General features: G+C 62.8%; 57 protein-coding genes and 1 riboswitch (2 of these 58 only partly in view). Of the genes, 37 read left to right on the top strand and 20 right to left on the bottom strand.

Features of this window, described 5'->3' with window-relative positions; translation table 11 throughout:
* Positions 1 to 530: the 3' portion of a transglutaminase family protein gene (locus tag ACSW29_RS28280; protein ID WP_095969749.1), read on the top strand. The gene continues 301 nt to the left of window position 1, outside the view; 530 of the gene's 831 nt are visible here — the last part of the coding sequence; its start codon lies off the left edge, out of view; the stop codon is at positions 528 to 530.
* A gap of 59 nt (positions 531 to 589) precedes the next feature.
* Complete coding sequence (locus ACSW29_RS28275) at positions 590 to 1,363, top strand: aquaporin (RefSeq protein ID WP_347874093.1); 774 nt, start codon at positions 590 to 592, stop codon at positions 1,361 to 1,363.
* A 31-nt stretch (positions 1,364 to 1,394) separates the two neighbouring features.
* On the opposite strand, the gene ACSW29_RS28270 is transcribed toward ACSW29_RS28275, so the two are convergent.
* The gene (locus ACSW29_RS28270; RefSeq protein ID WP_230813934.1) at positions 1,395 to 1,928 is read right to left on the bottom strand and encodes a type II toxin-antitoxin system PemK/MazF family toxin; all 534 of its coding nucleotides are present in this window, start codon (positions 1,926 to 1,928) and stop codon (positions 1,395 to 1,397) included.
* A 72-nt stretch (positions 1,929 to 2,000) separates the two neighbouring features.
* Between ACSW29_RS28270 and lepA the strand changes: the two genes are divergently transcribed.
* The 3 genes from lepA to ACSW29_RS28255 all read left to right on the top strand — a co-directional run bounded on the left by lepA (position 2,001) and on the right by ACSW29_RS28255 (position 5,889).
* Positions 2,001 to 3,893, top strand: coding sequence for a translation elongation factor 4 (lepA, locus tag ACSW29_RS28265; RefSeq protein WP_230813932.1), 1,893 nt, complete (start codon positions 2,001 to 2,003; stop codon positions 3,891 to 3,893).
* 6 nt (positions 3,894 to 3,899) lie between these two features.
* On the top strand, positions 3,900 to 4,829 hold the full coding sequence (locus ACSW29_RS28260) for an NAD(P)H-dependent flavin oxidoreductase (RefSeq protein WP_448278884.1): 930 nt from the start codon (positions 3,900 to 3,902) through the stop codon (positions 4,827 to 4,829).
* Positions 4,830 to 4,908: 79 nt separating this feature from the next.
* Positions 4,909 to 5,889 (top strand): ABC transporter substrate-binding protein, encoded by a 981-nt coding sequence (locus tag ACSW29_RS28255; protein ID WP_448278954.1) that lies wholly within the window; start codon positions 4,909 to 4,911, stop codon positions 5,887 to 5,889.
* Here the strand turns inward: ACSW29_RS28255 and ACSW29_RS28250 are convergent.
* Positions 5,858 to 7,843, bottom strand: coding sequence for a glycoside hydrolase family 15 protein (locus tag ACSW29_RS28250; protein WP_448278883.1), 1,986 nt, complete (start codon positions 7,841 to 7,843; stop codon positions 5,858 to 5,860). The genes ACSW29_RS28255 and ACSW29_RS28250 overlap by 32 nt on opposite strands.
* 82 nt (positions 7,844 to 7,925) lie before the next feature.
* Between ACSW29_RS28250 and ACSW29_RS28245 the strand changes: the two genes are divergently transcribed.
* The 6 genes from ACSW29_RS28245 (at position 7,926) to ACSW29_RS28220 (ending at position 12,266) form a co-directional block, all read left to right on the top strand.
* Positions 7,926 to 8,132, top strand: coding sequence for a hypothetical protein (locus ACSW29_RS28245; protein ID WP_003944489.1), 207 nt, complete (start codon positions 7,926 to 7,928; stop codon positions 8,130 to 8,132).
* Between the two features lie 123 nt (positions 8,133 to 8,255).
* Complete coding sequence (locus ACSW29_RS28240) at positions 8,256 to 8,345, top strand: Ms4533A family Cys-rich leader peptide (protein WP_309599318.1); 90 nt, start codon at positions 8,256 to 8,258, stop codon at positions 8,343 to 8,345.
* Positions 8,346 to 8,541: 196 nt separating this feature from the next.
* Entirely contained in the window at positions 8,542 to 9,573 is a 1,032-nt protein-coding gene (locus tag ACSW29_RS28235; protein WP_347874090.1) for a sulfate ABC transporter substrate-binding protein, read from the top strand.
* A gap of 7 nt (positions 9,574 to 9,580) precedes the next feature.
* Positions 9,581 to 10,429, top strand: a complete 849-nt coding sequence (gene cysT / locus ACSW29_RS28230; protein ID WP_283304164.1) for a sulfate ABC transporter permease subunit CysT — start codon at positions 9,581 to 9,583, stop codon at positions 10,427 to 10,429.
* The gene (gene cysW / locus ACSW29_RS28225; protein WP_283304165.1) at positions 10,426 to 11,232 is read left to right on the top strand and encodes a sulfate ABC transporter permease subunit CysW; all 807 of its coding nucleotides are present in this window, start codon (positions 10,426 to 10,428) and stop codon (positions 11,230 to 11,232) included. Before cysT ends, cysW begins: the two co-directional genes overlap by 4 nt.
* Entirely contained in the window at positions 11,229 to 12,266 is a 1,038-nt protein-coding gene (locus ACSW29_RS28220; RefSeq protein WP_448278882.1) for a sulfate/molybdate ABC transporter ATP-binding protein, read from the top strand. Before cysW ends, ACSW29_RS28220 begins: the two co-directional genes overlap by 4 nt.
* Before the next feature lie 122 nt (positions 12,267 to 12,388).
* Here ACSW29_RS28220 and ACSW29_RS28215 read toward each other — a convergent pair whose 3' ends face one another.
* The 7 genes from ACSW29_RS28215 to ACSW29_RS28185 form a co-directional block, all read right to left on the bottom strand.
* On the bottom strand, positions 12,389 to 13,285 hold the full coding sequence (locus ACSW29_RS28215) for a universal stress protein (RefSeq protein ID WP_448278881.1): 897 nt from the start codon (positions 13,283 to 13,285) through the stop codon (positions 12,389 to 12,391).
* Positions 13,286 to 13,340: 55 nt separating this feature from the next.
* The gene (locus ACSW29_RS28210; RefSeq protein ID WP_347874087.1) at positions 13,341 to 14,117 is read right to left on the bottom strand and encodes a DUF998 domain-containing protein; all 777 of its coding nucleotides are present in this window, start codon (positions 14,115 to 14,117) and stop codon (positions 13,341 to 13,343) included.
* Positions 14,118 to 14,211: 94 nt separating this feature from the next.
* Positions 14,212 to 14,967, bottom strand: coding sequence for a sirohydrochlorin chelatase (locus ACSW29_RS28205; protein WP_448278880.1), 756 nt, complete (start codon positions 14,965 to 14,967; stop codon positions 14,212 to 14,214).
* 4 nt (positions 14,968 to 14,971) lie between these two features.
* Positions 14,972 to 16,258: a sulfate adenylyltransferase subunit 1 gene (locus ACSW29_RS28200; RefSeq protein ID WP_448278879.1), complete on the bottom strand. Its 1,287-nt coding sequence runs from the start codon at positions 16,256 to 16,258 to the stop codon at positions 14,972 to 14,974.
* The gene (gene cysD, locus ACSW29_RS28195) at positions 16,258 to 17,193 is read right to left on the bottom strand and encodes a sulfate adenylyltransferase subunit CysD (RefSeq protein WP_020908199.1); all 936 of its coding nucleotides are present in this window, start codon (positions 17,191 to 17,193) and stop codon (positions 16,258 to 16,260) included. The genes ACSW29_RS28200 and cysD overlap by 1 nt, the downstream gene beginning before the upstream one ends.
* Positions 17,190 to 17,903, bottom strand: a complete 714-nt coding sequence (locus ACSW29_RS28190; RefSeq protein ID WP_448278878.1) for a phosphoadenylyl-sulfate reductase — start codon at positions 17,901 to 17,903, stop codon at positions 17,190 to 17,192. The genes cysD and ACSW29_RS28190 overlap by 4 nt, the downstream gene beginning before the upstream one ends.
* Positions 17,900 to 19,630, bottom strand: a complete 1,731-nt coding sequence (locus ACSW29_RS28185; RefSeq protein WP_448278877.1) for a nitrite/sulfite reductase — start codon at positions 19,628 to 19,630, stop codon at positions 17,900 to 17,902. Before ACSW29_RS28185 ends, ACSW29_RS28190 begins: the two co-directional genes overlap by 4 nt.
* Positions 19,631 to 20,148: 518 nt before the next feature.
* Here ACSW29_RS28185 and hemW point away from each other — a divergent pair.
* Positions 20,149 to 21,375: a radical SAM family heme chaperone HemW gene (gene hemW, locus ACSW29_RS28180; protein WP_448278876.1), complete on the top strand. Its 1,227-nt coding sequence runs from the start codon at positions 20,149 to 20,151 to the stop codon at positions 21,373 to 21,375.
* A gap of 45 nt (positions 21,376 to 21,420) precedes the next feature.
* A complete protein-coding gene (locus tag ACSW29_RS28175) occupies positions 21,421 to 22,041 on the top strand; it encodes a CG0192-related protein (RefSeq protein WP_448278875.1) in 621 nt (206 codons plus the stop codon).
* A 3-nt stretch (positions 22,042 to 22,044) separates the two neighbouring features.
* Here the strand turns inward: ACSW29_RS28175 and ACSW29_RS28170 are convergent, their stop codons facing one another.
* A complete protein-coding gene (locus ACSW29_RS28170; RefSeq protein ID WP_230813911.1) occupies positions 22,045 to 22,368 on the bottom strand; it encodes a type II toxin-antitoxin system VapB family antitoxin in 324 nt (107 codons plus the stop codon).
* Between the two features lie 157 nt (positions 22,369 to 22,525).
* Between ACSW29_RS28170 and hrcA the strand changes: the two genes are divergently transcribed.
* From hrcA to ACSW29_RS28145, 5 genes are all read left to right on the top strand, one after another.
* Positions 22,526 to 23,569, top strand: coding sequence for a heat-inducible transcriptional repressor HrcA (gene hrcA / locus ACSW29_RS28165; protein WP_003944583.1), 1,044 nt, complete (start codon positions 22,526 to 22,528; stop codon positions 23,567 to 23,569).
* A gap of 80 nt (positions 23,570 to 23,649) precedes the next feature.
* A complete protein-coding gene (gene dnaJ / locus ACSW29_RS28160) occupies positions 23,650 to 24,801 on the top strand; it encodes a molecular chaperone DnaJ (protein ID WP_230813909.1) in 1,152 nt (383 codons plus the stop codon).
* 2 nt (positions 24,802 to 24,803) lie between these two features.
* Positions 24,804 to 25,565 carry a 16S rRNA (uracil(1498)-N(3))-methyltransferase gene (locus tag ACSW29_RS28155; RefSeq protein WP_448278874.1) on the top strand — a complete coding sequence of 254 codons (762 nt, stop codon included), beginning with the start codon at positions 24,804 to 24,806 and terminating at the stop codon, positions 25,563 to 25,565.
* A gap of 123 nt (positions 25,566 to 25,688) precedes the next feature.
* A complete protein-coding gene (locus ACSW29_RS28150; protein WP_448278873.1) occupies positions 25,689 to 26,927 on the top strand; it encodes a L,D-transpeptidase in 1,239 nt (412 codons plus the stop codon).
* 14 nt (positions 26,928 to 26,941) lie between these two features.
* Positions 26,942 to 27,718, top strand: a complete 777-nt coding sequence (locus tag ACSW29_RS28145) for an alpha/beta hydrolase family protein (protein ID WP_448278872.1) — start codon at positions 26,942 to 26,944, stop codon at positions 27,716 to 27,718.
* Here ACSW29_RS28145 and ACSW29_RS28140 read toward each other — a convergent pair.
* Positions 27,710 to 29,299: an MFS transporter gene (locus tag ACSW29_RS28140; protein WP_448278871.1), complete on the bottom strand. Its 1,590-nt coding sequence runs from the start codon at positions 29,297 to 29,299 to the stop codon at positions 27,710 to 27,712. The genes ACSW29_RS28145 and ACSW29_RS28140 overlap by 9 nt on opposite strands.
* Positions 29,300 to 29,427: 128 nt before the next feature.
* Between ACSW29_RS28140 and ACSW29_RS28135 the strand changes: the two genes are divergently transcribed.
* The 5 genes from ACSW29_RS28135 to era all read left to right on the top strand — a co-directional run bounded on the left by ACSW29_RS28135 (position 29,428) and on the right by era (position 34,183).
* Positions 29,428 to 30,123 (top strand): TetR/AcrR family transcriptional regulator, encoded by a 696-nt coding sequence (locus tag ACSW29_RS28135; protein WP_317826205.1) that lies wholly within the window; start codon positions 29,428 to 29,430, stop codon positions 30,121 to 30,123.
* A 112-nt stretch (positions 30,124 to 30,235) separates the two neighbouring features.
* A complete protein-coding gene (locus ACSW29_RS28130; RefSeq protein ID WP_003944580.1) occupies positions 30,236 to 31,324 on the top strand; it encodes a PhoH family protein in 1,089 nt (362 codons plus the stop codon).
* Positions 31,325 to 31,372: 48 nt separating this feature from the next.
* Positions 31,373 to 31,915, top strand: coding sequence for an rRNA maturation RNase YbeY (gene ybeY / locus ACSW29_RS28125; protein ID WP_003944525.1), 543 nt, complete (start codon positions 31,373 to 31,375; stop codon positions 31,913 to 31,915).
* Positions 31,916 to 31,936: 21 nt separating this feature from the next.
* Positions 31,937 to 33,241 carry a hemolysin family protein gene (locus ACSW29_RS28120; protein ID WP_019749019.1) on the top strand — a complete coding sequence of 435 codons (1,305 nt, stop codon included), beginning with the start codon at positions 31,937 to 31,939 and terminating at the stop codon, positions 33,239 to 33,241.
* A gap of 24 nt (positions 33,242 to 33,265) precedes the next feature.
* Positions 33,266 to 34,183 carry a GTPase Era gene (gene era / locus ACSW29_RS28115; RefSeq protein WP_230813895.1) on the top strand — a complete coding sequence of 306 codons (918 nt, stop codon included), beginning with the start codon at positions 33,266 to 33,268 and terminating at the stop codon, positions 34,181 to 34,183.
* A gap of 49 nt (positions 34,184 to 34,232) precedes the next feature.
* Here the strand turns inward: era and ACSW29_RS28110 are convergent, their stop codons facing one another.
* Together ACSW29_RS28110 and ACSW29_RS28105 are read right to left on the bottom strand one after the other, a co-directional pair.
* Positions 34,233 to 34,787 (bottom strand): TetR/AcrR family transcriptional regulator, encoded by a 555-nt coding sequence (locus ACSW29_RS28110; RefSeq protein WP_448278870.1) that lies wholly within the window; start codon positions 34,785 to 34,787, stop codon positions 34,233 to 34,235.
* A 4-nt stretch (positions 34,788 to 34,791) separates the two neighbouring features.
* Complete coding sequence (locus tag ACSW29_RS28105; protein ID WP_317826206.1) at positions 34,792 to 36,210, bottom strand: amidase; 1,419 nt, start codon at positions 36,208 to 36,210, stop codon at positions 34,792 to 34,794.
* A gap of 327 nt (positions 36,211 to 36,537) precedes the next feature.
* Here ACSW29_RS28105 and kdpF point away from each other — a divergent pair, with 327 nt between their 5' ends.
* From kdpF to ACSW29_RS28075, 6 genes are read left to right on the top strand one after another with little or no spacing between them, the layout of a single operon-like run.
* The gene (kdpF, locus tag ACSW29_RS28100) at positions 36,538 to 36,636 is read left to right on the top strand and encodes a K(+)-transporting ATPase subunit F (RefSeq protein WP_007731078.1); all 99 of its coding nucleotides are present in this window, start codon (positions 36,538 to 36,540) and stop codon (positions 36,634 to 36,636) included.
* The gene (gene kdpA / locus ACSW29_RS28095) at positions 36,636 to 38,321 is read left to right on the top strand and encodes a potassium-transporting ATPase subunit KdpA (protein WP_448278869.1); all 1,686 of its coding nucleotides are present in this window, start codon (positions 36,636 to 36,638) and stop codon (positions 38,319 to 38,321) included. The genes kdpF and kdpA overlap by 1 nt, the downstream gene beginning before the upstream one ends.
* Entirely contained in the window at positions 38,318 to 40,423 is a 2,106-nt protein-coding gene (gene kdpB, locus ACSW29_RS28090; RefSeq protein ID WP_448278868.1) for a potassium-transporting ATPase subunit KdpB, read from the top strand. Before kdpA ends, kdpB begins: the two co-directional genes overlap by 4 nt.
* Before the next feature lie 6 nt (positions 40,424 to 40,429).
* Positions 40,430 to 41,080 (top strand): potassium-transporting ATPase subunit C, encoded by a 651-nt coding sequence (locus ACSW29_RS28085; RefSeq protein WP_448278867.1) that lies wholly within the window; start codon positions 40,430 to 40,432, stop codon positions 41,078 to 41,080.
* Positions 41,081 to 41,087: 7 nt separating this feature from the next.
* On the top strand, positions 41,088 to 43,628 hold the full coding sequence (locus tag ACSW29_RS28080; RefSeq protein WP_317826209.1) for a sensor histidine kinase: 2,541 nt from the start codon (positions 41,088 to 41,090) through the stop codon (positions 43,626 to 43,628).
* Positions 43,625 to 44,305, top strand: coding sequence for a response regulator (locus tag ACSW29_RS28075; protein ID WP_003944545.1), 681 nt, complete (start codon positions 43,625 to 43,627; stop codon positions 44,303 to 44,305). Before ACSW29_RS28080 ends, ACSW29_RS28075 begins: the two co-directional genes overlap by 4 nt.
* Positions 44,306 to 44,314: 9 nt before the next feature.
* Here ACSW29_RS28075 and ACSW29_RS28070 read toward each other — a convergent pair whose 3' ends face one another.
* Positions 44,315 to 45,181, bottom strand: a complete 867-nt coding sequence (locus tag ACSW29_RS28070; protein ID WP_448278866.1) for a zinc-binding dehydrogenase — start codon at positions 45,179 to 45,181, stop codon at positions 44,315 to 44,317.
* 75 nt (positions 45,182 to 45,256) lie between these two features.
* On the bottom strand, positions 45,257 to 45,718 hold the full coding sequence (locus ACSW29_RS28065) for a MarR family winged helix-turn-helix transcriptional regulator (RefSeq protein ID WP_448278865.1): 462 nt from the start codon (positions 45,716 to 45,718) through the stop codon (positions 45,257 to 45,259).
* 125 nt (positions 45,719 to 45,843) lie between these two features.
* Between ACSW29_RS28065 and dinB the strand changes: the two genes are divergently transcribed.
* Positions 45,844 to 47,127: a DNA polymerase IV gene (dinB, locus tag ACSW29_RS28060; protein WP_448278864.1), complete on the top strand. Its 1,284-nt coding sequence runs from the start codon at positions 45,844 to 45,846 to the stop codon at positions 47,125 to 47,127.
* Here the strand turns inward: dinB and ACSW29_RS28055 are convergent.
* Together ACSW29_RS28055 and ACSW29_RS28050 are read right to left on the bottom strand one after the other, a co-directional pair.
* Positions 47,124 to 48,404: an LLM class flavin-dependent oxidoreductase gene (locus tag ACSW29_RS28055; protein WP_448278863.1), complete on the bottom strand. Its 1,281-nt coding sequence runs from the start codon at positions 48,402 to 48,404 to the stop codon at positions 47,124 to 47,126. The genes dinB and ACSW29_RS28055 overlap by 4 nt on opposite strands.
* Positions 48,404 to 49,195, bottom strand: a complete 792-nt coding sequence (locus tag ACSW29_RS28050) for a 3-oxoacyl-ACP reductase (RefSeq protein ID WP_448278862.1) — start codon at positions 49,193 to 49,195, stop codon at positions 48,404 to 48,406. Before ACSW29_RS28050 ends, ACSW29_RS28055 begins: the two co-directional genes overlap by 1 nt.
* Positions 49,186 to 49,279, bottom strand: a riboswitch (TPP riboswitch). Its footprint overlaps the gene before it by 10 nt.
* Positions 49,280 to 49,416: 137 nt before the next feature.
* Here ACSW29_RS28050 and ACSW29_RS28045 point away from each other — a divergent pair.
* Together ACSW29_RS28045 and ACSW29_RS28040 are read left to right on the top strand one after the other, a co-directional pair.
* A complete protein-coding gene (locus ACSW29_RS28045; protein WP_230813872.1) occupies positions 49,417 to 49,857 on the top strand; it encodes a DoxX family protein in 441 nt (146 codons plus the stop codon).
* 104 nt (positions 49,858 to 49,961) lie between these two features.
* Positions 49,962 to 50,951, top strand: a complete 990-nt coding sequence (locus ACSW29_RS28040) for an AurF N-oxygenase family protein (RefSeq protein ID WP_448278861.1) — start codon at positions 49,962 to 49,964, stop codon at positions 50,949 to 50,951.
* A 15-nt stretch (positions 50,952 to 50,966) separates the two neighbouring features.
* Here the strand turns inward: ACSW29_RS28040 and ACSW29_RS28035 are convergent, their stop codons facing one another.
* Positions 50,967 to 51,716, bottom strand: a complete 750-nt coding sequence (locus ACSW29_RS28035; RefSeq protein ID WP_448278860.1) for a TetR/AcrR family transcriptional regulator — start codon at positions 51,714 to 51,716, stop codon at positions 50,967 to 50,969.
* 86 nt (positions 51,717 to 51,802) lie between these two features.
* Here ACSW29_RS28035 and recO point away from each other — a divergent pair, with 86 nt between their 5' ends.
* From recO to ACSW29_RS28020, 3 genes are read left to right on the top strand one after another with little or no spacing between them, the layout of a single operon-like run.
* The gene (recO, locus tag ACSW29_RS28030) at positions 51,803 to 52,618 is read left to right on the top strand and encodes a DNA repair protein RecO (protein WP_230813866.1); all 816 of its coding nucleotides are present in this window, start codon (positions 51,803 to 51,805) and stop codon (positions 52,616 to 52,618) included.
* Positions 52,575 to 53,393: an isoprenyl transferase gene (locus tag ACSW29_RS28025; RefSeq protein WP_279219934.1), complete on the top strand. Its 819-nt coding sequence runs from the start codon at positions 52,575 to 52,577 to the stop codon at positions 53,391 to 53,393. Before recO ends, ACSW29_RS28025 begins: the two co-directional genes overlap by 44 nt.
* A complete protein-coding gene (locus ACSW29_RS28020; protein WP_019749000.1) occupies positions 53,390 to 53,812 on the top strand; it encodes a YbjN domain-containing protein in 423 nt (140 codons plus the stop codon). The genes ACSW29_RS28025 and ACSW29_RS28020 overlap by 4 nt, the downstream gene beginning before the upstream one ends.
* Positions 53,813 to 53,817: 5 nt before the next feature.
* Here the strand turns inward: ACSW29_RS28020 and ACSW29_RS28015 are convergent, their stop codons facing one another.
* Together ACSW29_RS28015 and ACSW29_RS28010 are read right to left on the bottom strand one after the other, a co-directional pair.
* Positions 53,818 to 54,249 carry a Fur family transcriptional regulator gene (locus tag ACSW29_RS28015; RefSeq protein ID WP_020908177.1) on the bottom strand — a complete coding sequence of 144 codons (432 nt, stop codon included), beginning with the start codon at positions 54,247 to 54,249 and terminating at the stop codon, positions 53,818 to 53,820.
* An 11-nt stretch (positions 54,250 to 54,260) separates the two neighbouring features.
* The gene (locus tag ACSW29_RS28010; protein WP_003944457.1) at positions 54,261 to 54,644 is read right to left on the bottom strand and encodes an ArsR/SmtB family transcription factor; all 384 of its coding nucleotides are present in this window, start codon (positions 54,642 to 54,644) and stop codon (positions 54,261 to 54,263) included.
* Positions 54,645 to 54,842: 198 nt separating this feature from the next.
* Between ACSW29_RS28010 and ACSW29_RS28005 the strand changes: the two genes are divergently transcribed.
* Entirely contained in the window at positions 54,843 to 56,234 is a 1,392-nt protein-coding gene (locus ACSW29_RS28005; RefSeq protein ID WP_448278859.1) for a glycine--tRNA ligase, read from the top strand.
* A gap of 94 nt (positions 56,235 to 56,328) precedes the next feature.
* Positions 56,329 to 56,608 carry the start of a dihydrofolate reductase family protein gene (locus ACSW29_RS28000; protein ID WP_448278858.1) on the top strand. 302 nt of this gene lie beyond the right edge of the window, so only the first 280 of its 582 coding nucleotides appear in the window; the start codon lies at positions 56,329 to 56,331; its stop codon lies beyond the right edge, outside the window.

Here is a 56,608-nt window from a genome sequence, read left to right as displayed (position 1 = left end):
AAGATCGATTCAACGAGCAACTGAGTTTCACGAGATATGTTCCGCGTGATCGTAAGCTGGCGACAATTGCCAAGGAATTGCGCAAAGATAAATCACCTGAAGATGCAGTAGTGGCTGCGTCCCAATGGGTTTACGGTGAAATGTCATATGTACCCGGCACGACCGGAGTGCACACGTCGGCCGTCGAGGCTTGGTCTGCCAGGAAAGGCGTCTGCCAGGATTATGCGCATCTGACCTTGGTGTTGCTACGAACGATGGGCATTCCGTGTCGATACGTTTCCGGCTATCTCCACCCCAAACGTGATGCGGCAGTCGGGGACACGGTGGTGGGGGAATCGCACGCGTGGATCGAGGCGTGGACTGGTGCGTGGTGGGGATACGACCCGACCAATGCGATAGCTGTGAATGAACAGCACGTCTCGGTCGGTATAGGAAGGGACTATTCGGATGTGCCGCCTTTGAAGGGAATCTTTTCCGGTGGCCGCTCCACAGATCTCGAAGTTGTTGTGGAGATCACCCGGCTTGCGTAAAGTCCGGCAAATCTAGTGGCGTGAGCATTACTACCGTTCGATGAGAAGAAGGTGGGAATATGTCTCCAACTGCACAGGAATTGACTGAGGTCGAACCGATCTCGGATGTGAAGAAGTATGCGGCCGAAGCTGTGGGGACTTTTGTGCTCGTGTTCTCCGCGGTCGGAACTGCCGTATTCGCAGGGGCGAAAGTCGGCAATCTCGGAGTTGCCCTCGCGTTCGGTTTGACCCTGCTGTTCCTCGTGTATGCGATCGGGCCGATTTCCGGTTGCCACGTCAACCCGGCGGTGACTCTCGGTCAATTCGTGATCGGGCGCATCTCGGCCGTCAATGCGGCGATTTACGTTGTCGCGCAAGTGATCGGCGGTTTGGTAGCAGGCGTCGTGATCTACACGGTTGCGAACAGTCTTCCGGCGTACAACCGTGCTGCTGACGGACTGGGCGCAAACGGTTGGGGTGAACACAGCCCTTCTGCCGAGAAGAACCTTCTCGGCAACGTGGTCTCGGACGGTTACGGCATCGGTGCCGCCATGATCATCGAGATCCTGCTGACAGCGCTGCTGGTGTTCGTCGTTCTCGCGTCGACCGATCAGATCTCGGACGTACCTCTTGCCGGAGTGTCCATCGGCTTCACCCTGGCCGTCATTCACCTGATCTCGATCCCGATCGACAACACCTCCGTCAACCCCGCTCGAAGCCTCGCTGTCGCGCCGTTCCAGGACGGCGCACTAGGTCAAGTGTGGTTGTTCATCGTGTTCCCGCTGATCGGCGGTGCACTCGGCGCACTCATCTATCGAGCACTCTTCGGACGGTTCAACCGTATGGACAGCTGATCGATACTGCTCCTATCCCTTCGGGTCGGCTTCAGCTCCAGCTGAAGTCGGCCCGAAGTTTTGCCGCGACCGCGTCGAACTTCAAGTGATCCATGACGGCGCCCTCGCGGCGTATTCCGCTCTCGGGAACATCGAGCACCCGGTCGAGTCGGATCCAGCTCGGTCTGCCCTCGCCGTCCCACGGGCCCGAACCGATTGCGAGCCAATCGCGCTCACCTTCGCGCTTGCTCTGCGAAGACAACATCAGGCCGAGCAGCGTGTCGCCGTCGCGGCCGACTACCAGCACCGGACGGTCTTTGCCCTGGGTCGGATCTTCCTCGTAGGCAACCCAGGTCCAGACGATCTCGCCCGGATCGGCTTTGCCGTCGAGGTCGGGGGAGTACTCCACCCTCCTGGCGCGATGTGCGGTCGGAGATGTCCGCGCGGCGATCGGTCGGCCGGACGGACCAGGCTTCGAGGTGGACGACTGAGACGTTGACGACTGCAACTGGCGCAGTAGCGCAGGTCCCTTCTCCACCGCGAGGGCGCCGAGGGTTCTGCCGATCTGCTTCCACATGCTTGCCATAGCGTTCGAGCATAATCACCTGCCCGTGGGAACCCCTGGTACGGCGGCGCCGAGACTTGGATATCCTGAGGGTTGACAGTGGCCCGGATCCGGGCCGGTGCCGGTCCGACTAAGGGGTCTCCCATCAGCAGCTTCGCCGACAAGACGTTCACGGATCCTGCGCAGATCCGGAACTTCTGCATCATCGCGCACATCGATCACGGTAAGTCGACGCTGGCAGATCGCATGCTGCAGCTCACCGGTGTGGTCGAAGAGCGGGCGATGCGTGCGCAGTACCTGGACCGCATGGACATCGAGCGTGAACGCGGCATCACCATCAAGGCCCAGAACGTTCGTCTGCCCTGGACCGTCGACGGCGAAGAGTTTGTTCTCCACCTCATCGATACTCCCGGCCACGTCGACTTCACGTACGAGGTCTCCCGTGCGCTCGAAGCGTGTGAGGGCGCAATTCTGCTGGTCGACGCAGCTCAGGGTATCGAAGCTCAGACGCTGGCCAACCTCTACCTGGCGATGGAGAAGGATCTCAAGATCATTCCCGTCCTCAACAAGATCGACCTCCCGGCCGCGGACCCCGACCGATATGCCGAAGAGATCGCGCACATCACCGGCTGCGAGCCCGGCGATGTCCTGCGCGTGTCGGGCAAGACCGGCGTGGGCGTCAAGGAACTGCTCGACGAAGTAATCGTGCAGATCCCCGCACCCGTGGGTGATGCTGACGGTCCGGCTCGCGCCATGATCTTCGACTCCGTCTACGACGCCTACCGCGGCGTGGTCACCTACGTGCGTGTGGTCGACGGTCGGATCCGTCCCCGCGAGAAGATCACGATGATGTCGACGGGCACCACACACGAACTGCTCGAGGTCGGCATCATTTCCCCCGAGCCGAAGGCCAGTATCGGTCTGGGCGTCGGCGAGGTGGGCTACCTCATCACGGGTGTGAAGGACGTCCGCCAGTCGCGCGTCGGTGACACCGTCACCACAACCCGCAACGGCGCGACCGAACCGCTGGTCGGCTACCGCGATCCCAAGCCGATGGTCTATTCCGGCCTCTACCCGATGGACGGCTCGGATTACCCGGTTCTGCGCGACGCGCTCGACAAGCTCCGTCTCAACGACGCGGCATTGGCCTACGAGCCGGAGACGTCGGTTGCCCTTGGATTCGGCTTCCGCTGCGGCTTCCTCGGCCTGCTGCACATGGAGATCACCCGCGACCGACTAGAGCGTGAGTTCGGCCTGGAACTGATTTCCACCGCCCCCAACGTGGTCTACCGCGTCGTGATGGAGGACGGAGCCGAGGTCATCGTCACCAACCCGTCGTACTGGCCGGAAGGCAAGGTCCGCGAGGTCTACGAGCCGGTCGCGAAGTGCACCGTCATCGCCCCGAGCGAGTACGTCGGCGCCATCATGGAGCTGTGCCAGTCCCGTCGCGGTGAACTCGGCGGCATGGACTACCTCTCCGAGACTCGCGTCGAACTGCGCTATGAACTGCCCATGGGCGAGATCATGTTCGACTTCTTCGACGCCCTCAAGTCCCGCACCAAGGGTTATGCCAGCCTCGATTACGAGGAGGCCGGTGAGCAGCAGGCCGACCTGGTGAAGGTCGACATCCTTCTGCAAGGGGAGGCCGTCGACGCGTTCTCGTCGATCGTGCACCGCTCCAACGCCGGCGCTTACGGCGGACGCATGACGTCGAAGCTTCGTGAGCTGATCCCGCGCCAGCAGTTCGAGGTTCCGATCCAGGCTGCGATCGGCGCCAAGATCATCTCGCGCGAGAACATTCGCGCAATCCGCAAGGACGTTCTTGCCAAGTGCTACGGCGGCGACATCAGCCGTAAGCGCAAGCTGCTCGAGAAGCAGAAGGAAGGCAAGAAGCGCATGAAGACCATCGGCCGCGTCGAGGTGCCTCAGGAAGCATTCGTCGCAGCCCTGACATCGGAATCGGTTGGCGAGAAGCCCAAGAAGTAGGAGCGCATGGTCATCACCTGGTTGTCCCGAGAGTTCGGAATCGAAATCCCGGTTCTCGGGGCGCCCATGGGTGGTCGCGCGGGCGGTGCCCTGGCCGGAGCTGTATCGGTGGCCGGTGGGTTGGGTCTGCTCGGTGCAGCCCGGTACAACACACCGGAGTGGATCGAGGCCGAAGCCGAAGTGGCCCGCTCGATCGGCGGAAAATTCGGCGTCGGCCTGATGACGTGGTCGCTGCCCGAGAACGAGCTGATGCTCGACGCCGCGATTGCCGTCGCACCGACCATGATCACCTTGTCGTTCGGTGATCCCGCCGCCTACGTCAGACACATCCACGACGCCGGTATTCCTGTTGTGTCACAGATCAATACGCTCGACGACCTTCGCATCGTCGAGGCCGCGGGTGTCGACGGCGTGATCGCACAGGGTGGTGAGGCAGGCGGCCACACCGGCCGAATCGGAACCCTGCCGTTGCTGCAGGAGATCCTGGAAGCGACGACGCTTCCAGTTCTGGCAGCAGGCGGTATCGGAACCGGACGCGGCTTGGCTGCAGTACTGGCTGCCGGTGGCGAAGGCGTGATGATCGGCACGGCGCTGCTCGCCAGCCCGGAGACAATCGGACCGGACTACGCCCGCGACCGCGTCGTCGAAGCCGGAAGTGCGGACACGATTTACACCTCGGTATTCGACCGAGCGCGCAGTCAACCGTGGCCGCAGCGGTGGGGTGGCCGCGCGGTGGCCAACGAGTTCACTGCCGCCTGGCACGGTGTCGACGCCGACGAGGAGACGTTGGCAAAGGCGTACGACCCGTCGGATCCGCACAGCGGTGTCGTCTACGCCGGAGAAGCGGTGGGACTCGTGCACGGAACCCATCCGGCCGGCGACGTGGTCCGACGCGTCGGCGCCGAAGCGGAGCGTCTGCTCGCTCGTTTCGCCTGAAAGCAAGGTCGGACATAGACGTGTCCAATATGGGAAGGTAAGCCTCTACTAACTAGTGGAGGAGTATTTCGTGCGTGCGATGAAGTTCTCGGCGGTGGCTCTCTTGGGAGCACTGGTAGTCGGTATCAGTGGTTGTTCGTCTTCGGACGCCGACGAGATCGTGGGCGGTCGGGTCATCACGGTCGACCACAAGTTCGGCGCCACCACGATCACGGGGACGCCGACGCGCATCGTCGCGGCCGACACCCAGTGGCTCGACGCCCTGCTCGAACTCGGAATCCAGCCTGTGGGGTACCTGGCTGCCGGACCAATGGGTGACGAGCGTGGCCTGTTCCCGTGGGAGAGCGGCGTCGACACGTCGGCGAAGGAACTCGATCGCTCGGCGATTCAGCAGTTCGGTGTCCCGCTCAAAGTCGAAGAAATTGCAGCCTTGGATCCCGATCTGATTCTCGGTGGGTTCTCCGTCGCCGATCAGGACGATTTTGATCAGTTGAGCAAGATCGCTCCGACAATTGCCGGTCTGTCCGACGTCCAGGTCGATCCGTGGCAGGACCAGGTCGAGATTCTCGGTCGAGTTCTCGACGAGGAGTCGCGAGCCGACGAGATCGTCGAGTCCACGAACGGGCAGATCGATGCGCTCGCGCAACGACTGCCGGGGCTGAAGGGAAAGACGGCACTTCTGTCGCAGTATGTCTTCCCGACGTCACAGTTGGTGATCGTCGCCGATCCCAAGGACGGTGCTTCGGGACTGTTCACGCGCCTGGGAATGTCGTTGCCGCCCAAGCTGGTCGAAGAGGCCGGTGTGACCGGTGGTCGGCTGATGCTCAGCCCGGAACGGGTCGACGCTCTCAGCGCCGACGTCGTGGTGCTGCTGCCGAACGGAGGGTCGCTGGAAGACATGATGAAGCTGCCAGGGTTTGCCGACCTGCCCGCAGTCAAGGGCGGCGGATTGGCCATCGTCGACTATCCGACTGTTGCCGGGCTGAACACTCCGTCGTCGCTGTCGCTGAAGTACTCGCTCGAATCGATCACGCCGCAACTCGAAGCGGTGGCCGGCTAGAACTGCTGTGCGCGGGCTGGAATGCGCCGGCTTCGGCAGCTTCCTCGGCGCGGATCACGTGGACCACGGCGTTGATCAGCGCCAGGTGCGTGAATGCCTGCGGGAAGTTACCCAGATGGCGACCGGTGTGCGCGTCGATCTCCTCCGCGTACAGCTTGAGCGGGCTCGCGAACCCGAGCAGACGCTCGCAGAGATGCTTTGCGCGATCCAGTTCGCCGATCTCGACGAGGGCGGACACCAACCAGAAGGAACAGATGGTGAACGTGCCTTCCTCACCGCTCAATCCGTCGTCGGTGGTGTCGACGCGATAGCGCAGGACCAGACCTTCTTCGGTGAGCTCGTCTGCGATCGCCAGCACCGTCGCGCGGATACGCGGATCGTCGGCAGGCAGGAAGCGCAGCAGCGGAGCCAGCAGTAGAGACGCGTCGAGTGAATCGTGTCCGTAGCGCTGTGTCAGAACTCCACGCGAGTCGACACCGTGCGCGAGGATGTCGGCTTTGATCTCGTCGGCGATGGCCGTCCATTGCTGCGCAAAGCTCTTCTCGCCCTGCATCTCTGCAAGCTTGGCGCCGCGATCGAGGGCGACCCAACACATGATCTTCGACGACGTGAAGTGCTGCGGTTCACCGCGCACCTCCCAGATCCCGCGGTCGGGCTGGCGCCAATGCTTGATCGCTTCCTCGACCTGCTTCTTGAGCAGCGGCCACAACGCTTCGGGGACGCGCTCGCGGGTGCGGATGTGGAGGTACACCGAGTCGAGCATGGTGCCCCAGATGTCGTGCTGCTGTTGATCGAACGCCCCGTTGCCGATACGCACCGGACGGGCGCCGTCATAGCCGGACAGATGGTTGAGTTCGGACTCCTCGAGCGTGCGCTCGCCGCCGATGCCGTACATCACCTGCAAGGGATGTGGCTGACCGTTGTCCGAACTCGACACGTCGTAGATGAAGTTGAAGAAGTCGTTGGCCTCACGGTCCAACCCGAGCGTGTAGAGGCCCCACAGTGCGAAGGTGGAATCGCGAACCCACGCGTAGCGGTAGTCCCAGTTACGTTCTCCGCCTGGTGTTTCCGGTAGCGAGGTCGTCGAAGCCGCGAGCAGGGCTCCGGTGGGTGCGTAGGTGAGCCCCTTGAGTGTGAGCGCGCTGCGTTGCAGGTATCCGCGCCACGGGTGATCGGGGAACTTGCCGATGGTCACCCACTCGCGCCACGACTTGGACGTCTGCCACATCTTGTCGGCGGCCTCGTCGAACGTCTGCGGCGCGGGAAGATCCGACCACGAGAGCGCGACGTAGACGTTGTCGCCTTCGACCAGTCGCGTCCGGGCCCGGGCCTCGCGACCTTCCAGACCCAGTCGGAGATCGGTGGTCAAGCGCAATGTCGGATGGTCGCCGGGCTTGGCGGAGCGACACGTTGCCGTCGCTTCCTCGTAGACCTTGCCGGTGTACTCCCAATTGGCGGTGCCGCGGTGATAGTCGAACGCGGGCTCGCAGCTCATCTCGAGTTCGACGGTGCCGCTGACGCATTTGACCGTACGGAGAAGCGTGTGTTCCGCGTCCCAGTCGGTCGGTGTGCGCTTGTGCGTGTTCGATCGCTTGTCGACGTTGTGCCATGGGCCGAGAACCAGTGCGTCGCGAACGACGAGCCAGCCGGTCTCCGTCTGCCATGTTGTCTCGAGGATGAGTCCGCCCGGCAGATAGCGTCTGGCTGCGGGCACGTTCTGGCCGTAAGGGCCGATACGGAAATGGCCTGCGCTGCGGTCGAGGATGGCACCGAACACGCTGGGGGAGTCGGGGCGGGGAACGCACATCCACTCGACAGATCCGTTACGGGCAATCAGGCACGAGGTTTCGCAATCGGAAAGAAACGCGTAGTCGTCGATCGGGGGAAAGTTGCTTCGATGGTGACCCGTGGAGGCGGGAGGAATCGTCTGCACCACTTCGTCGTCAGCACTCATTCGGACATCATCCGGCCAGAATCGACACACGTCCAATCCACACGCTGTCGGGACTGTTTCGGTCGAAGGATAGGGTGATGGCGTGGATCGGATAGCGGATTGGTGGGACAGCTTCGAGCTGTGGATGGCGGGGCTCCCGTTCATCCCGCAGGTCGCATTGGTCCTGATCGTCGTCGTTCCGCTGTGCCGCCTGGTGGCCATCGGTCTGGATCGCGCGTTGGCCGCCGTACTCGCTCTGCCGCTGTTCGGCTGGTTGCGTAGGAATTCTCGAGAAGTAGAGGAAAGCTGATGCCCCGCTCACGGGTCACTCTCGCCCTGATCGCCCTGATTCTCCTCGTGATCGTGGCGTGGCTTCTCACCCGCTAGTTCTCCCGATTAGAGCGGGCGCCGGTGCTCTGCTAAAGTCCACCGCGTGTCCGAAGCAACAGCTCCCGTAATCCGCCACCAGTTGGCGTTGATTGCTGTCGGCATGCTCGACGTCGCTGACGTCGCCTGTTGTTGATTTCCTGAGTTCGACCTCTCCGGTGGTGCTGCGCACCCCACTCGAACTTCTCTGCGCGTAGCTCGCGCCCCCGATTCAGGGCTCTTTGCCCGTCGGCTTTTCATGTCTGAACGTCGCGATGGATTCAGCCCCAGAGGTCTCGGACTTGTCGTTTGATCAACCCTCGTTTGTCAGTCCTTTCAGGAAGGTATCTGCAATGAAACGCCGTTCCCGCACACTTCTCACTGCTATCGCGACCATGGGGGCCGTGGTACTCACAGCGTGCAGTGGTGGCTCGAGCGACACCGTAGGTGGTGACAGCGCCGCCGGCGACGGTAGCGCCGGCACGATCAACCTGTTCGCCTACGCCGTGCCGAAGCCCGGCTTCGACAAGCTCACCGCAGCCTTCCAGGCGACCGACGAGGGCAAGAACGTCAACTTCAACCCTTCGTACGGTGCCTCGGGCGACCAGTCGCGCAAGGTGAAGGACGGTGCCGAGGCCGACTTCGTCAACTTCTCCGTCGAGCCTGACATCACCCGCCTGGTCGATGCCGGTCTGGTCGATCAGAACTGGAACCAGGACGCCTACAACGGAATTCCGTTCGGATCGGTTGTCACCATCGTGACCCGTCCGGGCAACCCGAAGGGGATCAAGGACTGGGACGACCTGCTTCAGCCCGGCCTCGAGGTCGTCACGCCGAACCCGTTCAGTTCCGGCTCGGCCAAGTGGAACCTCTTGGCGCCGTACGCCGCGAAGAGCGACGGTGGCAAGAACCCGCAAGCGGGCCTCGACTACGTCACCGCCTTGGTCAACGACCACGTCAAGATCCAGCCCAAGTCGGGACGCGAGGCTTCGGAAGCCTTCCTGCAGGGTAGCGGCGATGTTCTGATCAGCTACGAGAACGAGGCACTGTTCATCGAGGGCAACGGCGACCCGGTCGAGCATGTCACCCCACCCACGACCTTCAAGATCGAGAACCCGGTTGCCGTGATCTCGAACAGCAAGGTCCTGGACAAGGCAACAGCGTTCAAGGACTACCTGTACACGACCGAGGGCCAGACGCTCTGGGCCGAAGCAGGATTCCGTCCCGTCGATCCCGCCGTCGCTGCCAAGTTCACCGGCAAGTTCCCCGAGCCGACCAAGCTGTGGACCATTGCAGACCTCGGCGGCTGGAAGGCCGTGGACAGTGCTCTGTTCACCAAGGACACCGGTTCGATCGCAGTGATCTACGACAACGCGACCAAGTAAGACTGACGTGACTGACACTATTGACCCCACCCCCGTGGCTCGTCGGCGAAAACTCGCGCGGGTCACGGGGAGTGTGGGGCCGCTCGGAATCGGAGTTGCCACCCTGTGGCTCTCCGTGATCGTTCTGCTTCCGCTCGCCGCGTTGACCGCCACCGCGTTCGACGAGGGGATCTCCGGATTCTGGGACGCCGTCACCGCACCCGTTGCCTTGGCGTCGTTGCGCGTGACGTTGTTCGTCTCGGTGATCGTCGCATTGCTCAACGTGGTGATGGGCACGATCATCGCGTGGGTACTGGTCCGGGACGACTTTCCGGGCAAGCGCATCGTCAACTCGATGATCGACCTGCCGTTCGCGTTGCCGACCATCGTGGCGTCGATCGTGCTGTTGTCCCTCTACGGCCCGCAGTCGCCGATCGACATCCACCTCAATGCAACTCAGCCCGGTCTGATCGTGGCGCTGGCTTTCGTGACCTTGCCGTTCGTCGTTCGCTCTGTGCAGCCGGTGCTGATGGAGGTCGACCGTGAGGTCGAGGAAGCAGCTGCATCGTTGGGCGCTTCCAACTGGACGATCTTTCGCTCCGTCGTTCTTCCGACGCTGGCGCCTGCCGTCATCTCCGGCGCGGGACTCGCGTTCGCGCGAGCGATCGGTGAATACGGTTCCGTCGTCCTCATCGGCGGCAACATCCCGCGAGTGACACAGATGACGTCGCAGTACATTCAGCAGCAGATCGAGATCGATCGTCCGACCAACGCCGCTGCAGTCTCGGTAGCGTTGCTCGCCATCGCATTCGTGACGCTGTTCGTCCTGCGAATCTTCGCTTCGCGCGGACAGCGACGTGAGGAGAGTTCCCGATGAACGTGTCCAGAGGATCGAAGATCGGTCTGAGGACCATCGCTCTCGTCTACCTGTTCGTCTTGTTGGTCGTGCCGATCGGCGTGATCCTGACACGAACGTTCGAGAACGGGATCGGTCCGTTCATCGAATCGATCACGACACCGGCAGCGATCTCGGCGCTGAATCTCTCGCTGATCATCGTGGCGATCGTGGTTCCCGTGAACGTGGTGTTCGGCGTCGTCACCGCACTCGCTCTTGTGCGTGGTCGGTTCCCGGGCCGCGGAGTTCTGCAGTCTGTGGTCGACCTGCCGTTCGCGGTCTCGCCCGTCGTCGTCGGTGTGTCCTTGATTCTTCTGTGGGGTGCCAACGGTTGGTTCGGCGGGATCGAATCGTTGGGGTTCAAGGTCATCTTCGGCTTGCCCGGCATGGTGATCGCGACGATTTTCGTGACGCTGCCCTTCGTCGTCCGGGAAGTCGAACCCGTACTTCACGAGATCGGCGACGAGCAGGAACAAGCGGCCGCGACGCTCGGTGCCTCGGGCTGGCAGACGTTCTGGCGGATCACCTTGCCCGCGATCCGTTGGGGCTTGACGTACGGAATCGTGTTGACGGTGGCGCGTTCGCTCGGTGAATTCGGCGCAGTCATCATGGTCTCTTCCGGCTTCCCGGGGGTATCCCAGACACTGACATTGCTGGTGCATTCGCGATACATCGACGACCACAACACTTTTGGTGCGTATTCGGCGGCAACGCTGCTGATGGGCATCGCCATCATTGTCCTGTTGCTGATGACGCTGCTGGACCGTAAGAGGAGCACCACATGATCACAGTGACCGGGGCCCGCAAGAACTACGGTGATTTCGCGGCGCTCGACGACGTGACGGTCAACATTCCCTCGGGTTCGTTGACAGCATTGCTCGGGCCCAGCGGCTCGGGAAAGTCGACGTTGCTGCGTTCGATCGCCGGGCTCGAAGAGCTCGATTCGGGAACCATCACCATCGCAGGCAAGGACGTCACCGGCGTCTCGCCGCAGAAGCGTGACATCGGTTTCGTGTTCCAGCACTACGCGGCGTTCAAGCACATGACCGTGCGCGACAACGTGGCGTTCGGGCTCAAGATCCGCAAGCGCCCGAAGCCGGAGATCGAGAAGAAGGTCAACGAACTTCTCGAGATCGTCGGCCTCGACGGCTTTCAGCATCGGTACCCCGCGCAGCTGTCCGGTGGTCAACGTCAGCGCATGGCGTTGGCGCGCGCTCTGGCGGTGGATCCGCAGGTGCTCCTGCTCGACGAGCCCTTCGGCGCGCTCGACGCGAAGGTCCGTGCCGACCTGCGCACGTGGTTGCGTCGCCTGCACGACGAGGTGCACGTCACCACCGTCCTGGTCACCCATGACCAGGAAGAGGCTCTCGACGTCGCAGACCGGATCGCAGTGCTGAACAAGGGGCGAATCGAGCAGATCGGTGAACCTGCCGACCTGTACGACCGCCCGTCCAACGACTTCGTGATGTCCTTCCTCGGATCCGTCGCGAAGCTCAACGGGCAGCTGGTCCGTCCGCACGACATCCGCCTCGGCCGCGATCCGAGCATGGCTCTCGCTCAGGAGTCCGGAACGGCCGAGTCCCTCGGCGTCACACGCGCAACCGTCGAGCGCGTCGTGTACCTCGGCTTCGAGGTTCGGGTCGACCTGCGCAACGAGGCAACCGGTGAGCTGTTCTCGGCTCAGGTCACGCGCGGTGACAGTGCAGCGCTGCACCTCGAGGCTGGGGAGACGGTGTACGCCCGGGCAACTCGGGTGCCGGATCTGCCGGAGACCCCGGTGCAGGAGCCGGTCACGGTGAGCGTCGTCGGCCAGGTCTGACCTGCTCGCCCTGTTTGGCCTGTTTCACCCCCACTCCCGGTTGAGCGAACGGCACTTTCGGTCTACTGAAGGCGCCGAAAGTGCCGTTCGCTCAGAAATGGGGGTGCGGCAGCTGTGCGTGTTCAGCCCTCGCGGCAAACGAGGACCGGGCACTGGGCGTGGTGGATCAGGCTCTGACTGGTCGAACCGACGATCGACGCCATGAACGGACTGCGGCCATGGCTACCGACGACTACGAGCTGCGCCTCCGCTGAGTGCTCGAGCAGCGCCTTCATCGGTCCACTGCGTTGGACGCTGCGGGTGACTTCGACGTCGGGGTACCTCTCCGTCCAGCCGGCGAGGCACTCGGACAGCAGTGCGTGCTCATGCTGCTCGTACGGACCCCAGTCGACGAAGCGCCTGGCTTCGGAGTACCCGCCCAGCGAGGCGTGCTCGTTCCACGTGTGGACCGCAACCAACGGTGCATCGAGGAACGCGGCAAATTCGAAAGCATGGGCGACGGCGAGTTCGCTGAGCTTGCTCCCGTCGACGCCGACGACGATGGGCCTGGTGTCGGCCATCGCGTGATCACCCGTACCTCGGAATACGGCCACGGGACAGTGCGCACGGTTGACCACCCGAATGGTGTCGGATCCAAGAAACACGGACTGCATTTCGCTGGTGCCGGCCTGACCCAGTGCAACGATGCGAGCCGACTTCGAGAGTTCGACGAGTGTGGTTGCGGGAGTACCAGTCAGGAGGCCACGTTCGATGGTGACGTCGGTGTGATCATCGCGGATGGCGTCCTCGGCCTCGTCGAGCAGTTTTGCACCCTCGATGCGAAGGTGGTGGTCGAACATCTCTTCGTCGGTGACGTTGGTACCTCCACCGGACTCGGGTTGTCCTGGCAGCACGTGGGTCAGGCGAAGTGGTTCGTCGAATCTCTTTGCAGCCGATGCTGCCCACCTCGCGGCGTTGACCGCGCTTGCCGAGCCGTCGATACCGGCCACGATTCCGTGTCGAACAGGTGCACTGGTCATGGAAGTCTCCTCGCGTCGCCTGCTTACCAGTGTGTCCCTGCTCACCCCCGGTTCGCTACAAACTGGTCAGCTCCCGTGGTGCGAGAACGTCGGTGGGCACTGCTGCGCGAGATCGACGCGGTCGCAACGACAACAGAGCGGTGATGAATCCGTTACCGGGCAGTGTCAGTTCCACGTTCTTCAACACGGTTCGGCGCATCAATGCGAGCAGGGCTGCGACGCCGGTGACGGCCATCCACATAGGCAGTGGGTACAGCGTCAGGCGTTCACCGAGGCCGAAGGTGAGGGTTCGTCCGAGAAGCAGTACGGCGCCGACGATTCCGGTAGCCGCGCACAGCCCCGACCACACTGCGATCCACCTACGATGACGCCAGAAAGAAATGGCCATGAGTACGAGAACGGCATGCCGGGCGACGAAGCCGGGGAACACGGCAGTCCAGTGAACGAAGGTTCCGTCGTTGGCCGGGAAGAGGCCGGTGGCCGCGGTGCTCAGTGCAACGACGACGGCAAGACCGAGAATCCACTTCTTCGCACGACCGTCCGGAATGTACTTGTGCAGCAAGGCCGCACCGAGGATGGTGAGCGCACCGAGAATCATGAAAGCCGCGTTCATGACGTCGTGCATCGGCGAACACGAATCCACGCTGCATGTCGTCACGCCCAGCGAACTGATGGAGTCGCGCGCGAAGCTGTACGGCGTCTTCCAGGCTCCGGCCGTGAAGATTTCGACAAGCAGGTAGAGCACCGACAGGACCCATGCGATGCCAGCTGTGCCGAGGCGAAGATTATGAGTGATGGTGTTCCCTCTCGCGGCGCTCTGAGGGGATTGCACCCAAAGATCTGTTTCGCAGGCGAAGGAGGTGCCTTCGCGAGCTGGACAGGTCCAACACTACGGTAACAATCTGATAACGGCCTGTGAAACCGGATCAGGCGGAGCGGACCAGACGGTCGGGTAGTGCATCAGCGACTTGTCGGTAACGGTCGATCATCGTTTCGATCAATAGAGAGTGCCCACAGATCGTGTCGGCGAAACGCGCGCGCGGACATGCCGTTGCTGCGGCAGCGCTGAGTCGGTCGGTCAGTAGGCCGGGAGCCAAGAACCACGGTGCAACGACAACACGTTCGGCGCCGTCCTGCTCGAGAGCGGAGATCGCCTGGGCAACTGTCGGTTCCGCGGATGTGGCGAAGCAGATTCGAACACCCGACCAGTTGGTTCCGGTCAGAAGTGTGGACGCCAATTCTGCGGTTGCGGCGTTGGCGCGCGCGTCGGACGAGCCGACTGCCGCAAGAGCGACCCCCACCGACGGATCGTCCAGCTGGGCACCTGCTTCGAGGATTCGCTCACGCACGGCCTCGATCAGCCGAGCATCGCGACCCAGTACGTCAGCTTGGAACACGGTCAGTTGGGGGTGGCGGATCGCGGCTGCGGCCAAGAGCCCGGGCAGATCTACCCGAGCATGGAACGCATTGCCCAGCAACATGGGGACAGCGACAGCTTGCGTGTGTCCGTCGGCAGCAACACCATCGAGGACCTGATCGATGGATGGCGCGTTGAGATCGAGGAAAGCCATCCGGACGTCGAGATCGGGCCGCGTTTCACGAAGAGCCGCGACGGCAGCCGCGATCACCCGAGCTGAACGGGGATCGCGGCTTCCGTGCGCAACAGCAATGAGCGGAACCATCTACTTAGACGCGCTCGCCCAATTCGACGGCGGAGATGACGTCGCCGACAAGGCCTGCGGCGAGGGTGTTCCCGCCCGCGGGATCGATCAGCAGGAAGCTGCCCGTGTGGCGGTTGACGGCGTAGTCGTCAGCCACGATCGGCTCGGCAACTCGGATCGAGATCTTGCCGATCTCGTTGAGCTCGAGAGTGTCCGGGCCCTGATCTGTGGTCAGGTCCTGCTCGTTGAAGCGCTCCACCAAGCTGCCCACGATGGCCTGCGTCGTACGCGTGCCGTGCTTGAGCAGCAATCGTGCACCGGGGCGCAGCGACTTCTCGGCCAGCCAGCAGACAGTGGCGTCGAATTCGCCGATCGGCTCGGGTGCGTCAGACGGCGACGCGATGGTGTCGCCGCGTGAGACGTCGACGTCGTCAGCCAAGATCAACGTGACGCTGCGTCCCGCGTGGGCGACGTCCAGTTCGCCGTCGGCCGTGTCGATACGTGTGACGGTGGTGCGCGTACCCGAGGGCAGGATCACCACTTCGTCGCCGGGCACGACGGAACCGGCGGCAACCTGACCGGCGTAGCCGCGGTAGTCGAGGAACTCGGCGGTGCGGGGACGGATCACGTACTGCACCGGGAAACGCAGGCCGACGCGATGCGGCTCGGCGTCGACCGGAATCGACTCGAGGTGCTCGATCAGCGTGGGACCGGTGTAGTACGGGGTCTTTTCCGAGCGGATCGCGACGTTGTCTCCGTGCAGGGCAGACACCGGGATCTCCACGACATCTTCGCTCGCCCAGCCCAGAGAACTGGTGAGTTCGTTGAACTCGGCGGAGATCGTGGTGAAGACCTCTTCGGGGTTCTCGACGAGGTCGATCTTGTTCACGGCGAGAACCAGCTTCGGAACACCGAGGAGCGCGAGAACTGCTGCGTGCCTGCGTGTCTGTGCGATGACACCCTTGCGGGCATCGACCAGCAAGATCACGAGCTGCGCCGTCGAGGCACCGGAGACCGTGTTGCGGGTGTACTGCACGTGGCCCGGTGTATCGGCCAACACGAACGTGCGCTTGGGGGTCGCGAAGTAGCGGTACGCCACGTCGATGGTGATGCCCTGCTCGCGCTCGGCGCGAAGACCGTCCACCAGCAGCGAGAGGTCAGGGGTGTCGAGACCACGGTCCACCGACGCGCGGGTGACGGCGTCGATTTGGTCGGCGAGAACGGATTTGGTGTCGTACAACAGACGGCCCACGAGGGTGGACTTTCCGTCGTCGACGCTGCCGGCAGTTGCCAGTCTGAGCAGATCGCCCATCAGAAGTAGCCCTCTCGCTTGCGGTCTTCCATGGCCGCTTCGGAAACTCGGTCGTCGCCACGGGTTGCGCCGCGCTCGGTCAAACGTGATGCCGCAACCTCGGCCAGGATGGCCTCGTTGTCAGCCGCATCGGAGAGGACTGCGCCGGTGGTCGAACCGTCGCCGACGGTGCGGTAACGCACCGAAAGGGTCTGCAGCTCTTCGCCGTCAGCCGGTCCACCCCAGACGCCGGGCGTCATCCACATGCCGTCTCGCTGGTACACCGGACGCTGGTGGGCGTAGTAGATGCTGGCGAGTTCGACGTTGTCGCGGGCGATGTAACGCCAGATGTCCAGTTCGGTGAAGTTGCTGAGCGGGAAGACTCGCACCTGCTCGCCGGGGGAGTGGCGACCGTTGTACAGGTTCCACAGTTCCGGGCGCTGCTTCTTGGGGTCCCACTGACCGAAAGCGTTGCGCAGCGAGAAGATCCGCTCCTTGGCGCGGGCCCGCTCCTCGTCGCGGCGAGCACCACCGAATACGGCGTCGAAGCGGTTCTCGGAGATCGCGTCCAGCAACGGCACGGTCTGCAGCGGGTTGCGGATACCGTCGGGACGCTCGGTGAGGCGACCGTCCGCGATGTACTCCTCGACGCTCGCCACGTGCAGGCGCAGGTTGTACTTGGCCACCACGTGGTCGCGGAAGTCGAGAACTTCCTGCAGGTTGTGGCCGGTATCGACGTGCAGCAGGGTGAACGGCAGCGGCGCAGGCCAGAAGGCCTTGATCGCCAGATGCAGCAGCACGGTGGAGTCCTTGCCGCCCGAGAAGAGAATGACCGGGCGTTCGAACTCGCCGGCCACCTCTCGGAAGATGTGGATCGCTTCGGACTCGAGGGCGTCGAGAGTATCGAACTGTGTGCCGTCGAGCTGAGGACGTGAAAGTGTCAAGTCAACTGTCATGATGCGTGCAACCCGCATTCTGTCTTGGAGGCACCGGCCCAACGACCGCTACGTGGATCGCTGCCGGGGGCTGGCTTGCTGGTGCAGGGTGCGCAGCCGATGGACGGATAGCCCTCGTCGACAAGAGGATTGACGAGGATGGAATGGGTGTCGATGTAGTTCTGCATCTCCTCGTCCGACCACGGAGCGATCGGGTTGATCTTCACGAGTCCGAAGGCCTCGTCGAAGGAGATCAGGGGAGCATTGGCGCGGGTGGGAGCTTCGACGCGGCGGATGCCGGTCACCCACGCGCTGTAGCCGGACAGCGTCTGCTTGAGGGGCGCGACCTTGCGCAATGCGCAGCAGCGGTTGGGATCACGGGCGAACAGATCCTTGCCCTCGGCGACATCCTGCTCGGCGACGCTTGCCAGCGCACGCGCATTGATGACGTTGACGCCGTAGACCTGCTCGACCGCGTCACGCGTGCCGATGGTCTCCGGGAAGTGGTAGCCGGTGTCGAGGAAGAGTACGTCGACGCCCGGATGCACCTGTGCGGCAAGGTGAACCAGCACTCCGTCCTGCATGTTCGACGCAACAATGTACGAGTCACCGAACGTGTCCTCGGTCCACTGCAACAGTTCCTGGGCGTTGGCTCCGTCTAGTTCTACGGCACCGCGCTCGGCGATGGACCGAAGCTCGTCGGCAGTTGCTCGCGAAATGTCCACTGTCATCGCAAATCTCCTTCGTCTGCGCGCACTGCCCATTCGGCGAACCGTTCACCTTCGTTGCGGTTCTTCACGAACTGACGTACGACGCGGTCGATGTAGTCACCCATCTCGACGCTGGTGACCTTGTGCTGGCGCAGCTTGCGTCCGAAGGCGCTGTCGAATCCGAGGCTGCCTCCCAGGTGAACCTGGAAACCCTCGACCTGATTCCCCTCACCGTCGTCGACGAGCTGACCCTTGAAGCCGATGTCGGCGATCTGCGAGCGAGCGCAGGAGTTGGGGCAACCGTTGATGTTGATGGTGATCGGCACGTCGAGCTGGCTGTTGATGTCGGCGAGACGCTGTTCGAGTTCGGGCACGAGCACCTGCGAACGCTTGCGTGTCTCGGCGAACGAGAGCTTGCAGAACTCGATGCCGGAGCAGGCCATCAGGTTCTTGCGCCAGTGCGACGGACGGGCGGGAAGGCCCAGCGCGTCGAGATCGGCGATGAGCGGCTCGAGGGTCTCGTCGGCGACGTCGAGGATGATCAGCTTCTGGTACGGCGTGAAGCGGATCCGGTCGCTGCCGGCCTTCTCCGCGGCGTCGGCGACCTGAGCCAGGATGTCTCCCGAGACGCGGCCGGCGATCGGAGCGAAACCGACTGCGTTGTGGCCGTTGCGGGTCTTCTGGATGCCGACGTGATCGATCGGGCGCTTGGGCTTCTCCGGCGCCGGGCCGTCGATGAGCGGGCGCTTCAGGTACTCGGTCTCGAGAACCTCGCGGAACTTCTCGATGCCCCAGTCCTTGATGAGGAACTTGAGCCTTGCCTTCGCGCGCAGGCGGCGGTAGCCGTAGTCACGGAAGATCGAGACGACACCCTCCCAGACGTCCGGGACCTCGTCGAGCGGAATCCAGGCGCCGACGCGCTGTGCCAGCATCGGGTTGGTGGACAGGCCGCCGCCGACCCAGAGGTCGAGGCCGGGGCCGTGCTCGGGGTGGTTCACGCCGATGAAGGCGATGTCGTTGATCTCGTGAACAACATCCTGCTGACCGGAGATGGCGGTCTTGAACTTGCGCGGCAGGTTGGAGTACTTGGGGTCGCCGATGTAACGGCGCACGATCTCGTCGATCGCAGGAGTGGGATCGAGGACCTCGTCGAGCGATTCGCCGGCCAGGGGAGAACCGAGGACGACGCGGGGGCAGTCACCGCACGCTTCGGTGGTCTTGAGTCCGACGGCTTCGAGGCGCTTCCAGATCTCCGGGACGTTCTCGACCTCGATCCAGTGGAACTGGACGTTTTCGCGGTCCGACAGGTCGGCGGTGTTCCGGCCGAATTCCTTCGAGATGCCGGCGATGGTGCGCAGCTGCTCGACGTTCAGAGCGCCGGCGTCGCAACGCACGCGCATCATGAAATATTTGGCCTCGAGCAGGTCGATGTTCTCGTCGCCGGTGAAGGTGCCGTCATAGCCTTCTTCGCGCTGGGTGTAGAGACCCCACCAGCGGAAGCGGCCTCGAAGGTCGCCCTTGTCGATGCTGTCGAAGCCCTGCTTGGAGTAGATGTTCTCGATGCGGGCCCGAACATTGAGCGGGTTGTCGTCCTTCTTGGCCTGCTCGTTGGCGTTGAGCGGCTCACGGTAACCGAGGGCCCACTGACCTTCGGCGCGACGCTTGGCGGGACGCGCAGCGCGTGCAGGCCGGGCTTCGGCAGCTGCTTCCGAATCGGCGGGTGTGGCGGCGTCGGTGGTCGACGTCATCGATGAACTCCTGGATCTGGGCGGTTGATCGGCACGCGGCACGCACTATCGACGAACTGTGGCGGTGTCTGATCGGGACGCACCGGTCCGTGTCAGAAATCGAGGGGGCTGTCCTCGATCTCGGAAAGCTCGCGGCCGGCAGGTGTGCTCACGAAAACGAACAGCTGGAGAAGCTGTATCTCTGAAATGACTTGTCTTCGAAACGAACTGTCTCTGCAGAGATTGTTTCGGTGAAGCAGATGGAGATGAGCGGGAAAGGCTGGTAGATCAGTGAAAGATCAACAGCTACACAGGTGCAGACACGACGAGCTGCACACACGCTTGAAGTCGACATGGCGACGCGCCACAAGTCGCACTCCGAGTCCGGTCATGCGGACCATTGTGCCACGTCAACTCGATAATTCCGACTCGGGGACATATTTCCACGAAAAACGGGGGAAATATCGAGTTCAAGCCACGTGCCGACCTGCATCGCAGGCTGAATAGGCGTGTGTTCCGGATGCTGGGACACTGGAGGCGTGAATGCCACCAGTACGACTCCCACTCGACAGAGCGAGGCGACACCCTTTGCCTTGCCCGCGCGATCGCTCGAGGGTGTCGGGAAACGGCCGTTCGGGATCTATATTCACGTCCCGTTCTGTGCCACCAGGTGTGGGTACTGCGATTTCAACACCTACACGGCCGGTGAACTCGGAACCTCGGCGTCGCCGCAGTCGTGGTTGGAAGGTCTGCGGCGCGAACTCGATCTCGCAGCCGAGATGACGGGTGCCCCGGCAGCGGAGACGGTGTTCGTAGGTGGCGGAACGCCGTCGCTGCTCGGGGGCGGCGGACTGTCCGACGTGCTGTCGGCGGTGCGCAGCAGTTTCGGTTTGGCATCGGGCGCCGAGGTGACCACGGAATCGAATCCCGAATCGACCTCGCCGGAATTCTTCGGTGCTCTCCGTAGTGCCGGATTCACCCGTATTTCCCTCGGCATGCAGTCCGCGGCTCAGCACGTCCTGAAGATCCTCGACCGCACGCACACTCCCGGCCGCGCTGTCGCTGCCGCGAAAGAGGCTCGCGCAGCTGGTTTTTCGCACGTGAACTTGGATTTGATCTATGGAACTCCGGGGGAGCGCGACGAGGATCTGGACGCTTCACTCGATGCGGTTCTCTCCGCCGATGTCGACCACGTCTCGGCCTACGCGCTGATCGTCGAGGACGGCACCGCCATGGCTCGCAAGGTCAGGCGCGGTGAGCTGCCGGCCCCGGACGACGACGTGCTGGCCTCGCGATACGAACGAATCGATTCACGCCTGGCCGAAGCGGGCTTGCGATGGTACGAGGTCTCCAATTGGGCAAAAGCGGAAACCGCAGACTCCGGTGACACCCGTTGCCGACACAACCTCGGGTACTGGGATGGCGGTGACTGGTGGGGCGCCGGACCGGGCGCGCACAGTCACGTCGGTGGAGTGCGATGGTGGAACGTCAAACACCCGGCGCGGTATGCGGAACAGTTGGCGCTCGGTGAACTTCCCGTCGGCGGCAGTGAAGAACTGACCCCCGAGGACGAACACATGGAGCGCGTCATGTTGACCGCACGCTTGCGTACTGGGCTTCCGCTCTCGGAACTGTCTGCATCCGAACGGGTTTCGGCCGATCAGGTGGTCGTCGACGGGTTGGCTGTGATCGAGAACGATCACGTGGTTCTGACCGACCGTGGTCGCCTGCTCGCCGATGCGGTGATTCGCACGATTCTGACCTGACGCGCTTTCCGGCGTCGCCATCTCTTCCCGCGTAACGTGACCGCGGTGGCCATCATTCATCGTGCGCAGTTGAATCCCTCCAAGAACGACCTGCTCCGAGCGTGGGTACCCACGCAGCCGTGGCTCGGTTCCGTCGACTGTTCGACGCTCGAACGCGTCGACGCCTATCGTTTCGACGACCCGGACGGTGAGGTCGGAATCGAGACGCACCTGCTCCGCACGGCCGACGGTCGAATTCTCCAGGTCCCGCTCACCTACCGTGGTGCTCCACTGGCCGGGGCGGACGCTGCACTGATCGCAACCATGGATCATTCGGTGCTGGGCAAGCGGTGGGTGTACGACGCGTGCTGTGATCCGGTCTACGTGACCGCGTTGGCGACCGCGATTCTCACCGGCGGTACCGGGGTTGAATTGGTCTTCGCGGATTCGGGCGATCGCATTCCGGTGACAGCTCACGTCACGGGTAGCGGTAAGGCCGGGGCGTCGGTGCCGGTCGTCGAATCCGTGACCTGCTCGACAGTCGGCACTGACACGATCATCAGCGCGGGAGACCTGGAATTGACCGTGGTGAGAGTGATCGACGCAGACCGAGTGTCAGGCTCGGCGACGCTCACCGGAACCTGGCCGGGGCAAACGACTCCTGCGCTGCTCGTGACTGTCGCCTGAGCGTCAGCGGACGCCCTCGATGACACCGGGCATTGCGTCGAAGTCGAAGACACGCGCGTGCAGAACGACGCGGTTTCGCAGGGCCGAACGAACCGCTCGGTGCAGGCCGTCCTCGAGGTAAAGGGTGCCGCGCCAGTGCACCGCGTGAGGGAACAGATCGCCGTAGAAGGTCGAGTCCTCCGACAGCAGGCGATCGAGTTCGAGGACTTTCGTGGTGGTCACGATCTCGTCGAGTCGAACCTGACGTGGAGGGAACTTCGACCAGTCGCGTAGAGACAGTCCGTGATCGGGATACGGTTTGCCGTCCATCACGCCTTTGAAGATCATGTGCCGCCTTGTCCGTGGTTGTGCGATCGGCCGTTCACCGATCTCACTCCACAGTAAGGGCAACAGCCGTCTCTGGCGCTCGGACGATTAGACTGCCAGTGGGAACCGATGTGTAAATGTCGGTGTTCGTTCTGTTCAGGAAACGGAGGTGGCAACGATGTCGAGTACCGACGACAGGCGTTTCGAGGTCTTACGTGCAATCGTGGCCGATTACGTCTCCACCCAGGACCCGGTGGGATCCAAGGCACTGGTCGAGCGTCACAACCTCGGAGTGTCGAGCGCCACTGTGCGCAACGACATGGCATTCCTCGAAGCCGAGGGCTACATCGCCCAACCGCACACCAGTTCCGGGCGCGTCCCTACCGACAAGGGATACCGCGAGTTCGTCGATCGCATTGCCGACGTCAAGCCCATGTCCGGGCCGGAGCGTCGAGCAATCCTCGAGTTCTTGGAGTCAGGCGTCGACCTCGACGACGTTCTGCGTCGAGGTGTGCGACTGCTCGCGCAACTGACCCGTCAGGTCGCGGTTGTCCAGTACCCGTCGCTGTCCGCATCGTCGGTTCGCCACCTCGAGGTGGTCGCGCTGACGCCCGCGCGTCTGCTCCTCGTTCTCATCACCGATTCCGGCCGCGTCGATCAACGAATCGTCGAACTCGGGGACGTTCTCGAAGACGAGGATCTGTCCCGGTTGCGCACGCTTCTCGGCGGAGCACTGGAAGGCAAGCGCCTGGCCGCCGCGTCGATTGCCGTGGCGGAACTGGCCGACGAATCTCCGGCCGACCTGCGCGATGCCGTGATCCGGTCGGCAACCGTTCTGGTCGAGACCCTGGTCGAGCATCCGGAAGATCGCTTGGTCTTGGGGGGAACCTCCAACCTCACGCGCAACGCCGCTGATTTCTCCGGTCTGGCCGGCTTCCCCGGTTCGCTGCGCGCAGTGCTCGAGGCACTGGAAGAGCAGGTAGTGGTCCTGAAACTGCTCGCTGCGACGCAGAATTCCGGCACGGTCACAGTTCAGATCGGTGAAGAGACGCAGGTCGAGCAGATGCGCGGAACCTCCGTGATTTCGACTGGCTACGGCGCGGCCGGTACCGTTTTCGGTGGTGTCGGTGTGCTCGGACCCACTCGGATGGACTATCCGGGAACAATTGCATCGGTTGCCGCCGTTGCCAGATACATCGGCGAAGTTCTCTCCGAGCGATGACGGGCGTCGACATTCGTCGACACACCTCCTCGCGAGGACTGAGGAAAACCTAGAAGTAAGAGAAGGACGAGAGACTCAACGTGGCACGGGATTACTACGGATTGCTCGGCGTCGACAAGAACGCGACAGACCAGGAGCTCAAGCGCGCTTACCGCAAGCTGGCACGCGAACTGCACCCGGACGTCAACCCTGACGAGGCGGCGCAGGCCAAGTTCAAGGAGATCTCGACGGCTTACGAGGTCCTGACCGACCCGGAGAAGCGTCGCATCGTCGATCTCGGCGGAGACCCGCTCGAGTCCGGTGGCGGCGGAGGTGGCGGTTTCGGCGGCGGTTTCGGTGGAGGTGGCCTCGGCGACGTCTTCGAAGCATTCTTCGGCGGCGGTGGCGGCGCAGGACGTGGCCCGCGCGGTCGCGTTCAGCCCGGAGCCGACTCGTTGCTTCGCACCAAGCTCACGCTCGCAGAATGTGCGACGGGAGTCAGCAAGCACGTGACGGTCGAGACGGCGATCCTGTGCGACAGCTGCACCGGAGCCGGAACCAACGGCGACTCCAAGCCTGTCCGCTGTGAGACCTGCAACGGTGCCGGCGAAGTTCAGTCCATCCAGCGCTCGTTCCTCGGTCAGGTCATGACCTCGCGTCCCTGCCCGACGTGCCGCGGTGCCGGTGAGACCATCCCGGATCCCTGCCACAAGTGTGGCGGCGACGGCCGAGTTCGGGCCAAGCGCGACATCACGGTGAAGGTTCCGGCGGGCGTTGCCGGTGGCATGCGCATCCGTTTGACTGCGCAGGGTGAAGTCGGCCCAGGCGGCGGACACCCCGGCGACCTCTACGTCGAGATCGTCGAGCAGCAGCACGACGTCTTCGTTCGGGACGGTGAAGACCTGCACTGCACGATCCGCGTTCCGATGGTCGACGCAGCGCTCGGTACGACTGTCACCGTCGACACCATCATCGACGGTCCCAAGGAAATCACCATCGAGCCAGGCACCCAGCCCGGGCACGTTGCTGTTCTTCGCGGTCACGGCATGCCGAAACTGCGGTCGGGAGTGCGCGGCGACGTCCACGCTCACCTCGAAGTGGTCATCCCGAGCCGCCTCGATCACAAGCAGTCCAAGCTGCTCAAGGAATTCAAGCTGCTCCGCGATCGTGACGAGGCCGAAGTTGTCTCGACCAACTCGCAGAACAGCGGTGGATTGTTCTCGCGTCTTCGCGAAGCATTCAGCGGCCGCTGACGGTGGCCGCAACGGTCTTCTTTCTCGACCCGGTTCCCGGAGTCGGTGAAATCGCGGTTCTGGACGGGCAGGAGGGTCGCCACGCGGCGACCGTCCGACGGATCGGCGTCGGCGAGCGTTTGGTTCTGGCCGACGGTCGTGGCCGGGTAGCCGATGCCGAGGTGACGAGCGTCGGCAAGGATCGCCTGGAACTTTTGGTCAGTGACGTTCAGGTTCTCGAGCAGCCCAAGCCGTTGGTGACCCTCGTTCAGGCACTTCCCAAGGCCGAGCGTTCCGAGTTGGCCGTCGAACTGGCGACCGAGGCCGGTATCGACGCGGTGATTCCGTGGCAGTCCTTGCGGTGTGTTGCCAAGTGGGAGGGACCGAAGCTCGCCAAGGGCGTCGCACGCTGGCGAAGTGCGGCAGTGTCGGCGGCTAAGCAGTCCAGGCGCGCATTCGTCCCGGAGATTTCGGAGCTGCACAAGACGGCGGCGGTGATCACGTTGGTTCGCGACGCCGTTGCCCGCGGCGCTGTGGTTGCGGTGCTTCACGAATCGGCGACGACGCCGTTGGCCGGCTTACCGCTGGCGAGCGCGGACGAGGTATTTCTGGTTGTCGGTCCCGAAGGTGGGCTGGACGATTCGGAGATCAGTGCCTTGTCGGAGGCCGGGGCCACTCCGGTGCTTCTCGGCCCGACGGTCCTGCGCACGTCGACCGCCGGGGCTGTTGCTCTGGGCGCGATCGGAGTGCTGACCGATCGCTGGGGACCACGGCCACTGCACTGATCTTGTTGTGATCCCGAGCTGAATCGGATCCGGCGCTCAGCGAAGTGTCAGATTTGCGCACTATCGTAAGGACGTCGGGGGTCGCCTTCGGCGTGAGTTGGTTCGGGGATTTCAGGAGGCCAGATGTTGTCACGTGCGCATATGCGAATCGTTGGAGCGGTGTGTGCCGCGGCGGCGATGATGCTGGTCGCGGGGTGCACAGTCTCCACCGGAGACAACACGGGTTCCTCCAGCAGCGCCGTCACCACCACACCGACCAGCGAGGCGCTCGTCACCGTCACACCGGCGGACGGCGGAACCCCGGTGAGTCCACTCGACCCCATCGAGGTCCAGGTCGCGAAGGGAACACTGACGACCGTCGCGCTGACCAATCCCGAAGGTAAGGAAGTCGCCGGTATCACGACGCCGGACAAGACGTCCTGGAAGCCGAGCGAACCACTCGGATACGGCAAGACCTACAAGCTTGTCGTCGATGCCGTCGACGCGAATGGTGTTGCCACGACCAAGAACACGACGCTGACCACCGTCGCGCCGAGTAATCAGACTCGCGCGTACATCAACACCACCGGTGGCGCCTCGATTTCGGACGGTGGCACGTACGGCGTCGGCGCGGTCGTCGCCGTTCATTTCGACGAGTTGATCGGTGACAAAGCCGCGGCCGAAAAGTCTCTGGTGGTCACCACCAATCCGCCGGTGCTGGGATCGTGGTACTGGGTCGACGGTCAGAACGTTCACTGGCGACCGCAGAACTACTACGAACCAGGCACGACGGTCTCGGTGAACGCCAACATCTACGGCAAGCAACTCGGCAACGGACTGTACGGCCAACAGGACGACACCGTGTCCTTCAAGATCGGCGACTCCCACGTCTCGGTCGCCGACGACAACACCAAGATGGTGACCGTCTACGAAAACGGTCAGGTGATCAAGGAAATGCCGACCTCGATGGGAATGGGCGGTACCGAGACGATCGGCGGCACGACGCTCTCGTTCTGGACCCAGCCCGGCACGTACACCGTCATGGACAAGGCCAATCCCGTGATCATGGATTCGTCGACTTACGGACTGCCGATCAACTCGCGCCTCGGGTACAAGGAATCCATCAACTGGGCCACCCGCATCAGCACCGACGGCATTTATCTTCACGAGTTGGAGAGCACCGTCTGGGCGCAGGGAAACACCGATACCTCGCACGGTTGTCTCAATCTCAGTGCGGCCAATGCCAAATGGTTCTTCGATTTCTCGCAGCCAGGAGATGTCGTCGAGATCAAGAACACCGGCGGCGCTCCGCTGGAGGTCTGGCAGAACGGTGACTGGACTCTCTCGTGGGCCGACTGGGCCGCAGGCAGCGCCCTCGCCTGAGATAGATTTCCTCGGTGCCTCGATTCAAGATTCCGTACGGTCCACACGAGCAGCAGTTCGGGCATCTCTACGTTCCCGACGAGGCGGTTGACGGCCCGATCCCGATCGTCATGCAGATCCACGGCGGCTTCTGGAGCGGGCAGTACGGATTGAATCTGGGCACCGCGTTTGCCGTCGAACTCGCGCGGCACGGCGTCGCAGTGTGGAACATCGAATACCGCCGCCTCGGGGCGGGCGGTGGTTGGCCGGAAATGTCCGCCGACGTGAAAACGGCGTACGACAAAATCCCCGGACTGGTTGCCGCGAAGTCCTCGGCCGAATTCGATCTGAATCAGATTCGCCTGCTCGGGCATTCGGCCGGCGGACATCTTGCAGTGTGGCTGGCGGGAGAGAAGGACACGTTCACCCGGCCTGAACGGGTCATCGCGCAGGCTGCCGCACTCGATCTGGCGTCGGCAGGCGAGCGGGGACGACGGATCAGTTTCATCGAGGATCTGTTCGGCGTTCCGTTCGAAGCGGACCCGGATCTGTATCGCGGTGCGTCGCCGCAGCATCGACTGCCGATCGGCGTTCCCGTTGTGTGCGTCACGGGTGCGGAGGATCTGCAGGTGCCTGCCAAGGTGAGCTCCCGGTATGCGAAGGCTGCCGAAGCGGCTGGTGATCCCGTGGCACTGCGTGTGATCGAGGGCGAAGGGCACGACGCATTTCTCTCACCCTCGACCGAGTCCTGGCGGGTCTCCCGCGAGTTGGTTCTCGCCGAAGACCCGCTGGCCCCGATCACGTCAGACTGACACAGGGGCCTTCTTGCCAGGCAGGATGAACGCGACGACAACTGCGCCCACGAACAATGCAAGCCCGCCCGCCCAACTGGCCGCCGAAATCGCGTCGGCATAGGCACTGCCGGCCGCCTCCAGCAACGGCTGTGCCTGAGCTGCAGCCAACGGGTTGCCTGCCATCTCTTCGGCGACCAACGACGCGCCGCCAACGGATTCGCCCGACACCTCCATCGCATACGCGGCCTGTTGCGCAAGTTCGCCCGTCAACTGCGGAACCTGCATGCCATTGATGAATCCGGCAATCGAATCCTTGTAGCTCGCAGCGAGGATCGAGCCGAGGATCGCGATTCCCAGCGAGCCGCCGAGTTCGATGGCGGTGTCGTTGAGGCCACCTGCAGCGCCGAGATCGTCCTCGGAGAAGTTGTCCATGATGGCGTCGGTGGCCGGCGGTTCGCTGAGACCGATGCCCAGGCCGAGCAGGATCAGTGGGACTGCGAACATCCAGTAGCCCGAATCGCCGTCGACCTGCGTGAGAATCAGAACGCCGATCGCGGCGACCACCATGCCGCCGACGATGGATGCCCGGACGCCGATCAGCGGAGTGATCCTGCCACTGACAACGGCGCCGATCGAAACGGCAATTGCCAAGGGCAGCAAACGAACACCGGTTTCGAGTGCGCCGTAGCCGAGGATGAACTGGAACTGCTGCGAGATGAAGTAGATGGCACCGAAGGCGGCGAGGAACAACAGAAGTACCGCGAGCGTCGCGCCGCCGACCATGCGCTGGCCGAGCTTACGGACGTCGAGCAGTGGCTGCGGGTGGCGCAGTTCCCAGACCACGAACGAGACGAGGCCGATCGCGGCGAGTGCAGCGGCACCGATGGGTCCGCCGCTCCACCCGAAGTGGAATCCGTTGATGATCGAGTACACGAGCGAGCCGATGGTGACCACCGAGAGTGCGCCGCCGATCCAGTCGATCCGGCCCAGGTGCTCCGCCTTGCTCGGCGGCACCAGGATTACGGCGGCGGCGGCAGCGACTGCGGCGATCGGGACGTTGATCAGGAATGTGATGCTCCAGGAATGGCTGTCGAGGATCCATCCGGCCAGCAGCGGGCCGAGGGCGATCGCGAGACCCGACGTCGCTGCCCACGCCGCGATGGCGCGTGATCGCTCCGCTTTGGGAAAGGTGGCGACCAGAAGCGAGAGCGTCGCGGGCATGATGATCGCGGCGCCGACGCCCATGATCATTCGTGCCGCGATGACGGCGTTGGTGGTGTCCGCGATACTGCCGAAGACGGCGCCGCCGGCGAACACGGCGAGTCCGGCCAGAAGCGCTCCACGGCGGCTGTACTTGTCACCGATCACGCCGAACAGCAGCATCAGCGCGGCGTAGGGGACTGTGTAGCCGTCGATGACCCATTGAAGTTGAGTGCTGGTGAGGCCGAGGTCTCTGGTCATGTCCGGAGCAGCGACGATCAGCGCGGTGTTGGCCATCACGACGATCAGCAGGCTCAGGCACAACACCCCCAGGGCGGCCCATCGCCGTGAGTACGGCTGGTCCATCTCCGAGACAGGTTTGCTCATGAGTGTCGTCATGGCGCGACTCCGTTCCTGATGATCGAAGAGACTCTTCGATCTATTTGCACACTGGTGTGTAAGTTAATAACTTGCACACCGATGTGCAACTATGATTGATCTAGATCACAGTTGGGCAGTCGAAAGAGGTGGAACGCGCGTTGACGCATTCGGGCACAGTCGTTTCGGGAACTGCCGAATCGGGCGGACGGCAGCGTCGTAGTCAGGCCGCGGCCAATCGCAATCGCATCATCGAGGCGGCGATCACGGCGTTCGCTGCTGATCCGGATGCGAGCATGGACGACGTCGCAAAGGCCGCCGGTGTGGTCAGGCGAACCGTGTACGCGCATTTCGACAGCCGTGAGGCGCTGATCAACGGCATCGTGGACGAGGCATCGACCGATCTCGTGGCTGCGCTGAGCCAAGCCGGTGAGCCGCCCGAGCGCCCGGATCTGGCGACTGCCGTACTTGCACTGCTGTCGTGGCCGGTCGGCGATCGATTCCGGATGTTGCTCAGCTTTGCTCGCAAAGAGTTGGGGGAGCAGCGGATTCTCGATTTGATGGAGCCCGCGCGCGCCGTGAGTATCAGCGTCGTCGAGCGCGGTCAGCGTGACGGAACCTTCTCGACATACCTGCCGGCCGAGACTCTGGTAGCGATGACCGAGGCGATCACGATCACTTTGTTCGATCAGGCCAACAGTGGGTTCATCACGGACTCTGGCGAATCCTTTGCCGCGGTGTGCCTGGTCATCGCTGGTATCAGTCCGGAGCGAAGTGCCGAGATCGTCGCCGAAGCGTCGGAATGGATCCGCGAATCGCTCCCGTCCGGTCGCCGCGAGGATTAGGCCGGAACGATTAACAAGTGGGCCGTGTCCGACTCGGGCGCTAGACTTCGAAGTATCGAGGCTCACGAGTCGAGTGGGCTGATCGGACCAGAAAGCAGGCCATATTCACCACGTGAGTGAACACAGTGAACTCGACGGGAACCGTGTAACCACCATCACCGAGCGCGCTCTGCCCGCAGAGCGCACCGTCCGTTCGAGTATGGATCTGGCGCCGGAGACCGTGCGTCAAATCCTGGGGGCGACGGACGAGAACCTCACCGCGATCGAACGTGAGCTTCGTGCCGACATTCATGTACGTGGCGGAACCATCTCCTTGTCGGGGACGGCTGCAGACGTGGCGCTGGCAGAACGTGTGTTCAGTGAATTGGCGTCGCTGGCCGGTCGGGGGCAGCCCATCGCACCGGACGCTGTTCGACGAACCATCGGCATGCTCACCAACGAGGTCGGCGAGTCTCCGGCCGAGGTCCTCTCCCTCGACATTCTTTCGCGTCGGGGCAAGACGATTCGGCCGAAGACCCTCAACCAGAAACGCTACGTCGACGCCATCGACGAGAACACCATCGTGTTCGGAGTCGGCCCGGCCGGCACGGGCAAGACCTACCTCGCCATGGCCAAGGCCGTACAGGCGTTGCAAGCCAAGCAAGTCTCTCGGATCATCTTGACCAGGCCGGCAGTCGAGGCCGGCGAGCGACTGGGCTTTCTGCCCGGCACGCTGCACGAGAAGATCGATCCGTACCTGCGCCCGCTGCACGACGCATTGCACGACATGATGGATCCCGAGGCGATTCCGAAGTTGATGCAGGCCGGAGTCATCGAGGTCGCTCCGCTCGCCTACATGCGTGGCCGCACGCTCAACGACGCCTTCATCATCTTGGACGAAGCACAGAACACCACAGCCGAGCAGATGAAGATGTTCCTGACCCGCCTCGGGTTCGGTTCCAAGATCGTGGTCACCGGAGACGTGACCCAGGTCGATCTGCCGGGCGGGGCCCGCTCGGGTCTGCGCGCGGCATCCGAAATCCTCACCGGAATCGACGATATTCATTTCGCCACTCTCGACAGCAGCGACGTCGTACGTCATCGGCTGGTCTCCCACATCGTCGATGCTTACGAGCGTCACGAATCGGATCGGTCCGGCGAGTTGGCGGTCGGAAACCGGGCGCAGCGCCGCGCTGCACATGCTCATTCACCGCGACGGTAGGCTGATCGACGCATCAACCCCTACTTTTTGCAGGAAAGAGCGTCGCACATGAGCATCGAGGTCTCGAACGAATCGGGCATGGATATCTCCGAACCGGAGTTGATCAGCGTTGCCCGTTTCGTGATCGCTCGGATGGATGTCCATCCGGCGGCCGAGCTGTCGATGGTTCTCGTCGACTCCGCGACGATGGCGGATCTGCACGTTCGTTGGATGGATCTGCCGGGCCCGACCGACGTGATGTCGTTCCCGATGGACGAACTCGAGCCTGGTGGCCGTCCCGATTCCCCCGAGCCTGGGCCGTCGATGCTCGGCGACATCGTGCTGTGTCCGTCTTTTGCTGCGGATCAGGCCGACAAGGCCGGGCATTCACTGGCTCACGAACTTGCCCTCCTGACTGTCCACGGCGTGTTGCACCTCCTCGGCTACGACCATGCGGAGCCGGAAGAGGAGAAGGAGATGTTCGGCTTGCAGAACAGCCTCCTCGAAGAATGGTACGAAGACCTTCGCCGCATCGACCGCGAAGCAGCACTGGCCGAACGCGATCAGAAGCTGCTCGGTAAGACGGGTTTCGTCGACGGAGTGGACCGATAACAGTTATCCGGGGGTTCTGTAGTGAGTAGCGCCATAGCGCTCTTTGTTCTGGCGATTGCTCTTGTCCCGGTCGGTGGTGTCTTCGCGGCCGTCGACTCGGCGCTCAACACCATTTCGTCGGCGCGCATCGACGAAATGGCAAAGGAAGAGCGAGCCGGTGCCGCGCGAGTGCAACGCATCCTGACCGATCGTCCGCGATACGTGAATCTGATGGTCCTGCTTCGCATTTTGTGCGAGATCACGGCCACCGTCGTACTCGTGGGCGGCCTGATCGACATCCTCTCGTTGGGCTGGGCGCTGACCGTCACCGCAGTGATCATGGTTCTCGTCTCGTATGTGGTCATCGGCGTCGGACCGAGAACGCTTGGGCGCCAACATGCGTACTCGATCGCGATGGCAGCTTCTCTCCCACTGCTCTGGATCGGTGTTCTGCTCGGGCCGATCAGTCGCGTCCTGATCCTCGTCGGTAACGCCTTGACCCCGGGTAAGGGCTTCCGCAACGGCCCGTTCGCTTCGGAAATCGAGTTGCGTGAACTCGTGGACATGGCGCAGGAACGCGGCGTCGTCGCCGACGAAGAACGCCGAATGATCCAGTCCGTCTTCGAACTCGGAGACACGTCGGCACGCGAGGTGATGGTGCCTCGCACCGACATGGTGTGGATCGAGAACGACAAGAATGCCGGACAAGCAACATCGTTGGCCGTGCGCAGTGGTCACTCGCGCTTGCCTGTCATCGGGGAGAACGTCGACGACGTGCTCGGTGTCGTCTACCTCAAGGATCTGGTCAAGCAGACCTACCACCTGCCCGACGGCGGCCGGAACGTCAACGTCTGCGACGTCATGCGGCCGGCGGTCTTCGTTCCCGACTCGAAGCCACTCGACAGCTTGCTGGCCGAGATGCAGCGCGACCGCAATCACATGGCGATCCTCGTCGACGAGTACGGCGGAATCGCCGGGCTGGTCACGATCGAGGACGTCATCGAGGAGATCGTCGGCGAGATCGCCGACGAGTACGACGAGGACGAGACGCCGCCCATCGAGGATCTCGGTGACGGAATGTTTCGCGTATCCGCGAGACTTCCCATCGAAGACCTCGGTGAATTGTTCGATCTCGAACTCGAACTCGACGAGGTGGAGACCGTCGGCGGGCTCATTGGATACGTACTCGGCCGAGTTCCACTTCCCGGTTCCGAAGTGGAGTACGACGGTTTGATCCTGCGCGGCGAGGGAACCAATACGGGCCGGGGACGGGTACGCATCAGCACGGTGTTCGTGCAGCGCATCCCGCGGTCCGAAGACGAAGAGACAGAAGACACCGATGACTGAGCGAGTGTTCAGCGAGGAGCAGTTATGAGCAACAACGAATTCCGGTCAGGCTTCGTGTGTTTCGTGGGTCGACCCAATACGGGTAAGTCCACGCTGACCAATGCGTTGGTCGGCAGCAAGATCGCGATCACGTCCTCGCGACCGCAGACGACGCGCCATACGATTCGTGGCATCGTTCACCGCGAGCATGCGCAGCTGATCCTGGTGGACACCCCCGGACTGCACAAGCCCCGCACCTTGCTCGGGCAGCGCCTCAACGACCTGGTTCGTGACACCTACTCCGAGGTCGACGTCATCTGCCTGTGCATCCCGGCTGACGAGGCCATCGGGCCCGGCGACCGCTGGATCGTGCAACAGGTCCGTCAGATGGCGCCCAAGACCAAGCTGGTAGGCATCGTCACCAAGATCGACAAGGTAAGCCGCGACGCCGTCGGCAAGCAGTTGCTTGCGTTGTCCACCCTGCTCGGCCCCGAATCCGAGGTTGTCCCGGTCTCCGCGCAGTCGGGCGAGCAGGTCGAGATCCTGGTCGACGTCCTTGCCGGTCTGATGGACGAGGGCCCGGCCTTCTACCCGGACGGCGAACTGACGGACGAGCCCGAAGAGGTGCTCATGGCCGAACTCATCCGTGAGGCTGCGCTCGAGGGCCTCGGTGAAGAATTGCCTCACTCCTTGGCCGTGGTGATCGAGGAGGTCATCCCGCGCGAGGGTCGCACCGAAAAGCAGGGCGAGATGCTCGACGTCCATGCGTTGCTCTACGTCGAGCGTCCCAGTCAGAAGGGCATCGTCATCGGTAAGGGCGGAGCGCGTCTGCGGGAAGTCGGTACCAGTGCCCGTCTGCAGATCGAAAAGCTGCTCGGTGTGCGGATCTTCCTGGAGTTGCACGTCAAGGTAGCCAAGGATTGGCAGCGCGACCCGAAGCAGTTGGGCCGGCTGGGCTTCTAGGGCCTCCGGCCCCGTGAGTGGTTAAGCAGTCCCTGGACTCCTTAACCACTCACAGGGGCCGGAGGACCCTGAGGAGCGCCGCACCGATGTCCTGATCGTCGACGCCCGTAGCCAGGCGACGGAGCTGCAGACCGGTGATGACGGCGACGAGAGTGGATGCAATCGACTCCGGATCCGGTATGCCAAGTGCCGTCAAAATCGTGACGGTCAGATCGTCGTATGCGGCAAAGCATTCGACCGCCACCTGATGTAGTTCGTGGTCTCGGCCGGCGGCGATGTACATCTCGAACGGCGCGATCCGCTCGGCGGAGAACGACAGATCTCGCGTCACCTTCTCGGCAATTGCCGCGGCGTCCTCGACGCTCAGACCTTTGTCGCGGTACTCCTCGGCCAAGGCTCGCAGGCGCGTCGTCTCGTCTGTCACGAAGCGAGACAGCGCCGCCCGAAGCATGTCCGACTGGCTCGCGAAGTGATAGGTGATCGATCCGAGTGAGACGCCCGCCTGCGCTGCGATGCGCCGGTTGCTCACACCGGGGATGCCATCGGTACCGACGACGTGCAGAACGGCATCGAGTATTCGCTCGCGAACGTCGCGGTTACTCATCGAATCACCACCACGGCTCGGGGCGGACCTGATCCCAACGCAGGACCGATTCCAGTTGTGAAGCGAGCGAGACCAACAGCGGTTCGGTGTTCTCGTTGCCCATCAACTGCGCACCGATGGGTAGGCCGGCCTTGCTGAATCCGGCCGGCACGTTGACCGACGGCCAGCCGAGGACGTTCCACGGCCACGCGTACGGGCAAGCGCCGGTCATGACCTTGTCGGTGTCCCAACCGCCGATGCCGTCGATGGCGGTCGCCATGATCGGCGGAGTTGCCGTCGTGGGTGCCAGGACGACGTCGTACGTGTCGAAGATCGCTCCGATCCGCTTTCGCATCCGCGGCTCGGCTGCACGGGCTGCACGCAGAGGTGCGCCGCGAAGTAGCTTGCCGTTCTGCGCATTTCCGCGTGTTCGGGCATCGACCAGTGTCGGGTCGGGAACGCGTCCGAGCCAGTCGTGAACTCCGACGAGTGAGCGGGGCAGAAAGTTCAGGCCGAAGATCAGGCCGTACGCGGGATCGTCCACGACGACGTGATGTCCGAGTTCCCGCAGAGTGTCGGCGATCGAATGCACGGCGAGGCGCACCTCGGGGTCCAGCTTCACGGGAGTAGCAGTGAACGGGTTACGAAGGGAAAGAGCGATTTTCAGCTTTCCGGGGTTGCGTCCTACCGCATCGCTGACCGTCACCGGTGTCGGCTTGTGGAGATCGCCGTCGTGGTTGCCCGCAGTGACGTCGAGTAGCAGTGCGGCGTCGGCGACGGTGCGGGCGAGGGGTCCGTTGACCGTCAGGCCGTAAAACGCTTCGGGGTCGGGCCAGGTGGAAATGCGCCCGCGCTGCGGCTTGATTCCGACGAGGTTGGTCCAGGCCGCTGGAATCCGAATGGAACCGGCACCGTCGGAACCGATTCCGGCGCTGACCAATCCGGCCGCGACAGCCGCGGCGGTGCCGCCCGACGATCCTCCGGGGGTGTGGTGACGCGACCACGGATTGCGCGTGTAACCGAAGGCGGAACCACTGGTGAGCGGCCACTGGCCCAGTTCAGGGCTGTTGGTCTTGCCCACGATCACTGCGCCGGCGTCGCGGAGTCGACGAATCATCTCCGAGTCCTCGGTCTTCGCCGGGAAATCGCCAGGGCAACCGAAGGCGGTGGGTTCGCCGGTGATGTCGACATCGTCCTTCACTGCGATCGGCACACCGAGTAGCGGTAGACGCTCACCGAGTGCGAGACGCCTGTCGGCCTCGGCGGCTTCCTCGAGTGCCTTCTCTCGCCGCACGATCTTGAACGCATTGAGATGAGGCTGAGTTGCGTCGATCCGACTCAGCGTTGCCTCGGTGGCCGCGACGGACGAAGTAGCACCCGAGGCCAGACTCGCAACCTGGTCGACGAGTCCGGGGGCGAGATCGTGGTCGGTTCGAGAAGTCATCAGGTTCCCTTCGCAAAACTGTTCGTTCGAACGAACAGTAACTTGTTTCAGTATTGGCGAACTTCGGTTCCGCGTCAAGATCGCGTCAAGACGCCAGGTCAGCGCGTAAGTGGATCGTCAGAGACGCGGAATACGGCCGAACCGAGGTCGAAGCTGAGAGAGCGCATCCGGTCCAGGCGACCGAGCGTCATGGCTGCGATGCACAGCAGCACGGCAAAGATTTCGAAGAGGGAAGCTCATGGCCGATCTGGCCTACGTTGCTCTGATTCTCGGCGGTTTTCTCGTGTGCGCGCTGGTGCTGCGCGCCCTACAAGCGAGCGCTCCCAAATGACGGTTGCCGGTGTGGTCAGCGTGGTTCTGATCGCCGTCGCCGCGGCATTGGTCATTTATCTGCTCGTTGCACTCGTAGATCCTGAGAGGTTCTGATGTCGCCCGCTCTTGCAGCCGGCCTGCAGATCGCTTTTGTTCTCGTCGTTCTCGCGATCGCCTACGTTCCGGTGGGCGACTACATGGCACGTGTCTACTCGTCGTCGCGAGATCTACGGGTCGAGAGTGTGATCTACCGCGTCGGTCGGATCGACTCTCGGGCCGAGCAGACATGGTACGGCTACGCCGCAAGCGTTCTCGGATTCTCGTTGGCGAGCGCATTGTTCCTGTACTTCCTGCAACGGATTCAGGGTGTACTACCGCTGAACGACGGACTGTCCGGCGTCAGTCCCGCCGTTGCCTTCAACACCACGATTTCCTTTGTGGCGAACACGAACTGGCAGTCGTATACGCCGGAAACGACGATGAGCAACTTAGTTCAGCCTGTCGGTCTGGCGGTGCAGAACTTCGTCTCGGCTGCAGTGGGCATGGCAGTGGCCATCGCGTTGGTGCGTGGCTTCATTCGGGTGGCCAGGGGCGGTGAGATCGGCAACTTCTGGGTCGATCTGACGCGTGGCTCTCTGCGCATCCTCCTCCCGTTCGCCTTCGTGATCGCCTTGATCCTGTTGAGCCAGGGAGTGATCCAGTCGTTCCACAGCGGTTTCGCCTCCACCGGCCTCGACGGCAACGCGGTGACCAACGCACTTGCTCCCGTCGCGTCCCAGGAAGCGATCAAGGAACTCGGCACCAACGGTGGCGGGATCTTGGCTGCCAACTCGGCGCACCCGTTCGAGAACCCCACCCCGGTGAGCAATATCGTCGAGATCCTGGCGATCCTGCTGATCCCGGTTTGCCTCACTCGGACTTTCGGAACCCTGGTCGGTGACCGTAGACAAGGCCTCACCCTGTTGGCAGTGATGGGAATCCTGTGGAGCGGACTGCTCGCGGTCACGCTAGCGGCCGAATCCGGTGCCCGCGGTGTCGCTGCCACTGCTGCCGGCTCGATGATGGAAGGCAAGGAAGTTCGTTTCGGAATCCCCGGATCAGCATTGTTCGCGGTGTCGACAACGGGAACGTCGACAGGTGCGGTGAACTCGGCCCACGACAGCATGTCGCCCCTCGGCGGCGGAGCGGTCCTGCTCAACATGTTGCTCGGCGAAATCGCACCGGGCGGAGTAGGAACCGGCCTCTACGGGATTCTTGTGCTGGCACTGATCGCAGTGTTCGTCGGCGGATTGTTGGTCGGTCGTACACCCGAATACCTCGGCAAGAAGTTGGGTCGACGCGAGATCACCCTTGCGGCGCTGTCGATCCTGGTCATGCCCGCGCTGGTCTTGATCGGTACCGCCATCACCGTCATCCTCGGTTCGACCACCGGTTATCAAGGCAATGGGGGAGATCCGGGCACACCTGGATCCATCCACGGGTTCAGCGAGGTGCTTTACGCCTTCGCCTCCGCCTCGAACAACAACGGCAGCGCGTTCGGCGGTCTGACGGTTACCAGCGACTGGTTCCAGTCGTCTCTCGGAATCTGCATGCTCCTTGGCCGATTCCTGCCGATCATCTTCGTTCTCGCTTTGGCCGGTGCTCTGGCCTCGCAGAAGAAGGTGGCGCCGACGGCCGGCACCCTGCCGACATCCGGACCGATGTTCACCGGTTTGTTGACCGGCACCGTCGTTCTTGTTGCTGCACTTACATTCTTCCCGGCCCTCGCGCTGGGCCCGCTAGCGGAGGCTCTTCAATGACCGTGCGTATCAGTGAGAAACCCGCGGTAGCGCAAGACGCTGCCGACAAGGTTGATCCAGGGCAGTCCCGTCAAGTACACGCAGGCGTTTTCAACCCGCGCCAGATGATCACCGCGTTGCCTGGGGCCGTGCGCAAACTCGACCCACGCCACCTCGCACGCAACCCGGTCATGTTCGTAGTGTTCGTCGGTTCCGTCATCACCACTGTCATGGCGATTGCCGATCCCTCGGTGTTCTCCTGGGTGATCGCACTGTGGCTCTGGTTCACGGTGATCTTCGCGAACCTTGCCGAATCCGTGGCCGAAGGGCGCGGTAAGGCGCAGGCGGCAAGCCTGCGAAAGGTAAAGCAGGACACCACAGCACATCGGATCACGATGAGCGGTGCGATCGAATCGGTTTCGGGCACCGAACTGGTGGTCGGCGATCGGGTGATAGTGGTCGCCGGTGAAGTCATCCCCGGCGACGGCGACGTGGTCGAAGGTATTGCCTCCGTGGACGAATCGGCGATCACCGGTGAATCCGCGCCGGTAGTCCGTGAATCCGGTGGCGACCGCTGCGCTGTCACCGGTGGTACGACGGTCCTCTCCGACCGCATCGTCGTGGAAATCACCGCAGCACCGGGAAGTTCGTTCGTGGACCGGATGATCGCGCTCGTCGAGGGCGCCTCGCGTCAGAAGACACCTAACGAGATTGCGCTCAACATCCTGCTTGCGTCGTTGACTGTCATCTTCCTCCTCGCGGTCGTTGCCATCGGCCCGATGGGCTTGTACGCAGGGCATGAGCAGGATCCGATCAAGCTGATCGCACTTCTCGTCTGTCTGATTCCGACGACCATCGGCGCATTGCTCTCGGCGATCGGTATCGCGGGGATGGACCGCCTCGTCCAGCGCAACGTTCTCGCGATGTCAGGGCGTGCCGTTGAAGCTGCGGGCGACATCGACACCCTGCTGATGGACAAGACCGGCACCATCACCTTCGGTAACCGCCGGGCCACCGCGCTCCACCCGGCGCCGGGCGTATCCGCCGACGATCTTGCTTCGGCGGCCCGCTTGTCGAGCCTGGCCGACGGAACTCCCGAGGGACGGAGCATCGTCGAGTTGTGCGCAGCAGAGTTCGGTCTCGCTGCCGAGCCGACGCTGGACGAGGAACGCGCAGAGTTTGTTCCGTTCACGGCACAAACACGGATGAGCGGACTCGACCACTCCGGACGCCAAATCCGAAAGGGCGCAGCAGACGCTGTGATGAACTGGGTCGTCAGCGGCGGTGGACACGCAGAGACCGCGGTGACCGACACCGTGAACGACATCGCCCAAGCCGGCGGTACGCCATTGGTGGTTGCGGTCAAGCAAAGCGAGCGCACCTCGATTCTCGGCGTCATCGCGCTCTCCGACGTCGTCAAGCCGGGTATGGCCGAGAGGTTCGCCGAACTCCGGGCGATGGGTATTCGCACGATCATGATCACGGGCGACAATCCGTTGACTGCAAAGGCGATTGCCGATCAGGCCGGCGTCGACGACTTCATGGCAGAGGCCACCCCAGAGGACAAACTGGCCCTGATCCGGAAGGAACAGGAAGGTGGGCGCCTCGTCGCGATGACCGGTGACGGGACCAATGACGCTCCAGCCCTTGCCCAGGCGGACGTCGGCGTCGCGATGAACACGGGAACCTCGGCGGCCAAAGAGGCCGGGAACATGGTCGATCTCGATTCCGACCCCACCAAGCTGATCGAGGTAGTCGAGATCGGCAAGCAACTGCTGATCACCCGCGGCGCGTTGACCACTTTCTCATTGGCGAACGACCTCGCGAAGTATTTCGCAATCCTGCCTGCGTTGTTCAGCGGCATCTATCCGCAACTGGACGCGTTGAACATCATGCGGCTCGCCACGCCCGAATCGGCGATCGTCTCGGCCGTGATCTTCAACGCCCTGGTGATCATCGGGTTGATTCCGTTGGCACTCAAGGGTGTTCGATACCGACCGTCGACGGCGTCGCAGTTGCTCGGACGCAACCTACTCGTCTACGGGCTCGGTGGCGTGATCACACCCTTCGTCGGTATCTGGCTGATCGATCTCGTCGTACGTTTGATTCCTGGAATTGGGTGACCTGACATGCGTTTCACTATCGGTTTTGCCAAACAGGTGTGGGCGGGCCTGCTTGTATTGCTCGCACTCACCATCGTTCTCGGTGTGATCTACCCCGCCGCGGTCTGGGGTGTCAGTCGGATCAGCTCCGGCTCTGCCGAAGGCTCGCCGGTCACCGATGCGGCCGGTTGCGTGGTCGGCAGTGCCTGGGTGGGTGTTGATCCACAGGTTGCCGAAGGGCAGCAGGATCCGTTCTTCCACAACCGTGTTGTCGGATCGGTATCGGACGAGGATGCCTTTGCCACCGGTGATCCTGCTGCGGCACTGCCGTCCAATCAGGGGCCGAGCAGCGAGATTCTGGCCGGATTCATCATCGAGCGTCGGGCAGCCATCGCGGCGCGCGAGGGCGTCGACCCGACATCGGTGCCCGTCGACGCGGTCACCGGTTCGGGCTCGGGTATCGATCCCCACATCAGTCCCGCGTACGCGGAATTGCAGGTCGCGAGGGTGGCGGCGAACAACGGCATTTCGGAAGACAAGGTGCGGGATCTGGTGGCCGAGCACACCGACGGTCGGCAACTCGGATTTCTCGGGGCCGAGCGAGTCAACGTCCTGGAATTGAACCTGGCACTCGGATTGACGGCACCTACGTGTGCTACGCCGACGACTGGTGGATGATTGTCACGTGAGTTCCTCGGAGAAGGTCGGTCAATCTTTCGGTAGGGCACGCAAACGTGGTGAATTGCGTATCTACCTCGGCGCTGCCCCCGGCGTCGGAAAGACCTTCGCGATGCTCGGTGAAGCTCATCGACGTCGAGATCGGGGCTGTGATGTGGTCGCGGCCGTCGTGGAGACACACGGCCGCGCCCGCACTGCGGCGCAGATCGGTGACCTCGAGATCGTGCCGCCCAAGCTGGTGGACTATCGCGGAACTCGAATGCCGGAACTTGACGTCGAGGCCGTGTTGGCTCGGCGTCCAGCCCTGGTCCTGGTGGACGAGTTGGCGCACACCAACACCCCGGGAAGCAAGAATCACAAGCGTTGGCAGGACGTACAGGAACTGCTCGAGGCCGGGATCGACGTCCTGTCCACGGTCAACGTCCAGCACCTCGAAAGCCTCAACGACGTTGTCGCACACATCACCGGCGTTGTGCAGCAGGAGACGGTTCCGGACGCGATAGTACGGAGTGCGGCGCAGGTCGAGTTGGTGGACATCACACCGGAAGCGCTGCGCCGCAGACTTTCTCACGGAAACGTTTATTCACCGGAACGTGTCGATGCGGCCCTGGGTAACTATTTCAGGCGCGGAAACCTTACGGCGCTGAGAGAACTGGCGCTGCTGTGGGTGGCCGACCAGGTGGACGCCGCACTGGCGAAATACCGGGCGGAGAACAAGATCACCGACACCTGGGAGGCGCGCGAGCGCGTCGTCGTTGCCGTTACCGGGGGACCGGAGTCGGAAACCCTGGTACGACGCGCATCTCGCATCGCGTCGAAATCGAGCGCCGAACTGATGGTGGTCCACGTCGTGCGCGGTGACGGACTGACCGGGGTCTCGGCCCCGGAGATGGGCAAGGTGCGGGCGTTGGCCGTCGGGGTCGGCGCCACACTCCACACCGTTGTCGGTGACGACGTACCGTCGACGCTCCTCGAGTTCGCCCGTGAGGAGAACGCCACCCAGTTGGTACTGGGAACGTCGCGGCGTTCTCGGCTGGCCCGCATCCTCGACGAGGGGATCGGCGCCGCCGTGGTTCAGCAGTCCGGCGGTATCGACGTCCACATGGTCACGCATGAGGAAGCAACGACGCGACGACGCATTTCAGTGTTGGGGCGCTCGGAGCGCCGTGTCCTGTCGTGGATTGCAGCGATCGTCGTGCCTTCGCTCGCGGCCGCGATCATGGGGCTCGTCGACCGAATTTCCGGGGTCAACGGCGAGAACGCATTGTTCTTTGTCGTAGTCGTGCTGGTTGCGCTCCTCGGCGGTGTCGGTCCAGCGATATTGTCGGCACTGATTTCGGGGCTGCTGCTCAATTACTTCTTCACCGATCCGCGGTACAGCTTCACCATCGCCGAGCCGGACAACTTCATCACCACCGTCGTGCTGCTGATTGTGGCTGTGGCAGTTGCAGTTCTGGTCGACGCAGCGGCAAAGCGCGCCCGAGAGGCGAAGCGCGCATCCGAGGAAGCCGAACTGCTCACACTGTTCGCGGGATCAGTTCTCCGCGGAGCGGACCTGTCGACACTTCTGGCGAAGGCACTCGAAATCTATCGCCAGCAAGGGGTTTCCGTCGTTCATCACGACGACGGAGTCATCGCTGCCGTGGGTACGCAGCCGCCGAACACGGACGACGAAGCCGATACGGTCTGTGAGGTCAACGACGGGGAATATGCGCTGTTGCTGGCTGGGCCGGATCTGAGTGCGCGGGATCGACGTGTGCTGACGGTGGTGGCTCACCAAGCAGTCGGGATGATCCGCCAGGAGAAACTGACAGTCGAGGCGAGCAAGGCTGCCGCGCTCACCGAGGCTGATCAACTGCGTCGAGCCCTGCTGTCAGCGGTAAGCCATGACCTGCGAACGCCTCTCGCCGGAGTGAAGGCGGCGGTGTCGAGTCTGCGCAGCGACGACATCGAGTTCTCGCCCGAGGACACCGCCGAACTACTCGCGACCATCGAGGAGTCGGCGGATCAGTTGACCGCACTGGTGGGGAACTTGCTCGACTCGTCCCGACTTGCCGCCGGTGTGGTGAAACCTACGCTGCGGCCGGTGTACCTGGACGAGGTGGTTCACCGCGCATTGCTGGGTCTGGGCATCGGTGGACGCTCCGATTCTCGGGCTCGAAGCGTGATCGTCGACGTGGGTACCGTTGCAGTGCAAGCAGATCAGGGACTGCTCGAGCGCGTGATCGCGAACATTGTCGACAACGCTCTGCGGTACGGGGGAGAAACCCCGGTGCGAGTCGGGGCAGCGCAACTCGGTGATCGTGTGGTGATCAGTGTTGCCGACACCGGCCCGGGTGTTCCGCGTGGTGAGGCCGAAACGATGTTCCAACCGTTCCAACGGATGGGGGATCGTGACAACACCGGCGGAGTGGGGCTCGGGCTTTCCGTGGTGCGCGGATTCGTCGACGCAATGGGCGGAACGGTCAGCGCCACAGACACACCCGGTGGGGGATTGACGATGATCGTGGAATTTGCTGCGGCCGGTACGAATGGAAATGGATCATGAGTCGAATCCTGGTAGTGGACGACGAACCGCAGATTTTGCGGGCTCTGCGTATTAATCTTTCGGTGCGCGGGTACGAAGTAGTGACGGCGTCGACGGGCGCCGGCGCACTGCGGGCTGCTGCCGAGCGTCCGCCGGACGTCGTGGTTCTCGATCTCGGACTGCCGGACATGGACGGCACCGAAGTGCTTGCCGGCCTGCGTGGCTGGTGCACGGCGCCGGTCATCGTTCTGTCCGCGCGCACGGATTCCGCGGACAAGGTCGAGGCTCTTGATGCCGGTGCGGACGACTATGTAACCAAGCCCTTCGGGATGGACGAGTTTCTGGCCCGCGTTCGCGCTGCGGCGAGGCGGGGAACCTCCGCGGCCGATACCTCGGAACCGTCGGTCGAGACCGCGTCGTTCACCGTCGACTTGGCTGCCAAAACCGTGAGTCGGCGCGGCGAACAGGTGCACCTGACTCCCACCGAGTGGGGCATGCTCGAGATGCTTGTGCGCAACCGCGGAAAGCTGGTCGGACAGAAGGAATTGCTTCGGGAAGTGTGGGGACCGGCGTACGACACCGAGACCCACTATTTGCGTGTCTACCTGGCTCAACTTCGTCGGAAGCTCGAGGATGACCCGGCGAACCCCAAGCATCTGATCACCGAGGCAGGAATGGGTTATCGATTCGTGGTGTGAGAAGCCAGGTCAGAGCACAACTACCAATTTGCCACGTGCCGTACCGGCTTCCATCTTGGCATGTGCTCGCGCGATGTCCTCGAACGCGAACACCTCGTCGATCGGTACCACCGCCTCGCCTGACGCCACAGCGGAGAGGAAGTCTTGCAGTACGTCTGCAGGCAGGTCGGACGCGTCCCCACCGTACGAGGTCAATCGCACTCCGCGTGGAATGTAGTCGATCGGATAAAAGTCTTTGACTGTCCACTCGTTGGACAGCATGCCCGTGAAACACACGGTGCCGTGAACGCGGGTCGCGCGCAACGTGTCGGGAAGTGTTGGTGTTCCGACCAATTCGAGGGCCAGATCAACACCGCCCGGGAGGATGTCTCGAACCTGGCCGGCCACAGCACCGTCGTCGACAACAACGTGGTCAACCCCGATCGCGGTCAACGACGACGCTTTGCTCGCATCTCGGGTGGTCGCAAGGGCAGTGAGTCCCCACTGCTTCGCCAGGACTGCGGTTGCCATGCCGACCGAGGAGGTTCCTCCCCGGATCAACAAGGATTGACCGGATTTCGCGTCCAGTCCCACGGTTAGCGAACCGTACGAAGTCTGCAGTATCTCGGGGACTGCTCCCACCGTCGACCAGTCCAGTTCGCTGGAGAAGGGAACGACCTGACTGACGGGAACGCACGTGTACTCGGCGTATCCGCCGTCGAACGTCCTCCCCATCCCGCCCATCATGGCGGCGACCTGCTGTCCTTCGGTCAACTCCCCGCCGGGGCAGTTCACCACTTCACCGACGGCCTCGATGCCTGGCACCCGCGGGAACGTCACGCCTTCGGCGAGGCCGAAGGCCTTCACGCGAATGAGTACCCAACCTGGTACCGGCACCGGTATCGGAATCTCCTCGATCGTCAGCTTCTGGCGGACCGGGGGCGTCGAGCACGATTGCGCGCATAGTGGCGGTCATGATTTCTCCTTCGAGACGGGTGTCAGTCGACGGTTGGCTTCGCGCAGCGTGGCCAGGGTGGCACCGAACTGAGAGAGAGCCTCGGGTGTCAGGGCGGAACCGAGACGGCGTTCCAGTTCGTCGTCGAACGTGGCGTTCGCCAGCCCCAACAGTGCACTGCCCTCGGGGGTCAACTCGATGAGTGAGGATCGTTTGTCGGCGGGATTGGATTGTCGACGGCAGTGCCCCGAGGACTCGATCCGATCCACCAACTTGCTCATGCCGCCGACGGTGATCGCGAGGGCCTCGGCAATGTCGAAGACCCGACAGGATCTGAGTCTGTCGATGATCTGCATCGGCTCGAATCGACTCAGTGGCAGGTCGTGCTCGATTCGGAGTCTCTGGTCGACGGCCGTCCACAATTCGGTTTCGAAGCGGACGAGGTTGTCGAAGTGACGGCTCAGGTCCGACCCCGTCATGAGCAGACTCCTAAGCGATATGCATTCCGTGGAATCATTCTTTCGCCGTAGTACGCACGATCCGTGACTAATTCCACGGAATCTATTCGCGGGCTTTCCGCAGTGTCGGTGGCGCATGGGAACATATGTTCGTGTCGCATGAACCGCTGGATCGAGAAACGCCAGGTAATCACCCTGGCGGTACTCATTTTGGGGGTCTTCGACCTGCGGGTGACGCAACGATCCTGCACGCGGACCTTGATTCGTTCTACGCATCGGTCGAGCAACGCGACGACCCGGCTCTGGCGGGCAGGCCGGTCATCGTTGGTGGTGGAGTGGTCTTGGCGGCAAGCTACGAGGCCAAGGCCTTCGGGGTTCGAACTGCGATGAGTGGTGGTCAGGCCCGTTCCCTGTGTCCCCAGGCGATAGTCGTTCCTCCACGGATGTCCGCATACTCGCAAGCGAGCAAAGACGTGTTCGACGTCTTCCATGACACGTCGCCGCTGGTCGAGGGAATTTCGATCGACGAAGCGTTCCTCGAGGTCGGGGGATTGGCCCGGATCGTCGGCACGCCTTTGCAGATCGGTGCGAACCTCAGACGCGACGTGGCCGAGCAGGTCGGACTACCGATCACGGTCGGAATCGCACGCACCAAGTTCCTGGCCAAGGTCGCCAGTGCATTCGCGAAACCCGACGGATTGCTGCGAGTGCCGCCGGAGGGCGAGACCGAGTTCCTGCATCCCTTGCCGGTCGAGAAGCTGTGGGGCGTCGGCAAGATCACGGCCCAGAAGCTGCGAAACTTCGACATCGTGACGGTGGGTGACATCGCTCGGCACGACGAATCCTCGATCGTCTCGATTCTCGGGGGCGGCGCCGGTCGCCATCTCTACGCACTCTCACAGAATCGAGATCCACGCCCCGTCCGCGCCTATCGTGGCCGCAGTTCGATGGGTGCTCAGCATGCGCTGGGTCGCGGATCCCATCCCCGCACAGAACTCGATGCGTCGTTGATGTCCCTGGTCGACCGTGTCAGTCGACGCATGCGATCGGCGCAGCGGACGGGGCGCACGGTCACGCTCCGGCTCCGCTTCGCCGATTTCACGCGGGCGACTCGATCTCACACGCTGCGCCGATCCACGGCTGACACAGCGGAGCTGCTGAACGCCTCGATGGTGCTGCTGGACGAAGCGATACCGACAATCTCGGACAAGGGCATCACGTTGATCGGGGTAGCAGTCTCCAACCTCGATCGTGACGGTGCGCAGCAGCTCGAATTGCCCTTCGGCGGTGCAGGATTCGCTAGTCCGGACACTGCCGCCCTCGACTCGGCGATGGACAGCGTCCGAAAGAAATTCGGCTCGGCGGCTCTCACGAGGGGAGTGCTACTGGGGCGCGATCCAGATCTGTCGGTGCCGCTACTTCCGGACTAGGTGAGGTTTTCTCTCAGAGTCGCTCCCTCGTATTCGCGTCGGAACAACCCGCGAGCCTGCAATACCGGAATCACGTAGTCGACAAAATCTTCCAGTCCCTGGGGATAGGTCGGCGGCATCAGATTGAAGCCGTCGGCGCCGCGGCCGTGCAACCAGGTTTCCATCTCGTCGGCAATCGACTCCGGTGTGCCGATCATCGTTGCGTGACCACCACCTGCAGCCAGCGTTCCGAGGAGTTCCCTCACAGTCGGTGCGTCCTTCTCGACGATCCGCAGAATAGTTGCGTAGCGTCCCTGCGGCCCGGTGAATGCTTCGAGTGGAGGCAACGGGGGCACGGGCCCGTCGAGATCCCAGTCTTCGCAATCCTGTCCGGTGAACAACGAGAGTTGGCGTATCGACTGTTCGGTGGGCAGCAGGAGATCAAGTTCGGCCTTCTTCGCCCGTGCCTCGGCGACTGTACTTCCGACGTAAGTGACTAGTCCAGGCATCACGGCCACGGCGGCGGAATCCCTGCCGGCGCGTTCGATTCTCGATTTCACGTCTTCGTAGTAGCTCTGCGCGCTGGGTAGGTCGTAGGCAACCGAATAGATCGCCTCGGCGCGCTGCGCAGCCAGATCGCGACCCTGCTCGGACGCCCCTGCCTGAAACAAGACCGGCCTACCCTGCGGGGATCGCGGAACCGTCAACGGGCCGTCCACCCGAAAATGTTTGCCGTCGTGATTGATTCGAGAAATCTTGCTCGCGTCGGCAAAACGTCCCGCCCGGTCGAGGATCAGAGCGTCTTCCGACCATGAATCCCACAATGCAAGGGCCACTTCGACAAATTCGTCGGCTCGTTCATATCGGGATACATGGTCGGGCATCGCCTCGAGTCCGTGGTTGCGCGCTTCCTGGTCGAACATCGAGGTCACGACGTTCCAACCCGCCCGTCCGCCGCTGATGTGGTCGAGCGATGCCAACAGTCGTGCCGCGTGAAACGGCGTGTAAAAGGTCGTGGAGATGGTGGTGACCAGGCCGACATTCGCCGTCGCGCGGGCCATGGCAGTCAATGCGGTGATCGGCTCGAGAAACCACGATGCGCCCGATTCGGGTTCGCGAACACTGTGACCGTCCGCGAAGAAGACGGCGTCCAACTTGCCGCGTTCGGCGATCTGGGCGAGCGACTCGTAATACGCGATGTCGCCGAGCCTTTCGACCGGTGAATCACGATGACGCCACGCTGCACTGTGATGTCCGCACCCGAGAAGAAACGCACCTATCCGTAGCTGTGCACCCATCAGTTCTTGACGAGTCCGCCGTCGACAACCAGGTTCTGGCCGGTCACGGCCCGCGACCAGGGCGAGGCGAAGAACAGTGCGGCGTCGGCAAATTCGTCCGGAGTCGTGACCCGGCGCAGGGGAGTGCTTGCAGCGATCATGTCGAACACCGCTTCCGGCGTCGCGGCACTCGCGTCCGTGGTGCGGAGCAAGCCACCGGAGACCATGTTGACGGTGATCCCGTCCGGACCGAGGTCGGCGGACAATGTCCGCGTCAGTGCCAACAGTGCGGCTTTGGCTGCGGTGTAGTCGTGGTACGGAACTACCGGATTCTGGACCAGATTGGTTCCGACAGTGATGATTCGGCCGAACCCGAGTTCTCGCATGCCGGGGAGTGCTGCCTGGGTGGTGTTGAGTGTCCCGGCGACAGCTCCGCGTAGTTGGGAGTCGAAGTCGGCCCAGGTGATCGTGTCAGCATTCGGTCGGGCGTCACCGTTGAACGAGAAGTCGACGAGTGCATTGTCGACCACGGTCGAGATCGGTGCGTCGAATCGCTCGAGTGCAGCGGCGAACAATTGATCGACGTAGCTGCGGTCCGTCACGTCTGCCTGGACTGCGAAGGTGCGATCCTCGCCCAGTTCGGCGACCAGGGCCTCGGCGGCATCACGGCTCTTGCTGTAGTTCACGATCACCCGGGCGCCTGAGCGGGAGAATGCTCGGCTCAGTGCGGCTCCGAGCCCGCGGGCGCCACCGGTGATCAGGACGATCTGCTCGTTCAGTTCGAGAGCGCGCTGAATTTGCTGTTCGGTCATGTCGACATCCCTCCGCCAGTGCTAACTGGTCAGGTTCATCGGGTCTGATCTCAGCCGACTTTTTCGGCACCCCGTGTCACCGTCCATCAGACCACGAGAGGTGGATCTTCCTGAACGCGGGTGCGTAGTAGTTGTCGGCGCGATGAGTTTTCGATCGCTGGGGAGTCGTTATTGCAAGCGAAGTGGCAACCGGCCGCTCGCCTTCGCCCAGGGAGATTCCGATGACCACCCAGCCTGCCCACCACGACACCCTTTCGGGTAATGCAACACGAACGGCACCTTCGGGGACCGCGCGCAAGCTCGGATACGTCCTGAGTGGTCTGTTCGTTCTTTTCATGCTGTTCGACGGCATCATCCACATCTTCAATCTGCAGACGGTCAAGGATGCCTCGGCCGAACTGGGGTTGCCGGACTCTCTCGCCCTGACAGCCGGGGTTGTGCAGTTGATCTGCCTTGCGCTGTACGTGATTCCGCGAACCGCCGCGCTTGGCGCGATTCTGCTCACCGGTTACCTGGGTGGTGCTGTGTTGACCAACCTTCGAGCCGAACAGCCTCTGGTGAGCACCACATTGTTTGCCGTCTACGCCGGAATCGTCATGTGGGCCGGACTGTATCTCCGAGATGAGAAGGTTCGCGAGATCATTCCGCTCCGTCGGGCCTGAAATCAGGCCACCTAAGGGGTTGCGTGGGACGCGGTGTCCCATTATGTTTGACTTCATTCAAGTCCGTCGACTGCAATCGGCGGACTGGCCGTGAGGAGACACCGATGGCTCGGTCAGCGTCGATCGAAGTGGAAATGCCGTACCACGAGGTACTGCAGACTTTGTCCGAGGGTTCAGTTGCCCGCAGTTTTGATCCCTACCTCGACATCGACTGGGATTCGCCAGAGTTCGCGATCGATCCACACGATCCGAGGTGGGTGCTCTCGTCCGTCTCGGATCCCCTCGGAGCGACGCAGTGGTACCAGGAGCAGTCCCTGGAACGTCGAATCGCGATGGGAATGTGGCGTCAGGCCAACGTGACCAAGGTGGGTTCGGCGTTCGAGAGCATCTTGATCCGGGGAATGCTGCAGTACATCATGGCGCTTCCCAACCAGTCGCCCGAGTTCCGGTACTGCCTGCACGAGATGACCGAAGAGTGCAATCACATCCAGATGTTCCAGGAACTCGTCAATCGTATGGATATCGATGTGCCGGGTATGCGTCCGATGTTCCGGCGCCTCTCGCCCATCATCGGAGTGCTGGGTGCCAAGTTCCCGGTCATCTTCTTCATCGGCATTCTTGCCGGAGAAGAACCGATCGACCACTTCCAGAAGGACTTGATCCGCGAAGGTAAGGACACCCCGCCGGCGATGCTCCGCACCATGGAGATTCACATCGCCGAAGAAGCGAGACATATTTCGTTTGCGCACGAGTTCCTGCGCAATCACGTCCCCAGGCTCAGTCGTACCAGTCGGGCAATGACGTCGGTTGCCTTCCCCGGCGCGATGCGTTGGCTCGCAGGCGAAATCATGTCACCGCCCAAGGAATTCGCCGAAGAATTCGGCATTCCCGAAGACGTGATGACCAGTGCTTTCTGGGGCAGCCCGCATTCGCGCCGAATTCTGGGTAACTACTTCGGTGAAATGCGGGCCCTGGCAGACGAACTCGGTCTGATGAACCCGGTGTCGAAGCGGGTGTGGCGAAAGCTGCGCATCGACGGCGACTACGCACGCTATCGCGGCGAGCCGAAGCGCTCCGACAAAACCCGGATCTAGTCAGGCGGCCCGGATCTAGTCAGGCAGCGAGGACTGGCCGTCGGACGACACCAGTTCAGCGATGAGCGTGGACAATTCGACGTGGGGATCGAGCGTGAGCCCGCTCGAGCGGGCAACGCCGTCGAACATGTACCAGGTGTATTTCGCGAGGTCGGCGACGATCTCTGCGCGACTCGGTTTCGGATCAGTGCTTCGGACCCAGTGAGTGAGCGTGCCCTCGACCATCGTCACCACTGCGAACGGTAGTGAATCGAAGGGCGACGAATCGATCCCCACGGATCGGCCGACTTCGGTGATGATTGCGCGGGCCGAGTCGGCGATTGTCGCCTTCAGACTGCTTATCGCGTCGATGCTCTCGTCGTCGTAGTCGGTGGGGCCGGTACCCATGAACTCGTGAATACGAGGATGCTCGGTGATCCACTCGGCGGCGGCGCTGATGGTACGGGTCAGGATCTCGTCGAGAGTGCCGACCGAAATGCTCATCGACGCATCCAGGGCAGCTGCAAATTGGCCGAGCACAAACGCTCGGACTCGTCGATCGAGGTCGTCCCGGCCGCTGAATTGCCGGTACACCACTGACTTGGCGAGACCGGCCCGGTCGGCGATCTGCTGAACGGACACCTCGGCACCTGCTGCCCGCTCTTCGATCAGTTCGACAGCCGAGGTGAGTATCCGTTTCTGACGCTCGGAGTTGTGCCGCTCCCACCGAGCTTCGCGACCGGTCAACTCCGCAGTGGTAGGTTGCGCAATTGCGTCGCTCGGCATCGGGTCAGTCTATCCGGACACCACCCGGCTCGGGATCGGGCGCGGCATCGCGCATTCTCGTCGGCACAACGTGGGACACTGGTCGAGTGAGGTTGTATCGAGACACGGCTGTGGTGCTGCGCCTGCACAAACTTGGCGAAGCCGACCACATCGTCACGTTGCTCACTCGTCAGTTCGGGTTGGTGCGTGCCGTGGCCAAAGGTGTCCGCCGAACAACCTCCAAATTCGGCGCCAGACTCGAACCGTTTGCTCACATCGACGTACAGCTTCTCCCGGGCAAGAATCTCGACATCATCACCCAGGTGCAGACCGTGGATGCGTTCGCCACCGACATCGTCGACGACTACAGCCGGTACACGACGGCGTGTGCGGTACTCGAAACTGCCGAGCGGTTGGCCGGTGAGGAACGCGCGCCCGCCCCACAACTTCAACGATTGACGGTGGGCGCACTGCGCGCGATCGCCGAGCAGGCACGACCGGTCGAGTTCGTGCTCGACGCTTTCTTGTTGCGGGCCATGGGCTATGCGGGTTGGGCACCTGCCCTCGAAGAGTGTGCGCGCTGCAGCGCTCCCGGACCGCACCGGGCATTTCACGTCGCCGCAGGTGGAGCCGTGTGTACCTATTGCCGCCCGGCGGGTGCTGCGACGCCGTCGCCCGGAGTGCTCGACTTGATGGAATCGCTGCTCCGGGGGGAGTGGGAGGGTACCGACTCGGCGCCCGCGACTCTGCGGACGCAAGCCAGCGGACTGGTCGCGGCACACTTGCAGTGGCATCTCGAGCGCCAATTGCGGACGTTGCCGCTGATCGAGCGTTCGAGGCCGCATGCAGCCGTCGAGGTCGACTTGCCCGTGAGGCAGGATGGAACCCGTGATTCGACGACGCGAACCGCGAACTCCGCTTGATTCTGCTGCTGATCGGGTGATCCGGCCACCGGACCCACATCCGTCCGGGGCGACCCCGCCGATCCTGCAAACCGAACTCATCCCGCGCCACGTCGCGTTGGTGATGGACGGCAACGGTCGGTGGGCTCAGGAGCGAGGTTTGCCGCGAACCGCCGGGCACGAACGCGGCGAAGCTGTCCTGATGGACACGGTGTGCGGTTGCATCGAGATGGGCGTCGAGTGGCTCTCCGCCTACGCCTTCTCCACCGAGAACTGGAAGCGCAGTCCCGACGAGGTTCGATTCCTGATGGGCTTCAACCGTGACGTCATCCGTCGCCGACGCGACGAAATGAACGAAATGGGTGTGCGTGTTCGGTGGGCCGGTCGTAAACCGCGCCTGTGGGCGAGTGTCATCAAGGAACTCGAGATCGCCGAAGAACTGACCAAGAACAACACCGTCATGAACTTGACCATGTGTGTGAATTACGGCGGTCGGGCCGAAATTGCCGATGCGGTAAAGGAAATCGCGAAGCGCGTCGCCGCCGGCGAGATCAATCCAGACAAGATCACCGAGGCGACGGTGGCCAAGTACCTCGACGAACCCGACATGCCCGACGTCGATCTGTTCCTGCGTCCGTCGGGAGAACAGCGGACGTCCAATTTCTTGATCTGGCAATCCGCCTACGCCGAAATGGTGTACCAGGAGAAGCTGTTTCCCGATTTCGATCGCCGCGACCTGTGGGCCGCCTGCGTCGAATACGCCTCACGCGACCGTAGATTCGGTGGCGTCAAATGACAGGGGAGAACATGACCGACACCACCGACGAAGCAGCCCGCCTACAAGAACGTGCGGCCGCCTCGCTGGCGCATTTCGTGACGGTCGATGTGGCTGCCGACGGTTCGCTGGGCTTCCAGTACTCCGGCGCGCTGTGTTCGATCCAGGCGATGAATCTGTCCGAGGGTCTGGACGTGCTGTCCATGACGTGTGTTCTCGCGTGGGACCGGCCGGTCAGCGCGGCACTGCATCGCAAGGTGGCCGAGCGGAATCGGACCATCCAATTCGGCTCGATCGCGGTGTTCGGTCACGGCAGTCTGGCGGACGTCATCCTGCGGTACACGTTCCCGGCGGCAGGGCTGGACGACGAGGCACTGACCACGATGTTGCTACTCGCGCTCACCGGTGCCGATACCGCCCGGCAGGGTTTGATTCCCTGACGCTCTCAGGAGGCGGCGCAGTCGCGGCAGGTACCGAAGATCTCCACGGTATGGCTCACCTCGGTGAAACCGTTGTCCTCGGCGATGGTCTGTGACCACTGCTCGACCGTCGGGCCCTCCACCTCGACGGTGAATCCGCAGTTGCGGCACACCAGGTGATGGTGGTGGCCGGAGGAGCACCGACGGTAAACGGACTCGCCCGTGTCGGTGCGCAGAACGTCGATGGTTCCGGCGTCGGACAGTGCCTGCAGCGTGCGGTAGACGGTGGTCAAGCCGATGCCCTCACCGCGCTTGCGCAGTTCGTCGTGCAGTTCCTGTGCCGACTTGAATTCGTCGATGTCGTCGAGCAAGGCGGAGATGGCGCTGCGCTGCTTTGTGGAACGAACGCCGACGGTGGCCGGTCCACGTTTCGAGGTCGTACTGCCCGGAGTGTTCATGCGGTGGAATCTCATCCTTCTTCGGCGTGGGCGACAGCGTCGACGACGATGTGTGCGAGGTGATCGTCGACGAGTCGATAGAGAACTTCTCGTCCGTTGCGTTCGCCGCGGACGACGCCCGCTGCTTTGAGAACGCGCAGATGCTGGCTGATGAGTGGCTGGGTGACACCGAGAGCGCCGACGAGTTCGTGAACGCAACGCTCCGACTCGTGCAGTTGAAGCACGATCGCGATCCGGACGGGTGCAGCCAGTGCCCGCAGAATTTCGCCGGCGGCCGCCAAGGTCTCCTTGGGTGGCACGGGCGCGGGAGGTGCCGCTTCGAACGGGTCATGCGTGTGTCCGAGGTCGGAATGATCATGGCTTTTGTGGAGATCGCCGGTATCCGCAATGCTCACAGCGAGGCTCCTTCGAGGGGTAGATCATGATGTCCGGGCATAGCCATCTCACCACATTATTGCAAATCACTTTCATTTTGATATGCACAAGTATGCATGTCAACCTTGGACGGAAGTGCGTGGCGGCCGCCAGATAGGCTGATGGTGCGAAAAGCGCACGAAAATCATGCATCTATTACCCAGATGGAGAGCAATCGAGTGGCACCCAAGTCCAAGATCGAAGCCGTTGTCAATCTCGCCAAGCGGCGAGGCCTGGTCTACCCGTGCGGTGAGATCTACGGCGGTACCAAGTCCGCGTGGGACTACGGCCCGTTGGGTGTCGAGCTCAAGGAGAACATCAAGCGCCAGTGGTGGCGCAACATGGTCACCAGCCGCGAGGACGTCGTCGGCCTCGACTCCTCGGTGATTCTGCCCCGCGAGGTGTGGGTCGCATCCGGTCACGTCGGTGTCTTCAACGACCCGCTCGTCGAGTGCCTCAACTGTCACAAGCGTCACCGTCAGGATCACCTGCAGGAGGCGTACGCGGAGAAGAAGAAGCTCGACAACCCGGACGACGTCACGATGGGCCTCATCGGTTGCCCCGATTGCGGCACCGTCGGCCAGTGGACCGAGCCGCGCGACTTCAACATGATGCTCAAGACCTACCTCGGCCCCGTCGAGAGCGAAGAGGGCATGCACTACCTTCGCCCCGAGACCGCGCAGGGCATCTTCGTGAACTTCGCCAACGTACTGACCACCTCGCGTAAGAAGCCGCCGTTCGGCATCGGCCAGATCGGCAAGAGCTTCCGCAACGAGATCACCCCCGGCAACTTCATCTTCCGCACCCGCGAGTTCGAGCAGATGGAGATGGAATTCTTCGTCAAGCCGGGCGAAGACGAGCAGTGGCATCAGTACTGGATCGACTACCGCCTGGACTGGTACACCGGCCTCGGCATCAACAAGGACAACCTGCGTCTCTACGAGCATGCGCCGGAAAAGCTTTCGCACTACTCGAAGGGCACGACCGACATCGAGTACCGCTTCCACTTCCAGGGCAGCGAATGGGGCGAGCTCGAGGGCATCGCGAACCGTACCGACTTCGATCTCTCGACGCACTCCAAGCACTCGGGCACCGAGCTGAACTACTACGACCAGACGACGGGCGAGCGTTATACGCCGTACGTCATCGAGCCGGCGGCCGGTCTCACGCGTTCGCTGATGGCCTTCCTGGTCGACGCCTACACCGAGGACGAGGCGCCCAACTCCAAGGGCGGCGTCGACAAGCGCACGGTGCTCCGCCTGGATCGTCGACTCGCTCCGGTGAAGGCTGCCGTTCTGCCGCTCTCGCGTAACGCGGACCTGACCCCCAAGGCGAAAGATCTTGCAGCGCAGCTGCGTCAGAACTGGAACGTCGAGTTCGACGACGCCGGCGCCATCGGTCGTCGTTACCGTCGCCAGGACGAGATCGGCACGCCGTTCTGCATCACGGTCGACTTCGACACCCTCGAAGATCAGGCCGTCACGGTGCGTGAGCGTGACTCCATGGCGCAGGAACGCGTCGCCCTCGATCAGGTGGAAAGCTACCTGGCCGCACGGCTGATCGGTTCCTGATTCTCGTTCGAAGCTGACGGGTGGTTCTTCTCATTCGAGAAGGACCACCCGTTTTCTCTTTCCCTGATGGTCCTTCAGGCGCAGGATCGAAGTTATGAGAAAACTCAGCGTGACCAACAGCGTGACTCTCGACGGTGTCATGCAGGCACCTGGTGGGCCGGACGAAGACCGTCGTGGCGGATTCGAGCACGGTGGGTGGGCGGCACCCTTCAACGATTCCATCATGGTGCAGAAGATGGGGGAGGGGATGGCGAAGAAATCCGAGTTACTCTTCGGGCGCAGAACCTACGAGAACTTCGCCTCGTACTGGCCGTTTCAGACCGACAATCCGTTTACCGAGGTGCTTGACAACACGCAGAAGTACGTAGCTTCAA

The organism is Rhodococcus sp. GB-02, from assembly GCF_053470465.1.
The sequence above is the reverse complement of the archived record's forward strand: the minus strand, read 5'-3'. Positions and strand labels throughout refer to the sequence as shown.

Coding starts and splice junctions, on each gene's coding strand:
- hrcA (WP_003944583.1), top strand. CDS start 22,526: ATGTCGAGTACCGACGACAGGCGTTTCGAGGTCTTACGTGCAATCGTG.
- ACSW29_RS28150 (WP_448278873.1), top strand. CDS start 25,689: ATGTTGTCACGTGCGCATATGCGAATCGTTGGAGCGGTGTGTGCCGCG.
- ACSW29_RS28015 (WP_020908177.1), bottom strand. CDS start 54,249: ATGAACACTCCGGGCAGTACGACCTCGAAACGTGGACCGGCCACCGTC.
- ACSW29_RS28170 (WP_230813911.1), bottom strand. CDS start 22,368: ATGATCTTCAAAGGCGTGATGGACGGCAAACCGTATCCCGATCACGGA.
- ACSW29_RS28035 (WP_448278860.1), bottom strand. CDS start 51,716: ATGCCGAGCGACGCAATTGCGCAACCTACCACTGCGGAGTTGACCGGT.
- ACSW29_RS28255 (WP_448278954.1), top strand. CDS start 4,909: ATGAAGTTCTCGGCGGTGGCTCTCTTGGGAGCACTGGTAGTCGGTATC.
- ACSW29_RS28020 (WP_019749000.1), top strand. CDS start 53,390: ATGACAGGGGAGAACATGACCGACACCACCGACGAAGCAGCCCGCCTA.
- ACSW29_RS28110 (WP_448278870.1), bottom strand. CDS start 34,787: ATGAGTAACCGCGACGTTCGCGAGCGAATACTCGATGCCGTTCTGCAC.
- ACSW29_RS28050 (WP_448278862.1), bottom strand. CDS start 49,195: ATGACCGAACAGCAAATTCAGCGCGCTCTCGAACTGAACGAGCAGATC.
- ACSW29_RS28065 (WP_448278865.1), bottom strand. CDS start 45,718: ATGACGGGGTCGGACCTGAGCCGTCACTTCGACAACCTCGTCCGCTTC.
- ACSW29_RS28205 (WP_448278880.1), bottom strand. CDS start 14,967: ATGGTTCCGCTCATTGCTGTTGCGCACGGAAGCCGCGATCCCCGTTCA.
- dinB (WP_448278864.1), top strand. CDS start 45,844: ATGTTCGTGTCGCATGAACCGCTGGATCGAGAAACGCCAGGTAATCAC.
- ACSW29_RS28185 (WP_448278877.1), bottom strand. CDS start 19,630: ATGACGTCGACCACCGACGCCGCCACACCCGCCGATTCGGAAGCAGCT.
- ACSW29_RS28215 (WP_448278881.1), bottom strand. CDS start 13,285: ATGACCAGTGCACCTGTTCGACACGGAATCGTGGCCGGTATCGACGGC.
- kdpF (WP_007731078.1), top strand. CDS start 36,538: ATGACGGTTGCCGGTGTGGTCAGCGTGGTTCTGATCGCCGTCGCCGCG.
- ACSW29_RS28140 (WP_448278871.1), bottom strand. CDS start 29,299: ATGACGACACTCATGAGCAAACCTGTCTCGGAGATGGACCAGCCGTAC.
- ACSW29_RS28190 (WP_448278878.1), bottom strand. CDS start 17,903: ATGACAGTGGACATTTCGCGAGCAACTGCCGACGAGCTTCGGTCCATC.
- era (WP_230813895.1), top strand. CDS start 33,266: ATGAGCAACAACGAATTCCGGTCAGGCTTCGTGTGTTTCGTGGGTCGA.
- ACSW29_RS28220 (WP_448278882.1), top strand. CDS start 11,229: ATGATCACAGTGACCGGGGCCCGCAAGAACTACGGTGATTTCGCGGCG.
- ACSW29_RS28105 (WP_317826206.1), bottom strand. CDS start 36,210: ATGACTTCTCGAACCGACCACGATCTCGCCCCCGGACTCGTCGACCAG.
- ACSW29_RS28270 (WP_230813934.1), bottom strand. CDS start 1,928: ATGGCAAGCATGTGGAAGCAGATCGGCAGAACCCTCGGCGCCCTCGCG.
- ACSW29_RS28235 (WP_347874090.1), top strand. CDS start 8,542: ATGAAACGCCGTTCCCGCACACTTCTCACTGCTATCGCGACCATGGGG.
- ACSW29_RS28025 (WP_279219934.1), top strand. CDS start 52,575: ATGGAACCCGTGATTCGACGACGCGAACCGCGAACTCCGCTTGATTCT.
- ACSW29_RS28200 (WP_448278879.1), bottom strand. CDS start 16,258: ATGGGCGATCTGCTCAGACTGGCAACTGCCGGCAGCGTCGACGACGGA.
- cysD (WP_020908199.1), bottom strand. CDS start 17,193: ATGACAGTTGACTTGACACTTTCACGTCCTCAGCTCGACGGCACACAG.
- kdpA (WP_448278869.1), top strand. CDS start 36,636: ATGTCGCCCGCTCTTGCAGCCGGCCTGCAGATCGCTTTTGTTCTCGTC.
- cysW (WP_283304165.1), top strand. CDS start 10,426: ATGAACGTGTCCAGAGGATCGAAGATCGGTCTGAGGACCATCGCTCTC.
- ACSW29_RS28045 (WP_230813872.1), top strand. CDS start 49,417: ATGACCACCCAGCCTGCCCACCACGACACCCTTTCGGGTAATGCAACA.
- ACSW29_RS28250 (WP_448278883.1), bottom strand. CDS start 7,843: ATGAGTGCTGACGACGAAGTGGTGCAGACGATTCCTCCCGCCTCCACG.
- ybeY (WP_003944525.1), top strand. CDS start 31,373: ATGAGCATCGAGGTCTCGAACGAATCGGGCATGGATATCTCCGAACCG.
- ACSW29_RS28085 (WP_448278867.1), top strand. CDS start 40,430: ATGCGTTTCACTATCGGTTTTGCCAAACAGGTGTGGGCGGGCCTGCTT.
- ACSW29_RS28040 (WP_448278861.1), top strand. CDS start 49,962: ATGGCTCGGTCAGCGTCGATCGAAGTGGAAATGCCGTACCACGAGGTA.
- ACSW29_RS28260 (WP_448278884.1), top strand. CDS start 3,900: ATGGTCATCACCTGGTTGTCCCGAGAGTTCGGAATCGAAATCCCGGTT.
- ACSW29_RS28275 (WP_347874093.1), top strand. CDS start 590: ATGTCTCCAACTGCACAGGAATTGACTGAGGTCGAACCGATCTCGGAT.
- kdpB (WP_448278868.1), top strand. CDS start 38,318: ATGACCGTGCGTATCAGTGAGAAACCCGCGGTAGCGCAAGACGCTGCC.
- ACSW29_RS28075 (WP_003944545.1), top strand. CDS start 43,625: ATGAGTCGAATCCTGGTAGTGGACGACGAACCGCAGATTTTGCGGGCT.
- ACSW29_RS28055 (WP_448278863.1), bottom strand. CDS start 48,404: ATGGGTGCACAGCTACGGATAGGTGCGTTTCTTCTCGGGTGCGGACAT.